The 57,671-nt window shown below is 62.6% G+C and carries 50 protein-coding genes (2 of these 50 cut by a window edge); 26 read left to right on the top strand and 24 right to left on the bottom strand.

Translation table 11 applies throughout. The features are described from left to right. The coding region annotated (gene mrdA / locus HZC36_14625) for a penicillin-binding protein 2 (protein ID MBI5708214.1) crosses the window boundary (this coding region is incomplete at its 5' end): on the top strand, positions 1-703 show 703 of its 1,831 nt. 1,128 nt of the annotated region lie to the left of the window's left edge. Here the strand turns inward: mrdA and HZC36_14620 are convergent. The 3 genes from HZC36_14620 to HZC36_14610 are packed head-to-tail and all read right to left on the bottom strand — an operon-like array spanning position 613 to position 4,536. Then, a complete protein-coding gene (locus HZC36_14620; protein ID MBI5708213.1) occupies positions 613-2,790 on the bottom strand; it encodes an O-antigen ligase family protein in 2,178 nt (725 codons plus the stop codon). The genes mrdA and HZC36_14620 overlap by 91 nt on opposite strands. Beyond that, positions 2,790-3,686, bottom strand: coding sequence for a glycosyltransferase family 2 protein (locus HZC36_14615; GenBank protein MBI5708212.1), 897 nt, complete (start codon positions 3,684-3,686; stop codon positions 2,790-2,792). The genes HZC36_14620 and HZC36_14615 overlap by 1 nt, the downstream gene beginning before the upstream one ends. Further along, positions 3,667-4,536: a glycosyltransferase family 2 protein gene (locus HZC36_14610; GenBank protein ID MBI5708211.1), complete on the bottom strand. Its 870-nt coding sequence runs from the start codon at positions 4,534-4,536 to the stop codon at positions 3,667-3,669. Before HZC36_14610 ends, HZC36_14615 begins: the two co-directional genes overlap by 20 nt. Positions 4,537-4,851: 315 nt before the next feature. On the opposite strand from HZC36_14610, the gene HZC36_14605 reads away from it, so the two are divergent. From HZC36_14605 to HZC36_14585, 5 genes are all read left to right on the top strand, one after another. After that, the gene (locus HZC36_14605; GenBank protein MBI5708210.1) at positions 4,852-6,303 is read left to right on the top strand and encodes a C40 family peptidase; all 1,452 of its coding nucleotides are present in this window, start codon (positions 4,852-4,854) and stop codon (positions 6,301-6,303) included. 38 nt (positions 6,304-6,341) lie between these two features. Then, the gene (locus HZC36_14600; protein MBI5708209.1) at positions 6,342-6,983 is read left to right on the top strand and encodes a flavin reductase family protein; all 642 of its coding nucleotides are present in this window, start codon (positions 6,342-6,344) and stop codon (positions 6,981-6,983) included. 401 nt (positions 6,984-7,384) lie between these two features. After that, positions 7,385-10,900 carry a chromosome segregation protein SMC gene (smc, locus tag HZC36_14595; GenBank protein ID MBI5708208.1) on the top strand — a complete coding sequence of 1,172 codons (3,516 nt, stop codon included), beginning with the start codon at positions 7,385-7,387 and terminating at the stop codon, positions 10,898-10,900. After that, on the top strand, positions 10,897-11,694 hold the full coding sequence (locus HZC36_14590; GenBank protein ID MBI5708207.1) for an FkbM family methyltransferase: 798 nt from the start codon (positions 10,897-10,899) through the stop codon (positions 11,692-11,694). Before smc ends, HZC36_14590 begins: the two co-directional genes overlap by 4 nt. A 28-nt stretch (positions 11,695-11,722) precedes the next feature. Then, entirely contained in the window at positions 11,723-13,561 is a 1,839-nt protein-coding gene (locus HZC36_14585) for a hypothetical protein (protein MBI5708206.1), read from the top strand. 100 nt (positions 13,562-13,661) lie between these two features. Here HZC36_14585 and HZC36_14580 read toward each other — a convergent pair whose 3' ends face one another. Beyond that, complete coding sequence (locus tag HZC36_14580) at positions 13,662-15,107, bottom strand: hypothetical protein (protein ID MBI5708205.1); 1,446 nt, start codon at positions 15,105-15,107, stop codon at positions 13,662-13,664. A gap of 161 nt (positions 15,108-15,268) precedes the next feature. After that, the gene (locus tag HZC36_14575) at positions 15,269-15,988 is read right to left on the bottom strand and encodes a hypothetical protein (protein ID MBI5708204.1); all 720 of its coding nucleotides are present in this window, start codon (positions 15,986-15,988) and stop codon (positions 15,269-15,271) included. 71 nt (positions 15,989-16,059) lie between these two features. Between HZC36_14575 and HZC36_14570 the strand changes: the two genes are divergently transcribed. From HZC36_14570 to hisF, 6 genes are all read left to right on the top strand, one after another. Next, complete coding sequence (locus HZC36_14570) at positions 16,060-16,533, top strand: DinB family protein (GenBank protein MBI5708203.1); 474 nt, start codon at positions 16,060-16,062, stop codon at positions 16,531-16,533. 540 nt (positions 16,534-17,073) lie between these two features. After that, positions 17,074-19,815 (top strand): zinc-dependent metalloprotease, encoded by a 2,742-nt coding sequence (locus HZC36_14565; protein MBI5708202.1) that lies wholly within the window; start codon positions 17,074-17,076, stop codon positions 19,813-19,815. Between the two features lie 12 nt (positions 19,816-19,827). Continuing rightward, positions 19,828-20,850 (top strand): hypothetical protein, encoded by a 1,023-nt coding sequence (locus tag HZC36_14560; GenBank protein MBI5708201.1) that lies wholly within the window; start codon positions 19,828-19,830, stop codon positions 20,848-20,850. A gap of 112 nt (positions 20,851-20,962) precedes the next feature. After that, a complete protein-coding gene (locus tag HZC36_14555; protein ID MBI5708200.1) occupies positions 20,963-21,178 on the top strand; it encodes a hypothetical protein in 216 nt (71 codons plus the stop codon). Next, entirely contained in the window at positions 21,175-21,969 is a 795-nt protein-coding gene (locus tag HZC36_14550) for a hypothetical protein (protein ID MBI5708199.1), read from the top strand. The genes HZC36_14555 and HZC36_14550 overlap by 4 nt, the downstream gene beginning before the upstream one ends. Then, the gene (gene hisF / locus HZC36_14545) at positions 21,966-22,730 is read left to right on the top strand and encodes an imidazole glycerol phosphate synthase subunit HisF (protein MBI5708198.1); all 765 of its coding nucleotides are present in this window, start codon (positions 21,966-21,968) and stop codon (positions 22,728-22,730) included. Before HZC36_14550 ends, hisF begins: the two co-directional genes overlap by 4 nt. A gap of 152 nt (positions 22,731-22,882) precedes the next feature. On the opposite strand, the gene HZC36_14540 is transcribed toward hisF, so the two are convergent. The 7 genes from HZC36_14540 to HZC36_14510 form a co-directional block, all read right to left on the bottom strand. Next, complete coding sequence (locus tag HZC36_14540; protein MBI5708197.1) at positions 22,883-24,163, bottom strand: hypothetical protein; 1,281 nt, start codon at positions 24,161-24,163, stop codon at positions 22,883-22,885. 135 nt (positions 24,164-24,298) lie between these two features. Next, positions 24,299-24,589: a hypothetical protein gene (locus HZC36_14535; GenBank protein MBI5708196.1), complete on the bottom strand. Its 291-nt coding sequence runs from the start codon at positions 24,587-24,589 to the stop codon at positions 24,299-24,301. A 101-nt stretch (positions 24,590-24,690) separates the two neighbouring features. Continuing rightward, positions 24,691-24,891 (bottom strand): hypothetical protein, encoded by a 201-nt coding sequence (locus tag HZC36_14530; GenBank protein MBI5708195.1) that lies wholly within the window; start codon positions 24,889-24,891, stop codon positions 24,691-24,693. Positions 24,892-24,895: 4 nt separating this feature from the next. Beyond that, complete coding sequence (locus tag HZC36_14525; GenBank protein ID MBI5708194.1) at positions 24,896-25,663, bottom strand: prepilin-type N-terminal cleavage/methylation domain-containing protein; 768 nt, start codon at positions 25,661-25,663, stop codon at positions 24,896-24,898. Positions 25,664-25,777: 114 nt separating this feature from the next. Continuing rightward, positions 25,778-27,193: a hypothetical protein gene (locus HZC36_14520; protein ID MBI5708193.1), complete on the bottom strand. Its 1,416-nt coding sequence runs from the start codon at positions 27,191-27,193 to the stop codon at positions 25,778-25,780. Positions 27,194-27,198: 5 nt separating this feature from the next. Beyond that, positions 27,199-28,083 carry an RluA family pseudouridine synthase gene (locus tag HZC36_14515; GenBank protein MBI5708192.1) on the bottom strand — a complete coding sequence of 295 codons (885 nt, stop codon included), beginning with the start codon at positions 28,081-28,083 and terminating at the stop codon, positions 27,199-27,201. Then, on the bottom strand, positions 28,080-28,526 hold the full coding sequence (locus HZC36_14510) for a GNAT family N-acetyltransferase (GenBank protein MBI5708191.1): 447 nt from the start codon (positions 28,524-28,526) through the stop codon (positions 28,080-28,082). Before HZC36_14510 ends, HZC36_14515 begins: the two co-directional genes overlap by 4 nt. Positions 28,527-28,575: 49 nt before the next feature. On the opposite strand from HZC36_14510, the gene HZC36_14505 reads away from it, so the two are divergent. From HZC36_14505 to groL, 4 genes are all read left to right on the top strand, one after another. Further along, positions 28,576-29,280, top strand: coding sequence for a hypothetical protein (locus HZC36_14505; protein ID MBI5708190.1), 705 nt, complete (start codon positions 28,576-28,578; stop codon positions 29,278-29,280). Between the two features lie 79 nt (positions 29,281-29,359). Then, the gene (locus HZC36_14500) at positions 29,360-30,085 is read left to right on the top strand and encodes a hypothetical protein (protein MBI5708189.1); all 726 of its coding nucleotides are present in this window, start codon (positions 29,360-29,362) and stop codon (positions 30,083-30,085) included. Between the two features lie 236 nt (positions 30,086-30,321). Further along, positions 30,322-30,651, top strand: a complete 330-nt coding sequence (gene groES, locus HZC36_14495) for a co-chaperone GroES (GenBank protein ID MBI5708188.1) — start codon at positions 30,322-30,324, stop codon at positions 30,649-30,651. Between the two features lie 154 nt (positions 30,652-30,805). Next, positions 30,806-32,398: a chaperonin GroEL gene (groL, locus tag HZC36_14490; GenBank protein ID MBI5708187.1), complete on the top strand. Its 1,593-nt coding sequence runs from the start codon at positions 30,806-30,808 to the stop codon at positions 32,396-32,398. A gap of 254 nt (positions 32,399-32,652) precedes the next feature. On the opposite strand, the gene HZC36_14485 is transcribed toward groL, so the two are convergent. The 3 genes from HZC36_14485 to HZC36_14475 all read right to left on the bottom strand — a co-directional run bounded on the left by HZC36_14485 (position 32,653) and on the right by HZC36_14475 (position 38,394). Continuing rightward, positions 32,653-34,725, bottom strand: a complete 2,073-nt coding sequence (locus HZC36_14485) for a hypothetical protein (GenBank protein MBI5708186.1) — start codon at positions 34,723-34,725, stop codon at positions 32,653-32,655. Positions 34,726-34,832: 107 nt separating this feature from the next. After that, on the bottom strand, positions 34,833-36,767 hold the full coding sequence (locus HZC36_14480) for a S8 family serine peptidase (protein MBI5708185.1): 1,935 nt from the start codon (positions 36,765-36,767) through the stop codon (positions 34,833-34,835). A gap of 181 nt (positions 36,768-36,948) precedes the next feature. Further along, positions 36,949-38,394, bottom strand: a complete 1,446-nt coding sequence (locus HZC36_14475) for a M20/M25/M40 family metallo-hydrolase (GenBank protein ID MBI5708184.1) — start codon at positions 38,392-38,394, stop codon at positions 36,949-36,951. Positions 38,395-38,485: 91 nt separating this feature from the next. Between HZC36_14475 and HZC36_14470 the strand changes: the two genes are divergently transcribed. Next, a complete protein-coding gene (locus HZC36_14470) occupies positions 38,486-40,144 on the top strand; it encodes an alkaline phosphatase family protein (protein MBI5708183.1) in 1,659 nt (552 codons plus the stop codon). A gap of 193 nt (positions 40,145-40,337) precedes the next feature. Here the strand turns inward: HZC36_14470 and uppP are convergent, their stop codons facing one another. From uppP to HZC36_14435, 7 genes are all read right to left on the bottom strand, one after another. Next, the gene (gene uppP, locus HZC36_14465) at positions 40,338-41,201 is read right to left on the bottom strand and encodes an undecaprenyl-diphosphatase UppP (GenBank protein MBI5708182.1); all 864 of its coding nucleotides are present in this window, start codon (positions 41,199-41,201) and stop codon (positions 40,338-40,340) included. Then, entirely contained in the window at positions 41,192-42,325 is a 1,134-nt protein-coding gene (gene wecB, locus HZC36_14460; GenBank protein ID MBI5708181.1) for a UDP-N-acetylglucosamine 2-epimerase (non-hydrolyzing), read from the bottom strand. The genes uppP and wecB overlap by 10 nt, the downstream gene beginning before the upstream one ends. Beyond that, entirely contained in the window at positions 42,318-43,352 is a 1,035-nt protein-coding gene (locus HZC36_14455; GenBank protein ID MBI5708180.1) for an undecaprenyl/decaprenyl-phosphate alpha-N-acetylglucosaminyl 1-phosphate transferase, read from the bottom strand. The genes wecB and HZC36_14455 overlap by 8 nt, the downstream gene beginning before the upstream one ends. Beyond that, on the bottom strand, positions 43,352-43,900 hold the full coding sequence (locus HZC36_14450) for a dCMP deaminase family protein (GenBank protein ID MBI5708179.1): 549 nt from the start codon (positions 43,898-43,900) through the stop codon (positions 43,352-43,354). The genes HZC36_14455 and HZC36_14450 overlap by 1 nt, the downstream gene beginning before the upstream one ends. Before the next feature lie 274 nt (positions 43,901-44,174). Then, on the bottom strand, positions 44,175-44,516 hold the full coding sequence (locus tag HZC36_14445; protein MBI5708178.1) for a hypothetical protein: 342 nt from the start codon (positions 44,514-44,516) through the stop codon (positions 44,175-44,177). A 307-nt stretch (positions 44,517-44,823) separates the two neighbouring features. Then, positions 44,824-45,444, bottom strand: coding sequence for a hypothetical protein (locus tag HZC36_14440; protein ID MBI5708177.1), 621 nt, complete (start codon positions 45,442-45,444; stop codon positions 44,824-44,826). Between the two features lie 70 nt (positions 45,445-45,514). Next, positions 45,515-45,874, bottom strand: coding sequence for a sulfite exporter TauE/SafE family protein (locus HZC36_14435; protein MBI5708176.1), 360 nt, complete (start codon positions 45,872-45,874; stop codon positions 45,515-45,517). Positions 45,875-45,918: 44 nt separating this feature from the next. On the opposite strand from HZC36_14435, the gene HZC36_14430 reads away from it, so the two are divergent. The 9 genes from HZC36_14430 to HZC36_14390 all read left to right on the top strand — a co-directional run bounded on the left by HZC36_14430 (position 45,919) and on the right by HZC36_14390 (position 56,284). Further along, positions 45,919-46,935: a Gfo/Idh/MocA family oxidoreductase gene (locus HZC36_14430; GenBank protein MBI5708175.1), complete on the top strand. Its 1,017-nt coding sequence runs from the start codon at positions 45,919-45,921 to the stop codon at positions 46,933-46,935. 238 nt (positions 46,936-47,173) lie between these two features. Beyond that, the gene (locus HZC36_14425; protein ID MBI5708174.1) at positions 47,174-47,791 is read left to right on the top strand and encodes a glycoside hydrolase family 25 protein; all 618 of its coding nucleotides are present in this window, start codon (positions 47,174-47,176) and stop codon (positions 47,789-47,791) included. Between the two features lie 78 nt (positions 47,792-47,869). Continuing rightward, positions 47,870-48,469 carry a hypothetical protein gene (locus tag HZC36_14420; protein MBI5708173.1) on the top strand — a complete coding sequence of 200 codons (600 nt, stop codon included), beginning with the start codon at positions 47,870-47,872 and terminating at the stop codon, positions 48,467-48,469. A gap of 152 nt (positions 48,470-48,621) precedes the next feature. Continuing rightward, a complete protein-coding gene (locus HZC36_14415) occupies positions 48,622-49,359 on the top strand; it encodes a 16S rRNA (uracil(1498)-N(3))-methyltransferase (protein ID MBI5708172.1) in 738 nt (245 codons plus the stop codon). Between the two features lie 75 nt (positions 49,360-49,434). Next, positions 49,435-49,947, top strand: coding sequence for a carboxypeptidase regulatory-like domain-containing protein (locus HZC36_14410; protein MBI5708171.1), 513 nt, complete (start codon positions 49,435-49,437; stop codon positions 49,945-49,947). A gap of 380 nt (positions 49,948-50,327) precedes the next feature. Then, positions 50,328-52,637: a glycosyltransferase family 4 protein gene (locus tag HZC36_14405; GenBank protein MBI5708170.1), complete on the top strand. Its 2,310-nt coding sequence runs from the start codon at positions 50,328-50,330 to the stop codon at positions 52,635-52,637. After that, positions 52,634-53,596: a glycosidase gene (locus HZC36_14400; protein ID MBI5708169.1), complete on the top strand. Its 963-nt coding sequence runs from the start codon at positions 52,634-52,636 to the stop codon at positions 53,594-53,596. Before HZC36_14405 ends, HZC36_14400 begins: the two co-directional genes overlap by 4 nt. A gap of 220 nt (positions 53,597-53,816) precedes the next feature. Beyond that, complete coding sequence (gene rph / locus HZC36_14395; GenBank protein MBI5708168.1) at positions 53,817-54,527, top strand: ribonuclease PH; 711 nt, start codon at positions 53,817-53,819, stop codon at positions 54,525-54,527. Positions 54,528-55,465: 938 nt separating this feature from the next. Further along, entirely contained in the window at positions 55,466-56,284 is an 819-nt protein-coding gene (locus HZC36_14390; GenBank protein ID MBI5708167.1) for a hypothetical protein, read from the top strand. Between the two features lie 181 nt (positions 56,285-56,465). Here HZC36_14390 and HZC36_14385 read toward each other — a convergent pair whose 3' ends face one another. Next, positions 56,466-56,954: a hypothetical protein gene (locus HZC36_14385; GenBank protein MBI5708166.1), complete on the bottom strand. Its 489-nt coding sequence runs from the start codon at positions 56,952-56,954 to the stop codon at positions 56,466-56,468. Positions 56,955-57,004: 50 nt separating this feature from the next. Further along, positions 57,005-57,671 carry the 3' portion of a PAS domain S-box protein gene (locus tag HZC36_14380; GenBank protein ID MBI5708165.1) on the bottom strand. Its footprint extends 197 nt past the window's final position, so 667 of the gene's 864 nt are visible here — the last part of the coding sequence; its start codon lies off the right edge, out of view — the gene reads right to left on this strand; it ends in the stop codon at positions 57,005-57,007.

The following is a 57,671-nucleotide window of genomic DNA, read 5'->3' as shown; positions in this document are numbered from 1 at the left end:
TATGAAGAACGGCCCGGAGGTCCTCCAGCAAACCGCTCTCAAGGCTGGGCTTGGGGCCGATACCGGAATCGACCTGCCCGCCGAGGTCCGGGGCGTGGTGCCAACCGCCGACTACTATGCGAACCTGAGGAACCCGAAGAAGTGGTACCTGGGCGACACGGTGAACTTGGGAATCGGCCAGGGGGAGATGTCGGCGACGCCGATCCAGATGGCGTGCCTTGCCTCGCTCGTGGCGAACGGAGGCTTCTCGTACCGACCCCACCTGCTCAAGACCGCTCAATCTCACCTGCCGGACAAAAGGGCGAAGGCCTTCGAGCCGCAGGTGCTTGCAAGAGTCGATGGCCCCGAGTGGGTCTGGCGCGACCTGCGGAGGGCGATGGTGGGCGTCATCGACCACGGCACTGCGGTGGTGGCGAGAATCCCGGGGATCAGGTGGGGCGGCAAGACCGGAAGCGCCGAACACCGCAAGGGCTCCCAAACCCATAGCTGGTTCATCGGCTTTGCGCCCGCTGAGAATCCGAAGATCGCGATCGCCGTCTTGGTGGAGGCCGCCGGACATGGAAGCACGGTGGCTGCGCCCATTGCTCGCGACTTGGTGAAGCTCTACCTGACTCAGCCTCCGAAACCCGCGGCGGCCTCTTCGAATCCCGCCGCATCCGACAGCGCCGCGTCAGACCGTCGCAAGTCTCCCGAGGCTCGGTAGTAAGCCGCCAGCTCTTTGGCGGCCTTCGCCGCGATCGCCATCGTCGCAGCCACCTCTTTGCGCCCGACGCCCCCTATCTGAAGGTCCGGCGAGTCCTTGGTGAGGGACTGGATGTAGGCCGCCGTGACCGACCTGTAAGCGTTGAACCCGTCAACGGCCTTTCGGAGCAGGTTCTCTTTCTCGGAGCCTTGGGCCGATTCAGCCAGAAACACCCTGGCCAGCAGGGTCTCGGTGGGCATGAGTTCGGGGATCGCTCTCACGCTGAACGCGGTGGAGGCCTCGGTGGCGATGAGGCGCCTGGCGACCTGCTTGGCTTCGTCGAGGCGCTCCGCCGAAGATAGCAGGTTCATGAGCCGCAGGAGCGCGGGCAGGTTGTTTGGGTCCCAGTTCAGCGCGTTCTCAAGGGCGGTCTTGGCGCCGGTGACGTCGCCGTTGGCCAGCTTCTCATCGGCGAGCGCGCGGTAGTGGCGGGGCGTGGGCCCGAGCTGGACAGCGCGTTCCAGTGCTGAAATTCGCGTCTGGCCCTGGGAAACTCTGGCCTCCAGGAAGGCGGCTTCCGCGTCGCCGAAGCTGCTGCCGGCAAGGTCCTTGACCCCCTGTACGGCTTGGTCGAAGTCGCCTGTGGCCATCGCGTAGACCACCTGGCCCTTGGCAAGCTCCACCTTGCCGGCCCAAAGGAGGAACAGCGTGGCGAGGATCGGGACGATGGCGACCGGATAGCGCCCGCTGGCCGGCGCTTGCTCGGGCGTCAGCGCGTCGGCGGCCAAGATCGCCCCGAGCCCCATCACCACGAAGAGGGCCATCCCTGACCCAAAGAAGTAAAGGTCGCTGTCGACTGCGTTATGGACGGCCGCCGCCACAAACGCCGCGAAACATCCGGCGCGCAGGAGGTTGCGTTCCGGTGGGAGCTTGCGGGCGCCCCGAAAACACTCCCGAATGAACACAAAGCCAAACGCAACCAGCGCGAGGGCGGCGAACGCTCCGGCCTCAGAGGCGAGCTGCAGGTACGACTGGTGGGCCAGATGAGTCTGGCTCACACGCCCAGGCCTGGTGGAATAGAAGCGAAAGGTGCTGATCCCGTTGCCGATCGGGTTCTGCTTGATGAGGTCCAGCGAGGACTTCCACAGCAGGGTCCGGAAACCGGCGGATTGCTCGGAAGTGCCGGAAGAGTTCGAAACGCGGCTCATAAAGCCCACGCCGCCCCCTTTGTCGGGCTCCGGGCCTTGAGTGGGCGCGAACTTTAGCGCCAACACGATCGCGGCCAGGGCGGCAAGCGCCCCAAGACACCGCAGGGCCTGGGCTTTCGAATCGCCAATCCGAACCCAAGACAAGAAGGCCAACGCCAGCGCCACGAGCCCAGCGCCAAGCGCGAGCAACCCGCCCTTTGACTGCGTGAGCATCAGCGCAAAGCCGATGATGACGGCAGCGCCTCCGGCGGCCAGGGCGTTGATCCGGTCCTGGACCATCGTGAGCCCAAGCGCCAAAAAGAACCCGATCACGAGCATTCCCGCCAGGGCATTCGGGTTGGTCCAGTTGGCGAAGATGCGCCAGGAGGGGTCGATGGCGCGCATCTGCCAGTAGTCCATCACACCCATCGTCGCGACAAGGAAGCACCCTGCCACCAGGGCCGCAATCGCCAGCAACGGCCCGCGGCCGCGGCCGGCAGAAAGAATCGCGGCGAGGAACCCGAACGGGTACATCACCCACTCCGCCGCGGCAACCAGGCTGGTCCACTTGAAGCTGGAGAGCGCAACAGAGGCCACAACGGCGAGGGTCAGAAATGCTAATGGGAGCGCGAGGCGGTTCGCTGGAGTCTGAACCACCTTGCTGCGTATGAGCGTCAAAGCGCAGGACAAGGCGAAGCAAAGGGCGATCAGGGCGTGAGCGAGCGACGGCGCCTCGCTACCTTCCCACAGGGAGGCGAGCAACGCTCCAAAGCCGCCACCGTAGGGCTGAGCCTCGACGGTGATCCGCCCTCCCAAAACCGGCAACAAGAAGCACCCGGCGGCAAGCAGCCCAAGGGGCCACCGGCTGGCAGCCGCCGCCTCGGCAGTGGCGTATGGTGCGCCAGGCTTTCGAGCGGACATCAGGCGAGCCTCCTGCGGACCTTGTCGATCTTGTTCTTCACGATGAAAATCGAGGCACGCGCCGTAAGGGCGCCAAGCGCGAAGAGCCACAGCGCGGGCCTGGCCCATACGGGCCGTTCAGGGAGCAGGTTCTTCTTGTAGAAGTAGAGCATCGAGCGGTGGAAGCGCAGAATCATGCGGTTGGCAGCTTGGTCGGTGCTCTTGCCGATGGCGTGAGTCACGACGGCCGTGGGCAGATACACGACCCGAAATCCGGCCTTGTGCGCCCGAAAGCACCAGTCGACATCCTCGCAGTACATAAAGAACGCCTCGTCCATGAGCCCGACCTTTTCGATCGCCTCGCTAGAGACGAACATGGCGGCCCCGGAGACCCAATCCACATCGCGAAGAGCGCTGTGGTCCCAGTCCTTCATCAGGTACTCGCGGACGTACCGGCTGTTCGGGAAGAGCTTTCCGAGAAAGGTGTTTCTGAACAGCGCCGCCGCGGGGATGGGGAACGTCCGGCAGCTCATCTGAAGCGAGCCGTCCGGGTTCAGGATGCGTGGACCGATGATCCCAATGTCCGAGTTTTGTGCGTGAAACTCCAGCAGGGTCTTGAGCGCGCCGGGGTGGACCGTTGCATCGGAGTTGAGCAAGAAAGCATGCCTGCCGCGGCGCTCGCGGATCGCCAAATTGTGCCCGCCAGTGAACCCGAGGTTCTTGTCCTGAGCAAGCAGCCGGACCCAGGAGTGCCGCTCTCGAACCGCCTGAGCCGAGCCGTCCGTCGAGCCGTTGTCGACCACGATGACCTCGAAACTGGCCTCATCGCGCACGGCGGCGAGGCTCCGAAGGCACTCCTCAAGGAGCGCCACGGTGTTCCAAGAGCAGATCGTGACGCTAAGGTCGAAATCCGGCACTAAACCCCCTTGCGCGGATCAGCGCACCGCCAAGGACGAACATCGACAGAATCGGAAAGGCCCATGCGTTGAGGGCCGTTCGATAGTGCTTGACGAAAAAGCGCAGCAGGCTTCGGTGCGACTCCCAAATCATCGCTTTCTTGACCTGCCGCGTGCTCGCGCCGCCCAGGTGCTGGACGGCCACCGAAGGCACGAATAGGCATGGAAGCCCCGCCTTCTTTAGCCTGTAGAGGAGGTCCACTTCGTTGAAAAAGATGGGAAACGACTCGTCGAAGGGGGCCCTGGGGTCGCCAACCTTTGCTAACGCATCGCACCGAAAGAGAAGGAACGTGCCCATTGGCTGAGGGGCTTCGCCTTCCACGTCATAGTTCATCGAACTCAGCCTGTAAGAGTCCAGGCGGGATCCCGGGAACAGCTTGCCAAGCCCGGTCATGTCTCCCAGGATGCCCAAAAACGTGGGGAACCCCCGCACGGACCGCTGCAGCTTGCCGTCATTGCCCACCAGTTTTGGCGCTGCGCAGCCAAACTCCGGCTTGGCAGCCAAGGCGTTGATCATTGCTTGAAGCTGGCCCTCTGCGATGACGGTGTCCGGGTTGAGGGTTAGGAGCCACTCGCCGTTCGCAGCGCCAAAGGCCCGGTTGTTTCCGGCCGCATAGCCCAGGTTCACTCCCGGTTCGAGGAGCATGACCTCGGGACACCGCTCGCGAACGGCGTCCGCGCTGCCATCGGTTGAAGCGTTATCGACCACGATGACCTCCGAGGGGAGGTCCGGCGGGTTCTGGCGGAGCGATTCGAGGCATTCGAGGAGCAGGTCCCGCGTGTTCCAGTTGACGATGAGGGTGCTCAGCATGCGCTCGACGCTCGGTTCAGGGTTCGATCTCGATAACAATTACGGTCATCGGCTCGTGCCTCACGGGCCTTGATGCGCCGATAGTTTTCCACAACTGGCAACAATTCGGGGTGTCTGATTCGTAACTACTGACAAGGAAGAGCGCCCTTTGCGGCGGGTTCAGAGGGTCAGCCTCGTGCCGATTTGAGTGGCTTTGAACTCAAATGGCCTCCAAAAGGTTGACAAGGAGACCTTCGCGCGGGTACTGTCTTCGGTAAGCGGCGACTACATCCGGGCCCCGTTCAAGGGAGTTCGGGAGACCGCTTAGGAGGAACGATGGGGAGGACATGGTGCGCCTTTGCGCTTGGAATCATCGCGACACCGGCGGCAATAGGCCAAAGCCTCACCCACATCGTTCAGCAGGGCGAAACTCTCTCTCAAATTGCCTCGCGCTACTCTGTCGACACGATTGACCTGGCCCACGCCAACGGCATCAACAAGATTCACAAGTTGAAGCTGGGCTACCAGATTTTCATCCCCGAGCGGCTGCATCCGAAACTCCCCACGGACCTTCTCAGAAAGGACGCCCTGGAAGCCATTTCCTTTGATTCGAGCCCCGTGGCTCAACTCATGCTCGTCAGTTTCGCGGGAAAGGCCGCACCAAAAACCGCCGCGAGCAATCCGGCCAAGCAGGCCGCCAAGGTGGCAGCCAAGCCGCTTCCCAAAGTGGCCGCAAAGAGCGCTGCTCCCGCAAAGCCGGCCGCGAACCCCGTCGCCAAGCTGCTGAGCCCAGCACCCAAGAAGCCATCGGGTGGCTACACCGTGGTCTCCGGCGACAACGACTGGGTCATCGCACGAAAGTTCGACACCAAGCCCTCGCTGATCCGAGCAGCCAACCCGAATCTGGACTGGACGCGCCTGCAGATCGGGCAGAAGATCGCCCTGCCAAACGGCTCGACGAAGGTCGCCGCCAAATCGGCCTCCAGCAGCGGCATCGCGCGCATCAGGACCCGCCGCGCGGTGGTGGCACGCGACGCGGTAAACATTCGCCGGGACGCAAGCGCGAGTTCCTCGGTTGTGACGAAGGTGGATCGCGGAACTTCGGTCACCGTCCTCGACCGAGCGGGCGACTGGTACAAGCTCAAGTTCCCGCGCGGTACCGTCGGCTGGGTCCGTGGAGACATGCTCAAACCGATGAGCTCATCAGCCTACGTCAAGGCCCGCAGCAGCTCCAAGCGCCAGTATTCGCGCAAGGACGACTCTCGCTCTCGGGTCGTTTACAGCCCGAAGACCGGGAACGCCGTTGTGGACAACGCCATGGCGATGCTCGGTACCCGCTATCGGTACGGTTCGGCCAGCCGCGGCGCGACCGATTGCTCCGGGCTCACCACGCAGGTCTACAAAAAGATGGGCGTGAAGCTGCCCAGGACCAGCCGCGAGCAATCCAAGACCGGCGCTTCGGTCTCGAAGAGTGAGCTTAAGCCCGGCGACCTCGTGTTTTTCCATACTGGACGCTCCCGCCGCGTGAACCACGTGGGCATCTACAAGGGCAACGGCGTATTCGTCCATGCGAGCAGCGCCAAGGGCCGCGTACGTGAAGATCGCCTCAGCGACGGCTACTATGCTTCGCGGTTTGTGGGTGCGCGCAGGCCGGTTGGCGGCAGGGCACAGGCCACAAAGAGCGCCCCCCAGAAGGCCGCTTCCAAGCCCGCGCAGGTCGCCGCAAAGTCGTCGAGCAAGCCAATCGGCGAGCACGCTGATGGCGCGGACGATTCCGGCCAGAACTAAGGCGGCTGCTTCGAGCCCCCAGGCCTCATAATTCCCCCGTGGGCACCTTTGTCTCCTTGGACCTCAAGGCGATGCGCGTCTCGAAGGCTTACGGAATCCTGACCGCCACCATCCAGCCTCGCCCGATCGCGTTCGTGAGCACCGTCGCCAGGGACGGGACCCCCAACCTCGCGCCCTTCAGCTTCTTCATGGCCGGTGGCTCCAACCCTCCCAGCCTGGTGTTTTGCCCCGTGCTTCTCCCCACTGGCGAGCCCAAGGACACCCTTCGCAACATCGAGGAGACCGGGGAGTTCGTGGTGAATCTGGTCACGCGGTCCATGGCCGATCGTATGAACGCTGCGTCCTTTGATTACCCCCCGGAAGTCGATGAGTGGAAGGTTTCGGGCTTTGAGGAGATCGCGAGCGAGACGGTCTTTCCGCCACGTGTGAAAGAAAGCCCGGTGCAGTTTGAATGTCGCCGCTTTCAGGTGATCCGGCATGGGGAAGGCAAGAGCGGCACGGTCTACGTGATCGGCGAGATTCTGCGCGTTCACCTGAGCACCGAACTGTGGGACCCCGAAACCGAGCGCGTGCTCTCCGAGCGATTCCGCCCAATTGGGAGGCTGGGTGGAAGGGAGTATGTGGACCTTGCGGTGCCGGAGGTTTTTGAAATGGCAAGGCCAACTGAGCCTGCCGTGTAGCCGGCACCCGGGAGACGATTGGGGCAGAAGCCTTGCCACACAGGAAGTGGGGAAAACCGCCCTTGCCGTGAACCTGAATTCACCGGTAGAGTGAGGGGTCCCAGGATGGACGAAAGACGAATGATGATTGACGAATGACGCATGACGATTAAGGGTTGACGGTTGACGAATGACGATCGCGGAATGGCACTCAGAGAATTCAGATTAGAGATTTGAGATTTGAAATCTGGGATGCGGCATTTGAGATCGCCGAATCGGGTTCGTTATCCTTAGCTCGTTCTCACAGTTCACGTACTCGTTGAGCCACCCCCTCACCGACCCCCTCAACCCCTCACCCTTTCACCTATTCACCGACTCACCCTTTCACCCACTCACCCTCTCAACCCCTCACGTCCCAAGCCATGCGCCTGAAACGAGTCCGAATCTACGGCTTCAAGACCTTCGCCGAGCGAACCGAGTTCGACGTCGACGGGTCGATCATTGCCGTTGTCGGCCCCAACGGCTGTGGGAAATCCAACATCGTGGATGCGATCCTCTGGGCCTTGGGAGAAGGGAACCCAAAGCACCTGCGCGCCGTAACGAGCCAGGATGTCATCTTCAACGGCAGCCCCCGCCGCAAACCGCTCGGCTACGCGGAAGTCGCGCTGCTCTTCGACAACGAGGACGCCTCGCTTCCCATCGACACCAGCGAAGTCCAAATCTCCAGGCGGCTCACCCGCAGCGGCGACAGCGATTACCGGATCAACGGGCGCGCCTGCCGGCTGAAGGACATCCTCGAACTCCTTGCGGACAGCGGCCTTGGGCGTGCGGGCTACGCCATCGTGAGTCAAAAGGAAATTGACCAGGCGCTGGCGGCCTCGGCCGAAGACCGGCGCGCATGGGTGGACGAGGCGGCGGGGGTGCAGCGCTACCGGGTGCGCAAGTTGGAGTCGCTGCGGCGCCTGGAGGCGGCTCAGACTCACCTGGACCGCGTGGGTGACCTCATCGCCGAGATCGAGGACCAGCGCGAGCCCATGCGGGAGGAGGCCGAGGTTGCCGCGCGCTATCGCTCGATTCGCGACACTCTCGGCGAGATCGAGAGCGGGCTGCTGGTGGTCGAGGTGGCCCGGGCCATTCGCGATGTGAGGGAACTCGAGGGCAAGATCGCCGAGTCGCAGCGCATGGCCGACAAGGAGCTGGCGCTCGCCGAAGACCTTGAGAAGCAGGCCCGCACGGCGGGGTCGCAGATCGGCGACCTGGAGCGGTCCTTGGAGGGCCTGCGAAGCCGACAGCACCAGGTCCTTACAGACTTTGAGCGCGCGGTCTCCGCGCTAAAGCTCGGGACCCAGCGCCTGGAGGCCCTGGATGAACTGGAAAGGAACCTGGGAGAGGACGCCGGCACCTCCGCGAAGCGCCTGAACGAAGCCCAGGCGGAGTTGCAGCAGGCGACCCTTGAGGAGACCACCGAGAAGGACCGCCTCGAAAAGACGCGCCTCGAAACGGCCGGCGCGAACAAAGAGGCCCAGGAACTCGCGAAGTCGCTCCAGGAGATCGAGGCCAGGCTTGCAGACGCCCGGGAGGCCCACGGACTGCGCCTTCGGCGCGAGACCGAAGCCGAGCATCGTCGCGGCCGGATCGAAGAGATCAAGCGAGAGCTTGAGGGAATTCAGGAGACCCTACCCGACCTCGAAGCCGGGCTCAAGGAGGCATTCTCGGCACTGTCAGAGGCCGAGGCCGCGTTTGGAGCCATCGAATCGGAGATCGGCAAGCGGGTTGCCGGGCTTAGGGCCATGACCGCCGAGGACGACCGCGACGGCGAGGCTTCGAGGAAGCTGCTTGCCGAGCGGGCCCGGCTGGAGGGCCTGGCGCACGGCATCGAGGCCACGATTCAAGCCCACGAAGGACTTCAGCAGGGCGCGCGAAATGTGCTGGAAGCGGCGGACCGGGGACTGCTGAAGGGCCCCTACCTGCCGGTCGGCGAGGCCATCGAGGTCGCAAAGGAGCACGCGGTCGCCATCGACACCGCGCTGGGAGGAGCCGCGAACGACCTCATCTGCGACGGCGAATCTGAGGCCAAGACGGCGATCGAGCTCCTCAAGGCTCATCGGGGAGGCAGGGCCACCTTCCAGCCCATATCCCTGATGCGCCCTCAAGAAGTCGGCCAGGACCTGCGGGAGCTCACCATGCGGGCGGGCGTGATCGGGCGTGCGAGCGACCTGGTCCGCTGCGAGGACCGGGTGAGGCCGGTGATCGAGAGTCTCTTGGGCCGGGTGCTGGTGGTCGAGGACCTTGACACCGCCCTAAAGCTTGGCAAGACCTCGGGTTGGCGCCGCATGGTGACCCTAGAAGGCGAGCTTCTGCATTCTTCTGGCGCGGTTACGGGCGGCGCATCCGAAAAGCAGACCTTTGGGCTCGTCCAGCGCAAGGCCGAACTGGACGATCTGGCGAAGCGCATCCGAGCTTTGGACACAGACCTGAAGGGCTTCGACAAGTCGGCATCCGCACGTCAAAAGGCTCGGGCTCAGGTGGAGAAGGAGATCGGCGAGCTTCAGCAGAAGGGCGCTGGAGCGAAGGGCGAGGTCGAAGACGCCCGATCGTGGCACCAGAGCCTAACCGACGAAATGAACTCGACGCAGAAAGCGAAAGACCGGTTGGACGCAGAGAGGGAGAAGCTGGAGGCCGTAGAACTCGACACGCTGCCGGATTCCGACCCCAGGGCCCTGGAAGCCGAGCGCGACGGCGTACTCAAGGCCCTCGCAGCCCGAAGCGCCGACGCGGACCAAGCCGACGCCCGACTGCAGGAAGCCGAGCACCGGCTGATCCAAGCGCAAGAGCGCCTCGCCCAAGCCGAGAGAAGGCTGCAGAACGCCAAGGAGCACGAGCAGCTCCGCACCCGCAAGCTGACCAACCTGGAGCCCGAGCGCCGAAAGGCCCGCGCAGAAATCGAGGCCGCCGAGAAGGCTCGCGACGCGGCGGCGGCTCTGAGGACCGCGGTCGGCAAGGAACTCGACGAGGCTCAAAAGAAGCGTCAGGCAAGTTTGGAAGCAAGCTTTAAGCTCAATGAACAGGCCAAGGAGGCGCGCGCCAGCGCCCAGAAAGCGGGCGAGCTTTCCCATTCCGCCGAACTGGCCCGCGCCAGGGCCGATACCAAGCGCGCAACCTCCGCGGAGCGGCTCATGGAGGAGTACGGCATGACCGAAGAGCAGGCGCTCGAAAAGGAGCACGAGGTCGAGCTCCCTAAGGACGCCTTTTCGCTTGCTACACGCCTTCGCCGCGAGTTGAAGGCGATGGGCGACGTCAACGTTGGGGCCGTCGAAGCCTACGAGCGGCTGACCCATCGGTTCGATGAACTGACCGCGCAGCGCGACGACATCTCTGGAGGCATTCGCGAGGTTGAAGCGGGAATTCGCGAGCTCGACGGCCTCACCAGAGACAAGTTCAAAGACACTTTCGAGAAGGTAAAGACAGCGTTCTCTGAAGTCTTTCAGAGCATCTTCAAGGGCGGCGAAGGCCACGTGAGCCTGACGCAGCCCGACAACCTCCTGGAGAGCGGCATCGAGATCGACGTCACCCTGCCCGGCAAGAAGCGGCAAAGGTTGGAGCTGCTTTCCGGAGGTGAACGATCGCTTTGCGCCGCGACCTTCCTCTTCTCGCTGCTCAAGGTCAAACCGAGCCCCTTGGTGATCCTTGACGAGGTCGACGCGCCGCTCGATGGCCGCAATGTCGAGAAGTTTGTAGACCTGCTTAACGACTTTGCCAGAACGACGCAATTCCTGGTGATCACGCACAACAGCACCACCATCGCAGCCGCGCCGGTTTGGCTTGGGGTGACCATGCAGGAGCCGGGCGTTTCGACGCTGGCGCCAGTGAGAATGGCGGAAGGCAGGGCAGAGGTCGCCACTGAGGCCGAACCCTTATCGGCGGGGCGAAGCGCGTGAACCGCACCCTAGCCTACTTCCTGACGCCTCAAGGCAGGCGGAGGCTCAAGTGGGAGTTTCTGGGGCGCATCCACCCCTTGGTCACATTCGATTACGACGGTGGCCTGAAGCTATCCAGCCCAAGGAGGAACAAATCCGCGCGCAAGGCATTCATCCAGGGTTACGATAACCCTGCCCTTTTGCGCTGGCTGGAAGGGGTCCTCAAGCCTGGCATGACCGTTCTCGATGTGGGCGCCAACGTCGGGCTCTACACGCTCTTCATGGCCCGGCGAGTGGGCCCTGAGGGCCGCGTGGTCGCGATTGAAGCCGATCCGGATACGGCGGTGATCCTAGAGCGAAACGTCCGGGCATCGGGGTTCTCCAACGTGACCATCGCGAATGTGGCCGTTGGCAGCGAGCTTGGGAATCTGCGCTTTCAAAGAAGCGCCAAGAACCGTGGAGAAAGCCACATTTCGAGCGCAGGAGAAGCGGGGAGCGTTGAGGTGCCGGTTAAAACCCTGGACTCACTGTGCGCCGAGCTGAGCTTGGGGCCGATCGGCTATGTGAAGATGGACGTGGAAGGCTACGAAGTCGCGGCGCTCCAGGGGTTTCATTCCCGGCTAGCGTCGGACAGAGCTATGGTCGTGCAGACCGAATTGATGCCACGCCATTTGGCGCGTTACGGCAAGACGCCTGAGGACTTACGTGCTGCGCTGGAACCGCTTGGCTATGTCGGCCACGATCTTATTGAGGGTGAGCTCAGCGCCTACGACTTTTCGAAGCGCTCCGGCGATGTGATTTGGACCAGGGCATAGGCTCGATTGGGTACAGTCCAGCCTCACGATGTACTTCCGGCGATCCGTTGCGCTGCTCTTGGTCCTGTCCCTGTTTGCCGCCCAAGGCATAGGGGTGTCCGCGCGCCGGGAAGGCTCGCTGGTCTTCGTCAACGAGCTCGCCGTCCTTCGCTTTCGGACCGGACGCGCCGATTTACGAGCAGCTTCCTGCGTTGCCGCCCTGGGCAAAGCCTCAGGCAAGGTGAAGGCGGTCCGCAAGGGAAGAAGCTCCTATCAAGTTCTGGTGGGCAGCCGCGTCGTCGCCACCGCGACCAAGGCAGACGCCCGGGCCGCCCGCGCGACGCTGGCTGAGGTTGCGGGAGGCTGGGCGGCCAAGCTCCGCGAAGCTCTGGCCCTCCCGGCGCTCAGCTTCGATGCGGCCGCCTACCAGGCCCCTGCCGGCGGCGCCGTGTTCATTCCGCTTAGGGGCAGCATGGCGCTCGCGGCCAAGGTTGCCTCGGACGACGCCGAGACCCTGAAGGTTCGACGCGTTTCCGGCGGCGTCGAGGTGATGGGTGCAAGACCTGGAACGGTGGTGGTATCGGCGATCTCGGGCAAGGCCACGGCGACGGCTTCGGTGGCGGTGCTCCCCTATGCCGCACGGCTTCCCAGCACCGTGACCGTCTATGTCAGCGGCTCGCCGGCGAACCATGAAACCGTGTCTGGGGCGATCGAACGCGCCATTCGAACCCAATTGCAGACGGTCCCGGGAGCCAAGGTGGTGTTCGATCCGCCCAAGGCCAAAGGCCTTCGCGCGGGCGGCGCCGACGGCTACCAGGTCAAGGTCCGCGCCAGCGCCCAGGACGCTTTTGAGCGTGAGGGCTACGCCGACGTAATCGTGCGCAACCTCGGGCTGGCGAACCGCGCTGAGACCGCGCTTTGGTACAGCAACGACCCAGAGAACGTTCCTGGCCTTGGGACCCTGTTCTCCGGCGACCTGGCGCCCGATCAGCCGACGCGATTGCTCTATCACCACATGAACGCCACGCCCGGCATGATGTCTTTGCAGGTGTTCGTCGCCAACGACACCGAGAAGCCCGCGCGGATACTGATCGTGGAGGGCGACGGTGGCAAGGACCTCAATCCGGTCGTTGCCGGCTGCCTTGCGGGTGAGAGGTTCGTGAGGAACTGGCTGACCGGAAGCGGGGAACTGGTGGACGTGCCTGCGAGGCACGGCGTGCCGCTCTCCTTGCACGAAATCGCCCCAAAGGTGACGTCGAGCGGGCTCTTTTCGCTTTGGCTGTTGCCGGGCGGCGCGGAGAAGCTGCAGGTGAGGGTGGAGAGCCGGGCCCCGTTCAGCGCATCAGGCCGATGGGCGGAGGCGGTAGCGAGCTACTCCCCTTGGCGGATTCTTGGCGCCCAGCCCATGAGCAAGGCTCAGGAAGCCCTTGGAGAGCCCTCGGCCCACGTTTATCCGACTCCGTTTCGAGAGATCGAGGCCGTCTTCAAGGTTGGCGGAGCGCACGGTTTCATCAGGGTGGGGGAGCGCGCCATCGGGCGGGCCGACGGCAAGTCGGTCCTTGAAGGCAACTTCGGCGTTTGCTACAAGATCAAGGCAAGATTTGAGAATCCGACGGCCAGTTCCTCCGAGTGCGAGCTGATCTACGAGACCAGCGCGGGCTATTCGGGCGGCGTGTTCGTGGTGGATGGGCAGATCGTTCGATCCCCACTCTTGGCCGCAAAGTCGGAGCTTCGCCTGGCCACGGTCAAACTGGAGCCGGGCGCCTCAAAAGACCTAAGCGTGATCACCTTTCCGCTATCTGGCTGCAGCTATCCCGTCACGCTAACCCTGCGCGAGTCGAACTACCGGACCAACCTCGGCTCGGCAAAGCCGCAGTCTGGGGGGTGAATGAGGGTGGGGAAGGTGAGAGTTGTGAGAGAAGTGGGATTGGTGAGAGTGGTGAGAAGGTGAGGACGGTTGAGGGTTGACGGCGGAGCGCCGCCTTCACTCATAGTCTGCCAAACGTCCGCCTTGGCCCCACCGAAACGCGGCAAGACTCGCCGGGCGGCAGCAGGTGGACCGCCAGCGCCAAGGCGATTATTAAGTCATCGTGAAATCCGGACTCCGCGCCGGTCCTGGCGCCCCCGGAATTGCTTGGCGTTGCGACAAAGTGCTCGAACTCCCTAAGGAGGTCCGGCTGAGGCTCCATCAGAAGGGCGCCCTGCTCCAGGGTGAGCGCCAAGCGGTCTATGAGGCTCGATTTCGAGGCGCCTGTGAACACGAACCCTTCGATCCTGCGCCCTGGAAGGCGGCTTCGCAGTACCTCGATGACGGGATCCCCCACGCCCGTCCCGTCGCAGCAGAGCCACGCTTCCGGATACGCGCCGGCGATCCTCACGATCCGGTCCATCTGGTCGAGCCACGAAATGCCGGTGAAGCGGTCGATGCTGACAAGCGCCGCGCCCTTGCGGCTCCCAGCGACGACGGCCACGGCGGTGTAATCGGTATGCCGGGCAAAGTCGATCCCGAGGACCGTCGCGCCGGGCGGAGTCTCTGGCAGCTTCGCGACGAGGCAGCGCTCGATGGCATCCGCGGGAAACACGGTGCCCGCGGCATCCAGAAACTCCGCTCCATATTCGACGCGGAAAGCCCGCTCGCTGATCAGCGAGCGCTGAACCTGGAGGAAAGTCTTGGAGACGTGCGGCGATTCCCACGAGGGCGCCTGGCGGCTCCAAACGACCGTTCGCCAATCCAATGGCTGATCACGTGTGGCCGAATCCATGCGGGACAGGCTCGGCGTTTCGGTGCCCAGCGTGAAGAACCGCCAAAAGTGGTTCTTGCCCATCGGCGTGCTGATAAGGGTGAGCCTGCCGTCGGTGGTGGCGAGCATCGGCATCGCGACCTCGGTGATCAGCGCCTCGGGAACGTAGGCGGCTTCGTCGATGAGGATGTGGGTGGCCTCGTTGCCTCGGAGAGCCCGGCCCAGATGGCCTGAGCGCGCCGTAACGACGTGGGGACCGAATCTCAGCTTGGGAAAGGGGCTGCGCGAGAGCTTTTTGCGGCCGCTCGTCTCGTCCTCGTCCTTCTTGGCGAACGTGACCCCCGAAGGCTTTGTAGTTGGGCCCGCGAAGCAGAGCGAGCCTTCCTCCGATCGCTTGCGGGCGCCACGATTGCGAACCGAGAAGGTCTCTCCCGAACCCGCGAGGACCCAATCGAGGAGTTCAGCCACTCGGTCGAAGAGGAGGGTGGCTTGGTCCAGCGTCGGGGCGAGGATCAGGTGCCGGGACGGCGTTTCCGACAGCAGACCGGCGAGGATCGAAACAGCGCAGGCGTCGGTCTTGCCCCAGCGCCGCCCGCAGGCGAGCACCCGAATTCGAGAGTCATTGAGCAAGAATTCGAGCTGGCCGGGATGAGGCTTCCAGATGGGCGCGAGACGGTTGAGACAGGATTGCATACTCTGCAAACCGATAGAGTGTCAGGGCGTCAACCTGCGTGAGGGTGGAGGAGACTGGAAAGAGGCGAGAGGCGATGCGCGAAGGGCGAAGGACTCGACTTCTGGCCGATTCACCAACTCACCGACTCACCTACTCATCCCTTCATCCCATCACTCCCCACTCAACCTCCCGCCTTCATCGGTTCCGGCCAAGAGCCCTTCGGTGTGTGCCAGGGCATCAATTCCAGCTCCAATCGGTGGGCCTTGATCGCCGGGTCGCGGTTCGCCAACTCCTCGATCCGCCCTTTCGGCAGCCCATAGAACAGAAACATGCCCCGGAGCGGCGTGTCTTCGAGGAAAGGCCCAGCCCAGACCAGCGCGCCCTCCGCCGCCATCTTGTTGATATTCGCCATGTGGCCTGCCTGGATCTCTTCGCCTTTCTCTTTGGTGAGGGTGGGAGCGTCTTTAGGGCGCTTGAGCAGTCCCAGCCACATCGGCTGAAGGTCCATGAACTGCGGCCCCTTCTTGACGACGTCCTTGCCCGCAAGCCACGGCCGCACCTCGGCCACCAAGGCGCCGGCTCTGACGAACGGATCGTCTTTCATGATCGCCACGCCTTCCTCCTTGGTTCTCACGTCGAGGATGGCGATGCCGCGGACCTCGGGATGCCCTGTGACAGGGCCGGCCACGAGGGCCTCGCGCGACTCCCAGAGCTCCTGGAGCCTCTTGAGATGCTCCATCTGCATCTTCGCCTTGTCCTCAGCTTTGAGCGACTTTTCCTTGGGTCCAGGCCTCAAGATGACGAACTGAAAAGTCGCCATTTCGAACTTGGGCTTCTCCTGTTGGGGAGCCTGAATTGGACCCGAGAGAAGGATTGCCAGGGAAAAAGATGCGAGCAACATGGGCGGATTATGGGCCAGAAACGGCAAAGATGCAAGGACTTTCCGCGGAAATGTGTATACTAGAGTCTACTATGACTGCTCTCGAATCTCTCGACCGGATGTTTCAGCAGATCCAGGAAGGCTGGGATATCCCAACACCCCAGGGCCTGCTGCGGGTCAAGGAGGACCATGCCTCCGTGCTTGTGGAGCGCATGCCCTATTCGATGGCCAAGAACCTGGCGCATGCGGTGTATTGGCAGGATTTGTGGCTTGGAGCGCTCAGGGGTGACGCCCGGCCTCCCCAGATCGAAGTCTGGAAGAACGACTTCCGCGACCCTGAGCCCTCAGAGTGGAAGACGCTGCGTGCGAGGTTCATCGAGGGGCTGCAGGAGGCGCGGGATTGGTGCGGGCCGCGGTTCTCCGAGCACAAGCGGGAGACCGACCAAAGCGCCATTGACGCGTTGCTCGCCATCGCGATCCACGGCAGCTACCACATGGGCCAGATGAACCTGCTAAAACGGGCCCTGAAGAAGGGCAAGGAGGCTGAGGAGGGCCGCCGCGCGTGAGAAGTGTGAGAATGGTGAGAATGGTGAGAATGGTGAGAATGGAGGGGATCGTTAGCCGCTGATAGTTGGCGACTCGCGACGGAGCGCCGGGTTATGGCTATTGACAGATTAGGGCGACACTTAAGGGGCACACCCCGTAGCCGCAGGCTTTAGCCTGCGTTCGGTGCGCCAGATGGACGTGCGCTCGGAATGTGCCCAGCGCAGGCTAAAGCCTGCGGCTACGGATGCCACGGATGCCAACTCATTCTGTCAATAGCCGTTACCCGGCCCATTGCGAAGGGCATTTGTGCCCAGGCAGAAAGAGGTCGCTCCTTGCCTTCGAAGGTGTAGGAGTGAGCGTCGCTTTGATGGGGCTGGGTTGAACTTGGGCCCAGACCTCAGACCTCCTCCTCAAAGAGCCCGTTCAAAGATCCGGATGCGAACCGCCGGAAATCAGCCGATAATCGGACCATTCGTTGGCGTTTGACGTCCGTACTTTTGCGTGAGGAACGCAACGGGCTATTCCTTACGTCAACGTATAGAGTCAGGAGACCCTCGCTAATGATTCAGGCCAAGTCCCTCGCCACTCTGCTGCTCGCCAGCACTTTGCTTTGCCCCGCGTGGGCGCAGGACGACGACGAAACCCCGCCTCCCTCGGGCAAGCAGGGCGCGGGCGCGGCGGAGTACGACAAGGCGGTCAAAGACCTCAAGAAGGTGGAAGGGCCATGGACGCTCTACCAGCGGAAAAAGGACCTCCTGCTCGAACTCCCCGAAGCCAAGCTTGGCCAGCTTTTCTGCCTTCAGGCAAGCTTCAACACGGGGATCATGGCCGACGGGCTTCAGGCGGGATTCCCGGCGGGCGACCTCTTCGTCGAGGCCTACCGGTTTGACAGGCACGACGACAACGTCTGGCTTGTCCGCCCTCATCTGAGCCATCGTTGGCAGGACAACGATCCGCTGGCAAAATCGGCGGGGAGGAGCTTCCCGGACGCCGTTCTCGCGAGCTTTCCCATCGAGCAAAAAAACCCCGACAAGAAACTGCTGCTGGTCAACGTCACCAACCTTTTCAATGGCGATGTGATCCGGCTCTCTGAGGCCGTGCAAGCAACTCTGGGCGGCCCCTACATGCTCGATCGGTCGAAATCGGGCCCCGAAGTCGTCAAGGGCTTTCCTGAAAACACGGTCGTTCGGATGAGCCTCTATTACGCCAGCCAGGGCCGCGGCCAAGGCAACAGCTCCATCGCCGAGCTCCTAGGGCTCGCCGGCGGCGATCAGCTTGAGGACCCTCGCAGCGCGCCGATCAAGGTCAGCTACAACGTGTGGTTCAGGCGCGACGGCGGCTATGTTCCCAGGGTCGGCGACCCGCGCGTGGGCTACTTCACTGCCGATTACTACGACCTTTCAAGGTTCTCCGCGGATGACCGGGTGCAGCGCGTGATCGCCCGCTGGAACCTAAAGAAGAAGGACCCGCAAGCAAAGGTCTCAGAGCCGGTCAAACCGATCGTGTGGTGGATCGACCCTTCGGTGCCCAAGGAGTACCGTCAAGCCTGCGCGAGCGGGATTTTAGGGTGGAACAAGGCCTTCGAGGCGATCGGCTTCAAGGATGCGATCCAGGTCAAGTTCGTCGCGGACGACGACCAGGATTGGGACCACACCGACGGGCGCCACAACGTGCTGCGCTGGACGATGAGCGAGGACGCGACCTACGCCGTGACCCTCCCGCGCATCGACCCGATTAGCGGCGAGATTCTGAGCGCGGGTATCAATGTCGACGCGAACATGCTCTACGCGGCGTTTCGCGAGAAGGAGAGGCTTGTGAACCCAAGTTCGGCCGCCTTCGCCCGTTCGCTCGACGTCTTGACCAGGAACGACGCTCGCGACGAGGCCCTTCCGACGGACGCCTATCTCCTCAACGGCGATGCGGCGCTCAAAGCCAAAGCCGCGAAGCAGAAGCTCTCTGCTCTTGGCTGGAGCACGCTCGACTGCCGCTACGCAGAGGGTCTGGCCAACGCGAATGCGTTCGGATGGGACGCGCTGCTCGCCTCCGGAAAACCGCCCGTGAGCAAGGAGGAATACGCCAAAGAATTTATCGAGGCGACCGTGGCCCACGAAGCCGGCCACTCGTTTGGACTTAGGCACAACTTCGTCGCCAGCGCGGTCCGAACGACCGCACAACTCGAGGACGACAAGGTGACCGGCGCCCGAGGCATCACATCCAGCGTTATGGACTACACGCCCCCCAACATCGCGGCGATCGTCAAGGGTGGGCGCAACTACTACGCGAACGGCATCGGCGACTACGACCTTTGGGCGATCCAATACGGCTATTCGGTGTTTCCGGGCAAGTCAGACACCGAGTCTGAGAAGCCGGACCTTTCGAAGATCGCGGCCCAATCGGGCAAGCCGGAGTACCGGTTCATGACCGATGAGGAGGCCGACACGTTCGATCCTTACGTGGTCCGCTTCGACTGCGCCAAAGACCCGCTGAACTTCTCCGAGAAGCTGCTCCAGGCCTCCCAAAGGATCCTATCCTACGCGGTCCACCAGCTCCCGAAGTCGGGAGAGAGTTATGGCAAGCGAACCCAGCTCATCGTCACGTCTCTGTCTCGGCGCTACCGCGAGGGCCTATCCATGGCTCGGTTCGTGGGCGGCATTTCCGCGAGCAGGAACTTTAAGGGCGATGTGGGCCAGCGCGCCACGCTCGCACCGGTAGCACCCGAAGTCCAGCGCCAGGCGATGGACCTGATCGCGCGGTACTGCTTCTCGACGTCCGTCCAGAGCCTTCCGAACGACGTGCTCCAGAACCTGAGCCTGGACGTCGAAGGCACGGTCGGTACGCCCGGATCGCCGGGGTGGCAGGCGCCTCTGAGGTCCACCCTGGGCACGCAGGCAAATATGCTCTATAGCCTGCTGATGAGCGCCGCGACCACCCAGCGGATCGCTGAAAACGAGGTCAAATTCGGAAATCGGAAAGACGCCTACACGCTTAAGGAGCACTTCGACCGCATGACGTCTGCGGTCTTCTCCGAGGCAAGGGCCGGAAAGAGCGTCGAACCCCTGCGCCGCGACCTGCAGAGGTTTGCTGCGAATGCGCTGATGGTTCAGGCGGGCGCTCCGGCAGGTGCCGTGAACGAAGACGTGCGCATGCTCGCTTCGGCCAAATTGCGGCAGCTCTCCGGCATGATGGGGAGCGCCGCGACGGCCAAGAAGACGGCGGCGGACGCGATGACTCGGCTCCACTTCGGCGAAACCAAGGCGATCATCGACCGGTTTTTGAGTCGGACCAACGTCATCACGCGGTAATCTCTCGCCTTGATGGGTTCAGGCCGCGCAGAGCCAGTCAGCGAAAATGGTGGGCGTCTGGCCCTCGGCAAGGCGCTTGCCGAGGCGTTCGGAACATGGCTGCGCGCGGAGATTGAAAGGTTGGGGGGACCGCAGCCGCCGATCAAACCCAGCCATCGCATCCCGTTTCATTGGCCCCCCCACGCCGTCAGCCACAGCTATCACGTCCATCCGACTGATTGGCGCGGGGAAGCCTCGATCGAGATGCATGGCGAGCGGTTCAGGGTCCAGGTTGCCAGGACCCCGTTTGGGGTGTTTGGGAAGGTCGAGGAGCTTTGGCTCGAAGCGAAAGGCGAAGACGAAGACTCGATGCTTGGCGGCCTGCGCGTGGCCGCAGAACCGCTCTTCAAAAGGCAGTTCCTGATCGCCCGATGCCTGGGTGAAGAGAGGCGGTTTGTCGGGAAGATCCGCGAACTGGACGACCTCGCGCTGTTCAAGCTGCTGTACTGCGAAGACCGTGACGTGAGCCACGATGCGGCGACGGTCCTGGAGCTTCGCGCGACCAGGGCCGACTACCTGCCTTCCATGCTCCTCGTGCTGGCGGATGAAGCGCACCCCTGGCGGCGAGCTTCGCAATGGGCGGTTTTGGACCTCCTGGAGGACTTCCAGACGTTTTGCCGGCAGCCCGACGAGATCGTCGCGGCGGTTCAGGCGATCAAGACGTTGATGTGGAGCGCCGAGGACGACTATGCCCGGACCATCTTCAAAGCCGGCGTGGTACTGGGCGGGCACATACCGGCGAGTGCGGGCATGAGCGCTCTGCTCGAATGCATGTCCGCGCCCAGCAGGATCTGCCGACGCGCGGCTTACCATGGGCTGTTCCACGTTGTGGAGTGGGAGCCGTCTGTGCGGGAAGAAGTGATCTCCGCGATGCGGGCTTGCGCGTCCAGGGACCCCGATCCCCAGCTTCAGATTTACGCCGCTCGGATGGCCGACGACATCGCTTCCGGTGGTATTGACCACGTCGAAGAGCCGATTTTTGAGGGAGAGCGTTAGGGGTCAAGCCTAAGGGCCTTGTCGGTTGGGGCCGGGCTCGGGCGATGTCAACCGCCATGTAGCTGAAGCGGGCCAATTGCGCCCCCAAGGCTGCCGAGTACAATTCCGGCACGTGGACCGGCTGAACTCCGAGGGCATCAAACGTTGGGAACTGAAGCAGGCGCTTCAGAACCCGCGGATCGTCACACGGGCCAGGACCATCGACGCGTGCTTGCTCTGCCGAGGGCATCGGGTGAATGAGGCGGGCCTGTGCGACGTGTGTTGGGCGATGCTCGATGACGATGAGATCGGGATCGCCTTGGGATGGCTGAGCGGTGAACGCCCTTGATTTCGAGGCTTTTTGGCCCAAAAGCGAGGGTCCCCAGAGCGGACACCCACGTCGAATATTGGGTCTACGTTCGCGAGCCAAAGCTCATCCCGCAGGAGGTGCTTCTGGCCAGGCTCCTGCGAAGCAGCCCATTTGACATTCAGGAGCCGAGGGCTTTGGGACCGGAGCACGGCCTGCTCTTCAGCGACATCCGCCTGCATGTAGCGCTCGTTCTCCGGGAGAAGAACGCCCATCTCTTTCGGCCGGACCTTTTCGAGACGCACATCGAGCCGAGCCCGGCCCACATCGAGGCCCTCGGGCGCGCCCAGGCGGTGTTGCGAGCCAGCTTTCGGTCCGCGCAGCCGGAGCCGGACCGAAGGGCTGTTCGATTGCTTCCCCATCTCGCCGAAGCATTGGCCTACTACGGCAAAGGGGAAGTGGTCTTCGATTTCGTCGCCGAGAGACTGATCGACGCGGAGGGGCTTCGGGAGTATCTCACGCGCTCCCCGTCGGCTGACGACGCGGGATTTCACGCGCGGGCCATTTGGCAGACCACGCCTGACGGCGGCTTTGCCTCCTCGCGAGGGTTCGCCAAGATCGGCCTCCCCGATCTCATCACGCCGGAATCGCCCCACGAGGAGCGCACGGTCATTCACGGGGTGCTTGAGGAAGCGATCGGCACAATCTGGGAAGCCGGGAGCATCCCGGAGCCTCTGGAGCTCGAGTATGTGGGCGGGCGGTTTCGGGTGAGCTTCGAGAGCGCCCGGCGCGGGCCATTGAATGCGCACATCCACAGGGTGAACGCGCGATGAGGTCCATCCGGCTTATCGCGTGCCTCGACGTCAAGGACGGCCGCGTGGTCAAGGGGACCCGGTTTGAGAACCTGCAGGACTCGGGAGACCCGGTTGAACTGGCCCGATATTACGCCGACGAGGGGATCGACGAGCTCGTGTTTCTCGACATCACTGCGTCGCATGAGGGTCGGCCATCCGTCATCGAATTGGCCGAGCGCGTGTCCGACCAAGTGTTTATCCCGTTCACCGTGGGGGGTGGTCTGGCCTCGCCCGACGACATCCGGCTCGCCTTGCTCGCCGGCGCCGACAAGGTGAGTTTGAACACCGCCGCCATCCGCCACCCGCAGCTCCTTACCGATTGCGCGGTGCGGTTTGGGTCGCAATGCGTGGTGTGCGCCGTCGACGCCCGCCGGCTGCCGGACGCCGCGGGCTGGGAGGTGCTGACGCACGGCGGGCGGCGGCAAACAGGGCTCGACGCCGTGGCTTGGGCGAGAGAAGCTGCAGAGCGCGGCGCCGGAGAGATCCTGCTGACGAGCATGGACCGAGACGGCGTGCGGACCGGCTACGACCTTGATCTCACGCGTGCTGTGTCCGACGCTGTGCCCGTGCCCGTAATCGCGAGCGGAGGGGCGGGAGTGGCCGAGCACCTCGCCGAAGCGGTGCAGAAAGGACACGCCGACGCCGTATTGGTCTCAGGAATCCTTCACGAGCGGTTGGCGACGGTGCACAGCCTCAAGAGAGCCATGCAGGCGGCTGGACTGCCCGTGAGGTTGGGATAGGAGCAGTGGGACGGAGGGACGGGGGGCCGCCCGGGGGCTCCCTCTCCCCTCGTGGGAGAGGGTCTGTGAACGAAATGAACAGGGGTGAGAGGAACTGCGATGGTGGGGGATGGGAGTCTGGGGGCTCGGTTCTGTCCGAGCCCCCGCCACCCCTACTTCTTCTTGGGGAGTGCTTCGCCTACAGCCACCCATTCCACCTGCTCGTACTTTCGGTTGCCAGCGTCGAAGGTGAAGGTGATCGGGAAGCTGCCCTTTGCGCCCGCCGGGACATTCAGTATGAGGACCCGCCGCGCGTCGGAGTTAAAGCCCTTCAAGGTGATGTTCCGGTCGCCGCCCTCTTCGATCGACCAACCCGCCGGCACCGCCACAGAGTATTGGCCCGCGATCTTTTCGGGCGTTCGGTTGCTCACATGGATCGGCAGCCTGAGCCTAAGACCGGTGTCCTTGTTGCGCACCCCACCGTCCAGGACTGGGTCGAAATACACAGCCGGGAGCACTCGAAACGCCAGCCGGCAGATCGTCTTCTGGCCCGACTTGTCTGTGACCGTCGCGACGAGATTCCTGTACCCCGGACGCGCGCCGCGCGGGATCGGCGAGCTGTAGTCGATGAAGCTCCTGCCTTTGTTGTCGAATCGCGGAAACGGGCTGCTCACCGCAGCATAGTCTTCGCTTCCCGCGCTCAACACGCGAACGTCCACCTTGTCAAGGCCAAGCTCGTTGTTGCCGCGAAAGCTCAGCCTGGCCTTCCACTGCGATCCCGGACCCAGAGTGGGCCAGGGCACATCGGTCAGCCACCGGAAGCCCGCAGGTTCATTGGTCGCTCTCTGGGTTCCCGCAGACACCATCGCTACCGCACGGGGCAAGAACGCCGCTGTGCCGCCGGCGCCCGAACTGGGTGCGGCATCCACACGGATCCCGTATTTCGTCCCCGGGAATTTGGGAAGCGCCTGTGTCCCCGGATCGCGTACCGATAATTCGGCGTTCCAAGAGCTGCCGGTGACCTGCCATGCGAAGCTGGCTGCGGCCTCGAACTCTGGCGCCGAGACCCACTTGGGTCCGGCCGGATCGGTGGCGTCCAGCCACCTGGCATGAACCGAAGCCTTGCCATCCTCGTATCTCAGGCGAACCTCGAGGTTGTCCCTGCCGACAAGCCAACCGTTGCCGCTGCGATCCAAGCTGAGCACCAACTCCTGAGTGGTCGCAAGGGTTGCCGCAGCATGAAGATGCTCAGGCTCCCACTGGAAGTAGGTCTGGGACCCATTGGAAGTCGCGAAAGCATCCCATTCGTCCTCACTGAGCTTTCCGTCGAGGACTGGACTGAGCGCAATCCGCTCTGTCTCAAGGACTGTGAGCGCGGCCCCGAACGGGTTCGAATCGCCTTGGGCAGGAAGTGCGGCGCCCGCCAAACTGAGTGCTGTCAGCATGGTCCACATGTCGCCAGTATGGACGAACGAGCGGCCCCATTAGGGGCGTCGCCTTTTCCCCAATGAGTTTCCTGGGCGCCCATCAAAAAAACGGAGAGCCCTACGTCCGTCAGAACGTAGGGCCCTCTCGAAACGACATGGGCGCTATCCGCCGCCGCCGAGGTTTGGATCCTGTTTGAATTTGGGATCGTTGGGATTGGCGGGGGCGATGCGATAGCTGCCGCCTTCCATTGCTTCAGAAGGAGAGTTCACTGTCTTTTCGGGGCCCGTGTTTTGCTTCGGAGCGCCATCGGCGCCTTGCGCGGCGCCGTCGCTGCTGCTCGCAGAGCTATCCGACGAGTTTTCCGTCGAGGCGCCGCCCGAGTTGCAGCCGCCGGCTGCAAGAAGGAGCGAAAAGACCAAGGCTGAGGTTAGGAACAGAACGTTTTTCTTCAAATGGTGTTTCTCCTGGTTTGGATCTGGTTGTAGGAAATGGTGCCCCAAAATCGAGGCAGAAAAAAAGAGCCCACCGGCAGTTGCCGGTGGGCTCTTCCCACTCAGTTCGCCGATTCGTTCGGCTTGTCGTCTGCAGCGACGGAGCCGTCCGCCGGGCCGGAATCGGCTTTGCCGACTTGTTGCGGCGCTGACTCGTTCGAACCACCAAACATCTTGGTGGTCGCGAAGACGACGACCGCTCCAATCACGACTACTGCAGCAGCGATTCCAAGTTCTTTCGAAGTGAGTTTTGGACCTGCCATTTCATCACGGATCCGGGACGCACGGGTCGGTCAGGTTCCATTTCAGCTTGGCCGCGTTCTTGTCGAGCCACCAGAGGCCCGTGTAGAGCGAGCTGTCCTGGCACTCGTAGGCGGCGTTGGGATTCCCAAGGACCGCTACGGCGCGATAGTACTTGGCGTGGCCATCGAAGAACGCATGGACCGTTCCGTTCTGGTGCCGATCACTGATCGTGTAGGCCGAACGGAGGTTCACGCCGTCGTTTCGCGACAGGTAGCCGCGATAGCCGGCGCTGGTGAGACCGGTCACCGAGTCGGCAAACATGACCGACTTGGCCGGAACGCTCATCCACGTGGTCGTGCGAAGAATCATCTCGCCGTAGCACGGAGGATTGCTGTCGGGCCAATACCAGCCACCCATCGTAGCGTTCTGGCCGATCGAGGGGATGCCTCGGGTGCTCCAGACTTCGCTATAGGCGCTGAACGGGGACATCGGGCAAATGAAAATGCCCTGGTTTTTGATGTAGGGCTGCAGAAGACCGGACCAGATCAGCTGGGCGTCGCTGGTGGGGCCGGTGCTGGGGCACGCCGCATAGCGCGGGAACCACATATCGTCGTAGTCCGTCATGTAGCCGATACCCGCGAGGGTGAGCTGCTTCATGTTGGAAATACAGGACGTCTTCTTGGCAGCGGCCTTCGCCTGTGCGAACACAGGGAAGAGAATGGCTGCGAGGATCGCGATGATCGCGATCACGACTAAGAGTTCAATAAGGGTAAACGCACGATTTTTACGCATACCTACCTCCAATAATGCAGGATGAATACGGGGTACGCCCGTACGAACCGGGCCCCACCAAAGTCATCCCGCTTCTTAATTTAGCGGAAATATTGCCAATTCGGTGAACTTTTTTTAAGATCGCAAAAAAAACCTCTGAGCGCCTGGTTCAATTGAACCTGCAGCAAATCCTGGTGGGTCAGCCGGGTCGCGTCCGGCCGAGGCGGGCCTCGTGTATTTCAGCTCGATCTCCCCGGTGTTCTTGAAGCCCCGGCTGAAGAGCCTAAAGCCGCTTGCGCTGGTTGAGTACTGGAACTCCTGGCCGCTAAAGGGGTCCACGAGCTGATCCTGCGGCACGGCCTCGGCGAGGCGGACGGGCAGCCGCTTCCAATGCCACCTGAAGGCAAAGATCTTCGAGTGGAGCCCCAAGAGCCGCAGTTGGGTGCGGTACCTGGCCGCCGTCACCTGGAGCTGAGAGAACATGGGTGTGAGCATGCCCTCCAGGTAGTCCGCAAAGTCGTCGAGGGTCTTCACGTCGGCCAAGACGTCCGGAGGGTCCGACAACGCCTGCTCCAGGTCCTCTCCCTTGAACCACTCGCTCTCAGGTTTCGAAAGTGCGGCCGCAACCGCCGAGTAGGTGCGCTCGATCCTGCCCGTGAGTTTGACTTTCAGTTCCAGCATCTGGCTGGAGCTGAGGTTCTGGGCGAACAAAGGGATCTCCTCATCCCCAAGGAGACCCTGAAGGGGCTTGGCTTGACCGGGCTTGAAGGTCTCAGTCAAGGTGTTGGTGAGAAACCTGCGCTCGCCGGCAACCGAGCGAGCGGCCGCGTTTGGGCGAGCCAGCAGCTCCTCCACGACCGAGACCAAGGTTCGGCAATCTCGTTCGGAAAGGACGCTCAGGGTCTCGCTTGCTTGGGCGAGCATGATCCCTTGAACGGCGAACCCGACCAGCGTGTGAATCACAGTTGGGCCTGAGATGGAATCCCCAAAACGAAGGCCATCGGAGAGCACCGTCGTGGCCTTGGCCGGGGCGCCGTCCGAGGTGTGAACGTACATCACGACCCGCAGGAACCGGGCAATTGATCGAAATTGCCACAACTCGGGGAAAACTGTCAGGGCATTGAAATCGGTGCGAGGGTCGTGAGGCGACTTCTGGCAGCCGACGTGGATCAACTCGGGAATCGCGCTGAAGGCGGCCGACCACTTGCGTCCCACTTCGAGCAGCGTGTCGTCGGGTCTGACGTTTGGTGGAATCGGGGGCCGTGGAAGGACTTTCCCGTCGTCCCCTTGCAGATCGGCGCCGGAGGCTTCCTGCTCCAACCGAGCATAGTATTCGGCGAACATCCTGAAGAGGTTCGTCTGAGCCAGGTCCGCCGCGCGCAGGAATTCCTCATAGCCGTTTCGTCCCGTGGGCTTGGGGAACACCTTCTGAAAGAGCGATTCGGCAGGCTGCTGCTGGTTTGAAGCTGTGGGCGGATCAGCCTTCTGTACGGCCGGTGGAGGGCAAACCAGAGCCGTGCCCGCGACAAGCAACGCGATGAGAGACTTCACGCTCCTTAGCTTACGCCGGATTCGGCATCGATGAAGTCCTCCGGAGGTGCGACACTGAACTCAAGCCGCTTGCCAGACTCCGGATGCTCAAACTCCAGCCTCGCAGCATGAAGCTGCAGGGGATGCTCCCCGGGCGACCGGTTGTAGACAGCGTCTCCCACAACCGGGTGGCCGAGCGCCGCGAGGTGAACCCTGATCTGGTGGGTCCTTCCTGTCTCCAGACGACACTCGATCAGAGACCTCGCGTTGAGCCCCTTGAGCACTCGTACGAGGGTTGCCGCGGGCTTGCCTTTGGGGTCCACGGCCATGCGCGTCCGGTTCTTGGGATCGCGTCCGATGGGCGCCTCGATCCGCAGCTCTGGCTGGCCAAACTCGCCAGCGACCCAGGCCAAGTAAGTTCGTCCCGCCGTCTTGTCTGCGAACTGCCGGGCCAGGGCATGGTGGGCGGCGTCTGTCTTGGCGACAACGATGAGCCCGGTGGTGGCTTTGTCCAACCGGTGGACGATACCAGGCCGAAAGGCGCCGCCCGCCTCACTCAGGCCCTTGCCGCGAGCCAGCAAAGCGTTGACCAGCGAGGGCTCCTTGAGCGAGGGTGCCGGATGGGTCGCCATGCCTCGCGGCTTGTTGACCACAAGGAGGTACCCGTCTTCGAAGAGCACGTGCAGAGGGATGTCCGCCGGGGTCAGATCGTGGGCGGGCCGGTTCTCCGGGAGGGCCGAAAGCTCGACGGACATGCCGGCTTCGAGCTTGAACGAGGGTTTTCGCGGCTTGCCTTCAACGGTCACGGCGCCGGACGTGATGAGTTCCGCCAAGCGAGTACGCGAGTGGTCCTTTAGTTCCCCGGCGAGAAACGAATCCAGCCGGCAGGGACTGCTGCAGACGAGCTTCAATCGTCTCCTGCCGCCTGCCGGTCCGCGGGCACATGGTCCATCCACTTCTCGGGGTCCGGCACCAAGCGGAATCCCACCGCTGAATAGACGCCTTGCGCATCGCTGGTCTTGAGCACCCAGCGCCGAAAGCCCTGGTGCTCAGAATGGGCAAGCGCGTACCTAACCATCCTTCGAGCCAGCCCCTTGCCCTGATGCTCAGGGTCCACGATGACGTCGCTCACCCACCCGAACGTCGCCCTGTCGCTGACGATGCGGCAATAGGCGACTTGGCGGCCCTCCAAGAAGCAGCCGATGACGAGCGAGGAGTTTCGGGCCGCTTTCTCGACGAGCGCCCGCGAAATGCCCGGGCACCAATAAGCGCCGGCGAGCATCGAGTGGACCTTCTCGAAGTCCATTTTCTCGAATCCCTCCCGGAGCACGTAGTCGCTGTTCAGTGCGGACATTGAGGCGATAGTTTATCTTCCCGAATCGGAGGAGCGACATAATGCCGCTATGGATGGCCGCAAAGTAGGACTGAACCTGCTCGGCGTGGTATTGGTCCTGCTGGGGATTGCCGGATGCGCAACCGGTGGCGCCTTTCTCGCATTGTGGACGCCGAGAGGCGTTAGCGAGCAGGCGATGATCGGGGCGTTGGTGACGCTGCTCGCCTGGGCGACGCTCTACCTGGTGTTCAGCCTGCACCCGGTCGATGAGCGCAAGCGCTACCGGACCAGCTACTGGTTCAGCGCGCTGTTCTACGGGTTTCTGGGGTTTTCGGTTACGCCGATCTTTGAATCGGCCCGAAGCGCCGCGATCTCGTCCAGCTGCATTTCGAACGTTAAGGACCTATCCATCGCGCTCCTGAACTACGCCGAAGATTACGACGACAGGCTGCCGACTGCTTCACATTGGAGGACGATCTTGAAGGAGTACGGAGAGTCGGGCGGCAGGTGCGGTTTCGCGGCGAGCCCGTATTCCAATGCCTTCAACTCGGCGCTTTCGCTCGCGAAGCTAGGCGACGCGGACGAGCCTGCAAACACGGTGATGGTGTTTGACGCCGAAGCGTGGGGGCCAAACGCGGCGGGAGGAAAGGACTGGTTGGCGAAGCGGCATAGTGGCAGAGCGAGAGCCACAGTCGGAATGCTCGACGGGCATGCCACGAGGGTGACGTCCCATAACGAGGAGAGGGTGAATTGGGCCCTGAAGGTAGGGAAGTGACAGGCTTTGCCCTTGCGTGCCGGTTCAATTAGCAGGGCAGTCTATCCGTCAACAGAAATGGCGACGGTGAGGCGAAAGAATGAGGCATACCCCTCACGACCGTTTTGAGAAATTCCCATCTTGGGGACAGGTGGCTGTGCTCGTCTTTGGCCTGTTTCTCCTCTTTCTCATCTTGTCGGCGGTTCAAGCCTATGATCCCGAGTCCGTTGCGCTTCCGGCAATGGCGATCATCGTTGCGTTGTATCTGGGATGCGGCTGGGCCTACGCTTGGCAATCGGTGCGCGGGTTTCGGCGGCGCAGGATTGTGGAGTACGCGGTTCTGAGCGCCCTGACCTGCGGGGCCTACATCGTCTCGGCGCCGGTCTGCATCTACACCGTCGCCCAGGCCAGGCGCAGTATGTGCCGTTGGAACGCTCGTGCATTGGCGGACGGCCTGCTCGTCTATGCCGCCGACCACGATGAGCGGCTTCCGGTTGCTTCCTCGTGGGCCGAGGCGGCAAGGGAAGGAATTTCTCATTCTGACCGATGGAAAGATGGCGTTCGGCCGACCCATTGCCCGAAGCTGGAAGTTGCATGGAGTTATGCATACAATTCAGCTCTGGCCGGAAAGCGAACCAGCGAGATCAGCGATCCGGTCCGTACACCGCTGGTCTTTTCGGCTAGAGGGAGTGAAAAGCCGACCTCGGGCGGCTTCGAGAGCTTTGATCCTGAACATGCCGGCCGGGGCACGATCGCGTCTGCCGATGGTGCGGCCGTTCTGGTGGATCGTAATTCGGCTGAGAAGTTGTCTTGGAACCCAAAATAGTCTGCGAGTGGTTTCCAGGTTAGCACTCTCGGCGGTATACTGCTAACCATTGCCGTCTGCCCCTGGTTCTTGGGCGCAGGCACGGAACCTGCGGCTACGGGTCTGAGAGCCGGACGCAGGCACTGAACCTGCGGCTACGGGGAATCCGGGTCTGAAGTGTCCGAAAGGACCGAGCTCTGGAAGAACCAGGGCAGGCGGCGCAAACCCTTTGAACTCAAGGAGTGAACAAAGAGCCTATGAAACTGAAACCCTTGCACGATCGCATCATCGTCGAGGCCGCGGCGCTGGAAGAGAAGAGCGCCGGCGGCATCCTTCTCCCCGATACGGCCAAAGAAAAGCCCTTGAAGGGCACCGTGCTGGCTGTTGGCCCAGGCAAGACGCTGGACAACGGCAAGATCACCCCGGTCGATGTGGCCGTAGGCGATACGGTGCTGTATGGCAAGTACAGCGGCACCGAGGTCACCGTCGGGGGCCAGGACTATATCATCCTGCGCCAAGACGACGTGTTGGCCGTGGTCACTGAAGCCCCGGCAGCCAAGAAAGAGAAGGCCGGAGCGAAGAAGTGAGGGGAGCGTGGGGGTTGTGAGAATAGTGAGAATGGTGAAAGGGACGCAACCGTAAAGCACCAGCGTTTGTTGGGGTTTCAGCACTTCTTCACCATCCTCACCACACTCACCACTCTCACCACTCGCACCTTCCCCCAGATAGGAGAACACAGATTTGGCAGCAAAGAACCTTAAATACGCCGATGACGCCCGGAAGGCCCTCGAGGCCGGCGTCGACAAACTCGCCAACGCCCTCAAGGTCACCCTTGGCCCCCGTGGACGCACGGTCGTCCTCGAAAAGAAGTTCGGCAGCCCCGTCGTCATCAACGACGGTGTGACCATCGCCAAGGAGATCGAGGTCGAGGACCGCTTCGAGAACATGGGCGCCCAGCTCATCCGCGAAGTGAGCAGCAAGACCAATGACCTCGCCGGTGACGGAACCACCACCAGCGCCGTGCTTGCACAGGCCATCTTCAAAGAGGGCATCCGCAATGTGGCCGCAGGAAGCAACGCCACGCAGATCAAGGCCGGCATCGACAAGTCCGTCAGGGCTGTGGTCGAGAAGCTGAAGAAGGATTCCAAGACCATCAAGGGCCGACAGGCCGCCGAGCAGGTGGCCACCGTCAGCGCGAACGACCCCCAGATGGGCGCGCTCGTCGCCGAGATTCTGGACAAGGTCGGCAAAGACGGCGTCGTGACCGTCGAAGAGTCGAAGGGCATCGAGACGACCTACGACATGGTCGAGGGCATGCAGTTCGACAAGGGCTACCTCTCGCCCTACTTCATCACCGATGCACAGCGCATGGAGACGGTGTTCGAGAACCCGCTGGTGCTCTTCTATGAGAAGAAGATCTCCAGCGTTCAGGACATCGTTCCGCTGCTCGAAAAGGTGCTTCGGACCGGCAGGCCGTTCATCATCGTCGCCGAAGACCTGGAGGCCGAGTGCCTCGCCACGCTCGTGCTCAACCGGCTCCGAGCGAACCTCCCCGTGGCGGCTGTGAAGGCCCCCGGATTTGGCGACCGTCGCAAGGCGATGCTCGAAGACATGGCGATCCTGACCGGTGGCCAGTTCATCAGCGAGGACCTGGGTCTCAAGCTGGAAAACGTGACCATCGAGCAGCTCGGAAGCTGTGAGAAGATCGTCATCACCAAGGAAGACACGACCGTGATCGGCGGCAAGGGCGCCAAGGACGCGATCGAGGGCCGGATCAAGCAGATCACCAAGCAGATCGAGACCACCGAGAGCAACTACGACAAGGAGAAGCTCCAGGAGCGGCTCGCCAAGCTGAGCGGCGGCGTGGCCGTGGTCAAGGTGGGCGCACCCACCGAGACGGCTCTGAAGGAGCGCAAGGCGCGCATCGAAGACGCTCTGGCGGCAACCCGCGCAGCCCTCGAAGAGGGCATCGTCGTGGGCGGCGGTGTGGCGCTCCTGCAGGCGGCGGACGTGCTGGACAAGATCGTGACCGACGGCGACGAGATCATCGGCGTGCGCATCGTCAAGAAGGCGCTGGAATCTCCAGTGCGGACGATTGCGGAGAACGCCGGCGTCGAAGGCTCCGTGGTCGTGAGCAAGGTCCAAGAAGGCAAGGTCGGTTACGGCTTCAATGCGGCGACGCTGGAGTACGAAGACCTGTTCAAGGCCGGCATCGTGGACCCGACCAAAGTGGTCCGTTTGGAGCTTGAGAACGCCGCTTCGATCGCGGGACTTTTGATCACCACGGAAGCCGCCGTGGCCGACGCCCCCGAGAAGGAAGACGAAGGGCACTAGGAGAGGTTCGTAGGTTGATGTGTTCGTAGGTCTGTAGGTCTGTACGTCTGTAGGTCTGTAGGCCGAGATACCACCTCGCCCCTTGTGGGAGAGGCCGGTGAGCGAAGCGAACCGGGTGAGGGGGCCTGCGGGAACCTGAGCCCATGGGACCGAGTCCCGAGATGGAAGCCTCCGCCTCTTTTGAGGTGGAGGCTTCTTGTTCTCTCTCCTCTCCGCTCCGCTCCTCTCGCCTCTCGCCTCTCGCCTCTCGCCTCTCAGCCCTCTCCGCCCCCAATCTGCGCGATCGCATCGCGAATCTGCTTCGGCCAAGGGTCGGGGAGCTGCTCCCAGGGCACCGGCTTTGCCGCTGGGTCGAACTCGTTGATCGTCATCGCCAGCTCGCGCCAGACCCCCTCGGCAGGCTCAACCCGCAGAGCGACCAACTTCTCGGTCACCGGCGCATAGCCCACGAGCCCCGTCATCCCGTAGGTGGCCACCATGTGGGGGTCGCCGGAATACTTGACGACATAGTTGGCCAAGGTCCACGCGTTGATCGTCCTCAGCGGCTTGACCTTCCCGTTCGAATCCCTCGCATAGGCCGCCAGAGACGGCACGCCTTTGGCCGTGGCGCTCACAAACCCGGTCGGCGGTAGTCCGTTTCCGAACGCTTCAGTGGGCTCTTTGGCTTGGCCGCGCCACCTGGCGCTCCCGCTGCCTTCTTGCGTCTCGCTACGAATCTCACCGGCATAGATGATCCGGTCCACAATGGACTTTTGCATCGGTGTCATAGCGCCGATCGGGAAGTGCTGCCCCTCCTCAAGCTGCCGCTGCTGCAGGGCCGAGAACGACCCATAGAGCCGCAAGGCGTTCCAATCCGTGCGGTCCAGCCCGCCCATCAAGGAGCGGTCCATCATCACCAAGTACCATTCCGCGAGCCCCATCCGCGAGATGCGTCCCGTCTTGAAGGCGTAGTCGGCGTAGTCCCGCAGGTCCAGGCGCCCCTTGGCGTCGATCGAGCGCATCAGTTCCTGCATCGCCTTTCGGGGTGTAAACGCCGTCGCCGCCTCAAATCGGTCGTCCGGGGTGAATACGGCCCAGCCGGCCTCCCGCCGAACTCGCACGCCGACCCCCTGGTTCAGCGCTGTCAGACCCTCCGAGAGCTTGAGCTTGCCGTTGTCCACCGCCATCGAGACCCCGATGCTGAGGTCCGGTAGGCTGGCGATCACGTTCTGCTCTTCATTCTCGGCAACCGCTCGCAAGAGGTCCCCAACGGCCAGTTCCAGGGGCTCGAACTTCACGGGGTCGAGCATGATTTCCTTGAGTCTGGGCGAGAGAGCCTCCACCTTTGCGCCGCGCATGGAATCGAAAAGCCGCTGATAAAACTCCTCAGCGTCCTTCGAGAGCGGGACGAACGGGTCGTCCGGCTTGGGTTCCGGCGGGGAAATTCGCGAATCGAGGTACTTGCGCGAGGGGTCGGCGCAAACGAGCTGGGTCAGAACGCTACGCTCGCGGGCCTGGCCCTTCCCCATCAGGTTCACCATGAACAGGGCGGCCATATCGCCTCGGATCACGTTGAGTTCGAAGTCCGTGCTCTCCGGCTTGATCCAGGTTTGTGAGCGAGGGTCCGAAACCGTGCGGCCCTCGACCTCCTCCTTGAAGTTCGTAGCGGCGACCGTATCCACCCAGGCCTGCTGCTCGGCGTTGAAAGCGGCCCAAGCAGCCTGGACGCCCCTTGGATCGAAGGCCCGCTGCATGCGGGTGGGATTGGCGGTGAACACGGCGCGTTCATAGGGCCCAACGGCGGCCAAGTCGTCGGGTTTGCAGGCGAGGAGCAGCCGTTTGAGCAGCCGGGCTGCCGGGGAGGAACTATAGAGCGCCTTCTCCTTCTCGTACCTTGCCCGGGCGGCGAGGGGATCAGAGCGAACTTCTTCCGCTGTTTGCAGGCCCTGCAATCCCACAGCCAGGGACTTGGGGTCGAAGGGGGTCTCCAGCTCCTTTTTGAGCCGGGCGAGTTCCTCGTCGACGTACTTCCTGCGCACGGCCACGTGATCGGCCCAAACCTTGCGGTCGAGCTTGGCGCTCCGGCCGAGGTAATCGGTGGCGCCTTCCCTGGTCCATTCGGCATTGAGCACGGCGGCGAGCCTCGCTTTGAGGTCTTGCGCGGTGACTCCCTTGGCGCGGACGAACACGATCTCGTGAGCGATCTTGGGGGAGGCCTGCAGCTTTTCGCCGGTGGCTTGGGCGAGCTGGAGAACCGCCAGGCCGAGCGATTCGACGGGGGTTTCGAAGTCCAGCACCGCAGGAGCAGGAAGGATCACCGCCGCAACGGCAAGGGAAAGCGCCAGCATAGAACTACTATAGCTATAAAACTCTGAGACCGATGGGACCGGTTAGCAGGGCATTTGAGCGATGTCCTTGGCCATTCTCATGGTTCCGACGCCACACCCTCCTCCCCTTACCGCGACTCGCTCAAGATCAATTGGTCCAGCTTGAGCTCGGAACCGGCCGGCATGTCGTTGCTGGTCTGGATGAGCACATACATCGTCTTCTCCGGGTCGATGTACTTGGCGAAGTTCTTCAGCTTGATGTCCAAATTCTGGGGAGACCCAGGCGTCACGCTCGACTTCAGCGCCACCCAGTTGCCATACGGGTAAGACCCGCTGCTCCAATCGTAGAGGTACACGGTCTCGGTTCCGCTGGGGTTGCCCGTGTAGCTCCGGCGAAGGTGCAGCACCGCGCTCAGGTTCATCTGGACCCGGCGAATCGTGCCCTGCATCGAGATCACACCGTCACCTCTGCGTGTGCAAGTGAGATTCACGCCTTCAGGCAGAAGGGTCTGGAAGTAACCGCCGATGACGCTTGCCCCCGGCGAGGATGCTTCGACGAGCGGATAGGCACGCCGCGGGCTTCCCGGCATGGGGGTGTCCACCAGCACATTGCCGTCCACCTCGATCTTGATGTTCCCATACACCGGCGGCGCATAGCCGAAGTCGAAGTAGTCGCGGTGCCGATTCACCACGTTGCGTTCGATCCCTCCCACCCAAACGCGGATGTTGCGCGGGGACTGCAGGCCCCGGCCATAGACCCGCGAACTGGCGATGATGTCGTCGGGCCAGATCAGGTCCTGTGTCTCCTGGCCCAAGCAGGTGACATAGCGTACGCGCGGGTCCTTGGGCGGTGCAGGGGTGCCCAGAATCGCGAGCACGGCCGCCTCGGCGTTGACCAGACCATAGTTGGCGTACTCTCCGTAGGGCGCCTGATTCACGGGAGTTGCGGTGTCCTCGATCGCGTTTCGAACCTCTTGGACGGTGACGCCGGTTCTCGAACCAAACAGGAGTGCCGCCAGGCCCGCGACGTGGGGACAGGCCCCGCTGGTCCCGCCGAAACCGGAGGTGTAGCTCCCCGAACTGGTCGTCGTGCGAAGCGATGTTCCCGGCGCCGCCACGTCCACCCACGTTCCAAAATCCGAAAATCCTGCCTTGTCGAAGCTGGTGTTGATGGCCGCTACGCTCAGGGTGTTCTCATAGGCGCCGGGGTAATAGGGGATGACGCTCGACGAGTTGCCGGCTGCCGCAACAGGAAGCACGCCGTTGTTCCAGCAGTAGTCGATAGCGTCCCGTTCGGATTGGCTGACCCTATCCGAAAAGTAGCTCATCGAGAGCACCCTTGCTCCCATATCCGCCGCGTACATGTAGGCGGGCACGGTCATGGAGTCGTAGAAGTAGCCCGAATCGATGCATGCCTTCAAGCACATGATTTTCGCTCGGGGCGCGACACCGGTTCCGCCGATGGCGTTATCCTGGATCGACGCCACCAGGCCCGCGCACGCCGTACCGTGGCCGTAGACGTCGTCGGGGTTGTTGTCGAGGTACGCAAAGTCGTAGCCGACCGTGTCGTCGATGTAGCCGTTACCGTCGTCATCGAGCCCGTTGGCGGGCGTTTCGCCGGGGTTCTGCCAGATGTTGGCGGCGAGGTCAGGATGGGTGGTCAAGATGCCGGTGTCGATCACCGCCACGGTAACGTCGGAACTGCCGAAGGAGTGATCCCACGCTTTGTCGGCCCTGATGGCCCTCATGTGCCACATGTCGGGCCACAGAGGATCGTTGGGTTCGTATGCGGGCTGAGCGGCCCTGTCGAGTTCGACCGCCTTAACTCCGGGCACCTTTTGGAGGCTTCTCTTGACCGCAAGGAGCGTTCCCGGCTTGGTTTCAAGGATCGACCAGCCGATTTCAGGAAAGGTCTTTAGGACCTTCGCGCCGACGCCCTCGATCGAGCGCATTTCGGCCCGGCCCAGCTTCGCCATCAGGCGTGTGGGGTGGCAGAGTGTGCCCTCAAGGTTCACGGGCTGGGCATCAAAGAACGGGGCGGCAACGAACAGCAGCGACACCATAGCGAACACCAACAACCGGAGCGATGCTCCGCAATGCTCTCATGATAGCGCAGGTTTCAGCATTCTGCGCATAGGGAGCCGAAAGCAGGCGGCCAAGGCCGGTAGGATTGCGGGCCGCAAGCCTGCAAAATGAACAGGCGCTCCTCGCTCACGCCGAGGAGCGCCTGTTGTTCCTTCCAGCCTACTTGCCGCCGCTAGACGGAGGAGGCGTTGCGGGCTTTTCGCGCGGGAGCATCGTCGGCGCGCAGGCCACGATGTACGAGGCTGCCGCCGAGTTGGTGGCCGACTGGACAAGATATTCGGGGATCGCCATCTCGTAGCGGTCGTGCTGCGTGTGGTGGACGTAGTTGTAGTCCGAGCGTCCCGTTTCGAACCAGAAGAACCCTGGTACGCCGATCCCGTTGAAGGGCGCGTGGTCGCTGCCGCCGCCGCGCGGGATCCTCTCCACGACCCGTATCGTCATCGGCAGTTCGGGGAACGCCTCCATCGCAGGTTTGAAAGCCTCGCGCAGCATCGGCTCCATGTCAGCGGTGCAGCTCACACCGCCCTGGTAGTTGGTTCCGCCGTCGTCGACGAACACCGCAGAGCAGTTCTTGAGAATCTCGTCCTTGTGGGCTTCGACATAGGCGCGCGAGCCGAACAGGCCCTGCTCCTCGCCAGTCCACATGATGAATCGGATCGAGCGCTTGGGCTTCGCGCCCACCTTGTGGAGGATTCGCGCTGCTTCCAGAGCCACCGAGCACCCGGTTCCGTTGTCGAGCGCTCCCTGCGCGTTCGGGCCGTCCCAGGAGTCCAGGTGCCCGCTCACGATCACAAACTCATCAGGCTTCTCCGTGCCCTTCAACTCCGCCACGACGTTGTACACGGGTATCGGACCTCTCAAGAACCGCTGGTCCACATTGAACTCAAGCTGCGGGTTCCGTCCTTGCTCGATTTGGTACTTGATGGTGTCCATGTCGCTCTTGCGGATCGTCACCCGAACGTCTTTGGATAGCGTCTCCCATTTCAGGCCCTGATAGCGGCCGCTCGTAAGCACCAGCTCGTTTCGCGAGCCCGTGACCCGTCCGGCGATTCCCGCAGCGGCGATGGCGTCGGCGATCTTCTTCTGCTCGTCGGTCGGCGCCGCCGCCGGCGCTGCGCCCGGACGGCCGCCGCCGCCAGCCGAGTCGGACAGCAGCCAGGCGCCCTTGAGCTTGTCTTGCACATTCTTGAGTTCGGCGAGAGTCTTGGGCTCCATGACGGCGTATCCGCGCACCGGACCGTTGGTGCCCTGCGTCCAAGAGGGCGACGTGTACTCGAAGCGATAGTTGTAGGGCGCGACCATCATCCCATAGCCGTTCTTGCCCCGCTGGAACCCGACCGGTACTTCGCCCCATTTCTCGATCCGCACGTCGCAACCGTACATGCGGAAGCGGAAGGCGGTCCACTCGACGGCTCGCTGAAGGCTGAATGACCCGGTCAATCGGGGACCAATGTCCTGGGTCAGGTACTTCAGGTGGTTCATCACCTGGCTGCGGTTCTTGCCCTCGTCGACGATTCGACTGACCGTGCCCGGGTCGGCCTGCGCCATTGCGCCGGCAACAGAAATGGCCGACAGCGACAGAGTTAGGATTGCTCGGTTTTGCATGGTAAGGCATTGTATACGGCATCGCTGCCCAAAATCCTCCTAACCGTGAGGAAACAGCATCTCATTGATTCGGAACTGTAGAATGGCCTTCATGAACGGATTGCTGGTCTTCGCCTCCCTGTTCGGGCTATCTTCGTGCAGCCTGGATTCGCCGACTTCGGGGCCGATGGCAGCGGAGGCCGCCCGGCCACGGCTTGTTGTGGTCATCAGCATCGACCAATTCCGAGAGGACTATGTGACCCGGTTTGAGAAGGACTACTTGCCCGCCAAGAAGGGGTCCTCGGTCGGCGGGTTCAACTTCCTGGTCTCGCAGGGCGCCCACTTCGCTGACGCGCACTATGACCACGTCCCCACGGTGACCGGCGTGGGCCACGGCGTGATCACAACGGGCAGCATCCCTGCGCTGAACGGCATCGCCGACAACGTGTGGTTCGACCGCTCGACTCGCAAGGCGGTGTACTGCGTGGAGGACGCTTCGGTGAAAACGGTCGGCGGCACGGCGAACCCGATGAGCCCAAAGAACCAGCGGGTGACGACGGTCGGCGACGAGCTGAAGATGGCGACAGCGGGTAAAGCCAAAGTGGTGGGCATCGCCCTCAAGGACCGCGCGTCGATCCTCCTCTCCGGGCACGCGGCCGACACGGTGATCTGGTTCGATAGCGGCGCCGGGGGCTGGGTGACCAGCACCTTCTACGCGCCCTCTGGCAAGCTGCCGGAATGGGTGGAGAAGATGAACGGCGAGAAGATCCCCGAAAGCTCCTTCGCCAGAACGTGGGGGCCTCTGCTCCCCGACTCTGCTTATCAGCTCACGCGGCCGGCGCCGTTCGTCAAGGGCGGTCCCACGAGCCCGGTGTTCAGCCACCCGATCGCGGGTTCGACCCGGTCGGCAAGCATGGGGAACTTCACTCGGAGCAGTTTTGCGCAGGAGTACGTTTTTGAGACGGTGAAGCGCGCGCTTGACGAGGAGAGCTTGGGCCGGGACGATGTGCCCGATATGCTCTGCATCAACCTCTCGACGAACGACTATGTGGGCCACGCCTACGGGCCCAACAGCCCGGAGGTCATGGACATTTCGGTCCGAACAGACCGCCTGCTCAGCGACCTTTTCAACACCCTCGACAAGAAGGTGAAGGGCGGCTTGAAGAGCACGACCATCGTGGTGACTGCCGACCACGGCGTCGCCCCGATCCCCGAGGAAGCGAAGGACACTTACAGGGTGGGGCATGCGATCCGAGGTGCAACCGCAAAGCTGCGAGACGCTATCGAGGCTGCGCTCACGAGCAAGTACGGTGAAGGCAAGTGGGTGCTCTATTGCGAGCCACCTCAGCTTTATCTGGACCGTGAACTGCTCGCCTCCAAGGGCATCGACCTTGCTGAAGCGCAGCGAGTTGCTGCGAACGCGGCGAGAGGTTTTGAGGGCATTGTCGAGGCGTTCACCGGTGAGGATATCTTGAGGGGAGCGCTTCCGGCTTGGTCCTGGACCCAGCAGGTGGCCAACGGCTACAACCGGTTGCTCAGCGGCGACGTGATGCTGTTCGAGACTCCAGGTACGCTCTTCGCGGGCGGCTCGGGCACCAGCCACGGCTCGCCGTGGGCCTATGACGCCCACGTTCCGATCCTGGCATTCGGAATCGGGTCGCGGGCAGGGCTCCGTCGCGAGCGGGTGTCGGTGAGTGACATCGCCCCGACCCTCAGCATGATCCTAGGCATCGAGCATCCCAGCGGAAGCGTGGGGAGGATTCTGCCGTAGGGCGAGAGGCGAGAGGCGAGAGGCGAGAGGCGAGAGGCGAAGGCGAGAGGCGAGAGGCGAGAGGCATTGGGGAACTGCGGTGTTCCAAGGGCGAAGGGGCCATTTGGACCGCCGCGCTCCTCGTTGGTGAGGCCGGTGAGCTTAGCGAATCGAAGATCCTGCGCCTCACGGGACCGGGTGAGGGGGGGCGTACTCAACGGCTCGAAGAACTCGGCACCGCGGGCCCTTCCATTCCTGCCATCGGTGAGAGCGTCCCTGACGCCATTAGCCCATAGATCGCCAGGCCCAACACCACCCGGTACGCGACGAACCAATAGGTCCCATGCCGCTGCAGCATCTTGATGAGGAACGCGATCGCCAGATAGCCCGAAAGGAAGGAAACCCCATTGGCCACCAGCATCGGAACCAGTTCGCTGCCCAGAAGCTCGTGCCGGTGCTTGACGATGCTGAAAATGCCGGCAGCGAAAACGCTCGGGACGCTCAAGAGAAAGCTCAAGCGCGCCGCCGAAGGGCGGTCCATCCCCAGAAACAGCGCGCCTGCAATCGAGCTCCCGCTTCGGCTCATGCCAGGCACCAGCGCGAGACTTTGCCAAAGCCCCACCCATAGACCGTCCTTCGGCGTCATCGAGGACTCGCCCCGCTTCCGGCTGCCCAAGAACTCGGCGGCCAAAAGCACCAATCCCATCAAAATGAGCGACCCGGCGACGATGTTCAGCGAGCGCCACTCGTTCTCTATCTGGTCCTTGAAGAGCACGCCCAGCACCACGATGGGGATCGTGCCGACAAAGATCGCCCAGCCCATTCGCGCTTCTTGGGTGTTGTACCCACGCCCCGTCAGACTCGAAACCCATCCGCGAACGGCATGAAGGAGCTCGGTCCGAAAGTAGATCAGGACCGCGAGCAGCGTGCCCAACTGAATCGCGGCCGTGAACGCCGGTCCCGGATCGTTCCAGCCCGCTAGCGCCGGCACGATGCGGATGTGAGCCGTGCTGCTGACGGGCAGGAACTCGGTCAGGCCTTGCAGCAGCCCCAAGACGATGGCTTGGATTAGGTCCAGGGGGGCGCCTCCGGCGTTTCCACTCCTAGGGCCCGTCCGATGACGTGCCGAATCCTCGCGGAGGCCCTGCCGTCGCCGTAGGGGCTGCTGACCTGCGACATCGCCCTGTGGGCGGCAGGATCGGAAAGAAGGCGGGTCCCTTCGGTGACGATGGCGGTGTAGTCGGTCCCCACCAGCTTCGCAGCCCCCGCCTCCACACCTTCGGGGCGCTCGGTGGTCTCGCGCAGCACGAGCACGGGAACGCCAAACGCCGGCGCCTCCTCCTGGACGCCTCCCGAATCGGTAAGGATGAGGGTGCTGCGCTGCATGAGCTTGACGAACCGCTCATACTCCGGCGGCTCAATGAGCATGGTGCGCGGGTGGCCTTCGAGCACGCCCCTTAGGGTCTCGCGCACCTGGGGGTTACGATGCATCGCGACCACGAGCAGCGTGTCCTCGTGGCGGTCGGCGAGTTCGCGAGCGGCGAGCGCGATCTGCCGCTGCGGCTCCCCCCAGTTATCCCGACGGTGGGTGGTGAGAAGGACCACGCGCTCAGGGCGGTCCGCGAACCAACCTTCAGGGTGGCGCTCCGCCATCTGGAGCACGGCGTCGATGCCGGTGTTGCCCGTGACCAGGATGCGGTCCTCGGGCACGCCCTCCCGGCGAAGGTTCTCCGCTGCCCAGGCGGTGGGAGGGAAGTGGTGGGTGGCGATCATGCCGGTCGCGCGGCGGTTGAACTCCTCCGGAAAGGGGTTGTCGATGCGGGGCGTCCGCAGGCCGGCCTCGACATGCCCAAACGGGATCCGCCGGTAAAACGCCGCCAGGCTGGCGCAGAAGGTGCTGGTGGTGTCGCCCTGAGCGACCACATAATCCGGGGCGATGTCGGCGAAAAGGCGGTCGAGCCCACCGAGCGCCTTTGTTGTGATCTCGGCCAAAGATTGCCCGTGCTGCATGATCGCCAGTTCGTGGTCGGCGGCGAGTCCAAACGCGCTCAGCGCCTGGTCCAACATCTCGCGGTGCTGGCCCGTGGAGACCAACACGGTCTCGAAGTCTGAGTCGAACCTCTGGAGCTCGAGCACAACGGGCGCGCTCTTGATGGCGTCCGGGCGCGTGCCCACCACGCAAGCGATCTTGGGCTTAGCCATACAGCCTCACGACCACGACGAGCGCCACGCTGAGCACGATGGCGATGGAATAGAGCACCCAAACCGCCTGCCGTTGCGAGAGCCCCCGATCCAAGAGCTGATGGTGGATGTGGCGCTTGTCGGCCTGGGTGATGGGCACCTTCGCGAGCTTTCGACGGATGACCACCTGAATCGCGTCGAAGAGGGGGATGCCGAAGACCAGCACCGGCACGACGATCGCCACCGCCGCCGCCGTTTTCATCGCGCCCACGATGCTCAGCGCCGCCAAGATGAACCCCAGGAACTGCGCGCCGCCCGTGCCCATGATGATCCTCGACGGGTTGTAGTTGTGCTTGAGAAAGCCGAGAGAGGCCCCCGAAACGGCCGCCGAGATCAGAGCGACCCGAGGCTGGCCTTCGTAGGTCGCGATTAGCGAGAAAGCAGCGCCCGCGATGGCGGCGATTCCTGCCGCCAACCCATCGATCCCGTCGATGGTGTCCATGGTCTTAGAAACCACGAAGATGTAGATTGCCGTGAGCGGGAACGCCCAGATGCCGAACTCAACCCAAGACCCCGCTTCGGAGAACAGGGGCCACTTCATGCCGGCGATCTGCACGATCGCTCCTTTGTCTGGGTGAAAGAGCTGCACTGCCAGCCCGGCGAGCAAAAGGACCCCCAGTTGGATCTTTGCGCTGAACTGGTGCAGGTCGTCTAGCGCCCCGACGACCACCAAAATCGCTCCAATTCCCAAGACGCCAACCAGATACAGCGGCACAGGGTCGTGCGGATTTGAGAACGGAAGGATGATGAGGAGAGACAGCAGAACGCCGCCAAAGATCGCGATGCCGCCCCAACGGGGAAGCGGTACTTTATGAACCCTGCGGTCGTCCCGTTTGGGGTCATCCACCGCGCCGAAATGGACGGCCATGCGCCGAACTGCAGGGGTTAGGAACAGGGTGATGATGAGGGCAATGAGCCCGGCGAGGAGCGGAAAGCGATAACCGCTCAGCAGCTTGCCTTCGGAAAGCGCCGCGAGAACCGCGTCCATCAGGCGACTCCAAGCTCCAGGCGTTCCAGTGAGCCGTCGCTGAACACGAAGACGTCGAGCTTGCCATCCCTAAAGAGCTCTTTGGAGAATTCGTCGGGGTAGTGGCCCTGATAGATCACCCGCCTGATGCCCGCGTTGATGACCATCTTGGCGCACATGTTGCAGGGTTGGTCGGTCACGTAGATCGTGGCGCCTTCGCAGGCGATGCCGATCATAGCGGCTTGAAGGATGGCGTTTTGCTCGGCGTGGAGCGAACGGATGCAGTGCCCGGCGCGCATGCAGCCGTCGGGCCAATCGTGCTCCGGCCCGCCTGCTGGGCAGTGTGGGAGCCCCCGTGGAGCGCCGTTGTAGCCCGTCGCGAGGATGCGTTTGTCACGGACGATAACCGCGCCGACCTGGCGTCGCGGGCATGTGGCGCGAGTCTTCACCAGGTGCGCGATCTGCATGAAATACGCGTCCCAGGAGGGGCGGTCTGCGGCAAGCGCGGGTCCTGGGGCAGCGGCCTGAGCGGCCAATGAGGTTTCTGGGGCAGGTCCTGGCGATTCCATGCGCTTGCGGTAAGGCTGATTATGCTCGATTGAGGATGGCTGCGGCATCGGCCTGGCCTCGCGGGGGCCCGTTCTTCAGAATGAAAGTGGGAGCAATGCTGAAGAAGAGGGGGTCGAAATGGACCTGAAGGATGCTCTGCCGAAGTTGGCTGCCGGCCTGCGAACCGAGCGTTCGCGGACCAGGATGCGGACCGAACGGGTCCACGTTCCGTCCCGGGCATGGGGCGCGACTTCAGATGGGGAGCGGCCGAAGGACGGCGCTTCCTGCCGGCGGCTAGTTCCCGCCCTCGTCGCTTGTTCCCTGGTTCAAACTGCTGGGCGCATCGCCGGCGATTCCGCGAGCGCGGTCCTTCATCACGTTGCCGACCCCGCTCCCGCCGCCTTGAACGCTGTCGGTGCCGGTGACCGGGCTCATAGCGCCCGCCGCCGGCGAGATCACTTGCACGCTCTCTTGGCCGCCCGGTTGGGCGGCCGAAGCGGTCTTTGGCTTTTCCGGATTGGGGTTGTTGGGCGTCGGCTTCGGCGTGTCGTCGCCACCGCCGCAGCCGGCGAGGGCCAGCGCCGCGCCCACGACGCCGATCAGGGTCCAATGCTTGAGTAGTCTGCCGATGCGCATTTCAGTCTCCCGTTGCGCTCGGCCTTGTGGCCGAGTGGGACAGAGTTTATCCGCAATGGAAGATTTGAGGGATGGAGGGACTGGAGATTGGAGGGACTGAAGGGACCTAGGGACCAAGAGACGAAGGGACAGTGGAAAGGAGTTCGGGCGTCCTTGCCTGGCTCTTTGCTGACTGGAGCGAGTCTGGCTGTCGGGTTACCGTGAGTGTGAGTGTCGCGAAGCCAAGTCGTTTGGTCCTTTAGGACAGGCAGACTGAGATTCTGCCCCACGGCTTGCCTCGTCCCCTCGTCCCTTTGTCCCTTTGTCCCTATTGCGCCTTCTTCCCAAACACCGGCTTCAACCGCTGAAGGCCCTTGGCCTCGATCGCGGTCCGCTGAACCGTCGGGTCCAGCTTGCTCGGAGCCGACCCCAAGAAGTAGAACCGCTTCCTGTCACCGTCGAGCTTGAGAATGCTCCACTGCCGCAACTGCCGGAACTCTTTCTCGGTCTTCGGGTGCTCGCGCATATACGCCGGCAGGACCTCGTCGACGGGCCGCCCGTCCATCGTTTCATAGGAAAGGGAAAGCTGGCTGTAGTCGGCCGAATACTTGCCTTCGAGCTTCCATCCGGATTCGTCGTTGCCACAACTGAAGGTGCCGTCCTTCTCGAACTGCCACCAGCGCTTGGGATCGGGTTTGGTGCTTTCCTTGGTTTGAAAGACCTTTGGCTGGCCCTCGAAGTCAAGGTTCGTGATGCCGCAAAGGCACCATCGCCCAACCGCGAACTCGGCGACCTTTTTTGAAAGCTCGTCTCCCTCGAACCTCGGGGCCGAGTTTCCCATGGGTTCCCAGGCGGCCGGCTCCTCAGAGGCGGTAGTGCCGCAACCGGCTGAGAACAGCGCGGCCATAGCGTAGACGACGAGGATGAGGAGAGCCCTAATGACGGTCATGATTGGCTTCATAGCTTGGGGTTGCGGTCTTAAGAAGGTTAACGCTGGTGTGATGTCGGACGTGCCCGGGTCACTTCTTGAAAAAGAGTTGGATGGCGACAAGCACCAGGAAGCAGGCAAAGACTTTGCGGATGGTCTGCTCCGGCAAGGCAAGCGCGATCTTGGAGCCGAAGAACCCGCCGCAAAATAGGCAAACGGCGATGGCGGCGGCCGCCGCGAAGTCCACGGACCCTTTCTTGTAGTAGTTGAAGGCCGCGAGTGCGCCGACCGGCACCAGAAAGACGGCCAAAGAGGTGCCTTGCGCCCGGTGCTGGTCGAAGCCGAGGGCGAGCACAAGCGCGGGCACGATCAGCACGCCTCCACCGATGCCGAACATCCCCGAAAGGATGCCCGCGACGAAGCCGATCAGCGAGTAGGCCAGGTAAGTCACTCCCCATTGTGACCTACGGACCCCTTCTCGGTCAGAATGAAGCTATGGTCAAGATCGGGGTTCTCGGCGCCGGCGGAATGGGTGGCGTGCACGCCAACCAGTATCGGAAAATGCGGGACGTCGAGCTTCACTTTTTCGATCCTGATCCTGACCGGGTGACGAGCTATCAGGAGAGGTTTGGAGCCATTCACGTAGCCGGCGCGGAGGCCTTGATCGAGCGTGTCGACATCGTCGACGTCTGCCTCCCGACCGACCTTCACCTCGAATACGGCCTTAAGGCCATCGCCGCGGGAAGGGCGGTGTTCATGGAGAAGCCGATGGCGCACTCTCTGGAGGAAGCGAGCCAACTGATCGAGGCGGCGGATAAGGCCGGAGTGCCCCTGATGCCCGGCCAAGTGGTGCGGTTCTTTCCGGAGTTCCGAAGGGCCTCCGAGACCGTCCGGTCCGGCAAAATCGGCAAGCCTGCCGCCGCCAGAACCAGGCGGGGAGGGGGCGCACCGTTCGGACAGGGCGGCTGGTTCATGGATCACTCCCGGTCAGGCGGAGTGCTCTTCGACCTGGCGATCCACGACTTCGACTGGCTCCGATGGACGCTGGGCGAGGTGACGCAGGTGTACGCCCGCTCGCTCGGCGCGGCGACGGGTACAGGCCCAGACTATGCTTTGGCGACCCTGACTTTCGATTCCGGCGCTCTTGCCCATGTGGAGGCGACATGGATGGACCCTTCCGGCTTTCGGGTGACCTTCGAGGTCTGCGGGAGCGAGGGCATGATCGAATACGACAGCAGGAACACGGCGACCTTGAGAACGCACGTGGCCTCGGGAACCGGCGCGGGGCAGGACCCAGGGGGCGCGACGGCCAAGCCAAAAGGCGGCAACGAGGCGCCCCTGAGCCCAACCGACGACCCGTATTACCAGGAGCTTCGGGCGTTTGTGGACGGAGTGACGCAAAGCAAACCGCTGCCTGTCAGCCCCCAAGACGGCTGGATGGCGATGAGCCTCGCGCTCTCGGCCCTGGAAAGCGCCAAGACGGGCAAACCCGTCAATCCGCCGAAGTGCTAGGCGCGGACTCAACCGGGTTGGATCCAGGCACTACCCAACGAAGGGTGCCAGGCCGTCTCGCTTGGGTTACACCGCCACCCAAACCGTGGTCTCACCCCAAAAACCCGATGCCGACGTAGCCCCGCCTCACAGGCCCTAATCGCCTTCCGTATCAAGTGTTGCTCGCCGTGAGTCAGACAACTTGCAGGCGAAGTTGACGTTCGCGCCAGATTCCATTACTCTATCTGAAGGTAATAGCATGATCGACGCCATCATCGACATTCATCACGCCAAGCAGGTGGACCCAAACTCCGGCTTTCACGACATCCGCGCCTCAGGAGTGCTCGCCGTCATCCTCAAAGCCGGCCAGGGCAAATCCATGGCCGATCCCAAGTTCGCGGAAAGGTCGGCCCGGGCCAAGAGCGCCGGTCTCCTTGTAGGGGCCTACTACTTTGGTACCAACTCCTCACCTGGAAAGAACCAGGCGGACCGCCTGCTCACCCTAGCCGGAAGTACGGCAAGGCTCGCCTTGGACTGGGAAGGCTACGAGTCGGCCACGATGTCTCGCGCGGAAGCCGAGGCGTTCGTCCAGCGAATCCACGAAGTGACCGGCCAGTGGCCCATGCTGTATTCGGGTCTCTCATTCCTGGCCGCTCAGATGAAGGGCCTGGCAGCAGACGACACCCCGCTCTCCAACTGCCCACTGTGGCTGGCGCGCTATGGGCCGATGCCAAAAAGCCCCAAACCCTTCACGCACTGGACGCTCTGGCAGTACACCTCCTCTGGAGCCTGCCCGGGAATCACCGGCGCGGTGGATCGCTCGAAGTTCAAAGGCGACGCGGCGGCGCTGCAAGCGTGGTGGACCTCGGGTCAATAGAGACTCTTTCGTCAAGATCGGGCGTACCTTGCGCTAAAATGGTCTCAGGCCCACAAAGCCGAACTGGAGAACGATGACATGCTGCTGAATGCGATTGTTGCCCTAACCCTATCCCCAATGGCCGTCGCCGACGGCCCTGTGTGCCCCATTGCTGGCGAGCCCGTGACCGTCGAAAGCCCGGCATTCGACTACAAAGGCGTGCGCTACCGGACGTGCTGCGCCAACTGCATGGGGACCTTTTCAAAGACCCCGGACGTCTGCATTAAGGCCGACAAGAACAAGGGCAAGGTCATCGGCACGAGCCTCTTCGACCCCGTCTCCGGCGCGATGATCAACACCTCCAAGGCCAAGGGCGGCTTCTCCGATTTCAACGGCGTGCGGTTCTATTTCTCGAACCCAAGCAACAAGGCCACCTTCGATGGCGACCCCAAGAGGTTCGGCACGATCCCCGAGAAGGAAGCGATGTTCTGCCCGGTCCTCAAAGTGGAGCTGAAGAATTACTACGGGACCAACGGGTTTGTAGATTTTGAGGGCGTGCGCTATTACGCGTGCTGCGCCAGTTGCTTCGGGCAGATGAAGGCAGGGATGGCCAAGTTCGCGCCGAACGCCGCCGACAAGGTAGGTCCCGCCAAGGGCTTTGCGGTTCCCGCCGCCATCGCCAAGATCACCGGCGGTTAACCGTCCGTAGCCCCTCCCTTGGTTTTGCGAAGCGAAACTGAGGGAGGGGTTGGGGGAGAGGTCGGTGAACGAAGTGAACCGGGTGAGGGGTATGCCGCCGCCTTCGGGTACGTTCCTGAGCAATGGGTTCTCCCGTTCCCTCGCTTCGATCTTTGCCACGGACGTTCTTGCCGGGCGCGCCGTCCGACGCGCCCTTCGAGCTGCCTCAGCCCGCGCTCGACAAGCTGAGAAAGGTGCTTCGGCTCCAGTCGGGCGATCCCTTTGCCGTACTGCCTGATGACGGCTCGCTGATCGTGTGTCGTCTGGAGGGCAGGGAAGCAATCCCGGAGCGAGTAGAGAGACCAGACACGGAGCCGAGGATCCACGTCACTCTTGCCCAGGCGCTGCCCAAGGGCGACAGGTTGGAGACGGTCGTCCGCATGGGCACCGAGATTGGCGTGTCCAGGTTCGTGATGTTTCCCGCCGATCGCAGCGTGGTCCGATGGGAGCCTAGCAAGCTCTCGGCCAAACTGAAGCGCCTCGAGGCCATCATTCGCGAATCGGCGGAGCAGTGCTACCGCACCCGCCTCCCAAAGATCGAAGCCCTCCCCGACCTCAAGGCGGTTCTCTCCCAAGTCCCCGACGCGATCGTGCTCAGCGAATTGGAAGGGCTCTCAGCGACGCTAACCGACCGAGTCCAATCCAAAATCCAGAATCCGGAATCCGAAGTCGGACCGCAATCTGCAATCCGCAATCCGCAATCCGAAATCACCCTCGTCGTCGGCCCTGAGGGCGGCTGGTCCCCCAAGGAGCTGGCGGTGATTGGGGATCGCGGCGTCACTCTGGGCCCGCTGGTCTTGCGCACCGATACGGCCGGCCCGGCGGCGGCCGCGGCCCTTCTACTCTTGTAAGGTCCGGCCGCCGAACTTGAACCGGGACCATCCTTGGATGCGGCTATCAGTTGTTCGTGCCTGCTTCGACGAGGGATGGAGGATGGTCCACATGAATCGCGCACTTTCTTTCGCGCTCCTGTCTGCGGCTTGGGCCAAACGGTGACGGCAAAGGACGGTTCGTGCTCCATCGGGCAGCTCACGCCAGGCAGGTACAACGTCAACGCGTTTCTCACCGGCGATCTGGAGCAGGCCTGGACATCCGTAGCGTTCGATCGAACCGAGGCCAAGACCGGCGAAACAAAGTCCGGCCTGGATATCAAGCTCATCAAAGGGGGGCTCATCATCGGCACCGTCAAGTTCAGCGACGGAAAGCCCATCGAAGGCGCCTATGTCGGTGTCTACGGTCCCGCGAGGCCGAGATCCGGTGCCTGGGTGCAGACGGCCATTGCGGACGCTGAAGGCCATTACATTCTTCGCGTTCCGCCGGGCCAAAATCACGTTTACGTCGCCGGCGTGCCGAATATGAATCGCCTAATCCAGGACATGCGAAACGTGACGGTCGAGGAAGGAAAGGAAATTCGCGTGGACCTCTCGATTTCACGATAGGTCAAGCTTCGCGCGGGCCAACGGCCGCGGGAGGCCCGTAGGTGGGAGGGCCGGATTCGCCGTTGCGCCGGCAAGCGAGCCCGACGCCCTCGTCTCGAAGGAAGTTCTCTCTGAGTCTCATAACGCGCCCCGCAAGATGCTTTTGCGTTGGGTGTAACGGCCGGAGGGGTTACGGAGTACGGCTAGGTATACGGGCATCCCTATCCGTCGTATTTTTCGTCGCCCCCTCATTTGATTGACCTGGCGACGGACCTAATGGACGGCTGGCTCTGAACCTGCCGGCACTGCCGCTCACTTGAGATTCCAGCGGCAACCGCCTGACTACATTGATGCGGCACCGACCGTTTCCTGTCCGTGATCTCACGCCGGGAGGCACAGAAATGAGACAACCAAGAACCAGTTCGCTCGTGAAGCGCGTGGCGGTGGTGAGCACGTTCTCGCCCAGGCAATGCGGCATCGCCACTTTTGCTTCGGATTTGAACGACGCCCTGTGCCGTGAACTGGGAAGCGAAGCGGTGGTTGTGGCGGCCATCAACGATCGGGAAGATAGCTACGACTACTCTTCGGCGGTCCGCATCGAGATCGATGAAGCGGACACGGCGTCGTTCAGGCGGGCTGCGGAGTACCTGAATCTCGCGCGGGTTGATGTCGTCAACCTTCAGCATGAGTACGGCATTTTTGGAGGCAACGCCGGCAGCCATGTGCTGACGCTGCTGCGCGAGCTTAGGGCGCCCGTGGTGACCACGCTGCACACGATCCTCAGGACGCCGTCTGAGCATCAACGGCGCGTCTTTGGCGAGGTCCTTGAGCGCTCCACCCTCCTCATCGTCATGAACGAGTATTCAAAGAACCTCCTGGTTTCCGTTCATGGCACGAAGCCCGAGAAGATCGTCGTTATCCCGCACGGCATCCCCGATACCAAGTTCCGTAATCCTGAGGACCTGAAAGAGGAGATTGGACTGTCCGGGAAGAGGACGTTGATGACGTTTGGCTTGCTCTCTCCCGACAAGGGAATAGAGGATGTCATCCGAGCCCTGCCCGCAATTGCAGAAGAGTTTGCGAACACCGTCTATACCGTAGTCGGCGTGACGCACCCGCACATCCGCGAGAACGAAGGCGAAGCCTATCGGCTGAGCCTGCGCCAGCTCGCAGATCGATTGGGCGTCTCAGCCAATTTGGTCTTTCACGACAGGTTCCTCAGCATCGAAGAGTTAACGGAGTTTCTGGGCGCAACCGACGTTTACATCACTCCTTATGTCAATTCGGAGCAGATTTCATCCGGAACGCTCGCGATGGCCTTTGGCATGGGCTCCGCCGTCGTTTCTACGGCGTATCCCTGCGCCACAGAACTCTTGGCGAATGGGCGGGGCGTCCTTGTGCCGCAGCGCACGCCGTCCGCGATCGCCGAAGCCGTTGGAGGCCTCCTAAGGGACGGCGACGCTCGCAAGAAGATGCGCCAGGAGGCCTATCGCGCCGGCAGAAAGATGGTCTGGTCCGAGGTGGCCCGCGAGACGATTCGCGTCTTCAAGCTTGCGGCAGTGGAGAGGGAGTCCGTGCACGGACGAGCTTTCGAACTCAAATCGCTCAAGGACCGTCCGATCGAGCTGCCGGCGTTCAAACTGTCTCACCTGCGCCGGATGACCGATGACACTGGATTGCTCCAACACGCCGTATTCGACGTGCCGAACTATGACGAAGGGTATTGCGTGGACGACAACGCGAGGGCCCTCATGCTCGTTACGTTGGTGGACTATCTGGGTTTAGGCGAAGGACTGCATGTTAAGGAACTTGCTGCCAAGTACATGGCCTTCCTTTGGCACTCCTTCAATCCGCTGGTCGGGCGATTCCGGAACTTCATGAGCTATGAGCGCCGATGGCTCGAGAAGATCGGTTCAGAAGATTCGCACGGGCGCGCTCTTTGGGCGCTTGGTTTCACCAGCAACCGCTCGAAATCCGCCAGACGGTCAATCGTTGCGCGACGGCTATTTCAGGATGGCCTTCCGGCAGCCGAGGCGTTCACCAGCCCAAGGGCATGGGCTTTTGCTCTCAACGGCTTTGATGAGTACCTGCAAAGCCAGGGTTCGGACGAGTCCGTGGAGGTCCTCCGCGAGGAACTCGTGGATCGGCTCATCAGAAGCTATCACCTCAACTCAGAGCCTGACTGGCGATGGTATGAGAGCATCGTCGCCTATAGCAACGCGATCATCCCGTATGCCCTGATTGTCTCAGGCCGCAGCATGGGCCGGGAAGACGCTGTGGCGATCGGCATTGAGTCGCTCGAATGGCTCACTGCCATCCAGACCTCGGAATCGGGCAGCTTCTCGCCGATTGGAAGCCACGGGCACTACCGCAAAGGCTGTGAGTGCGCGCGCTTCGACCAGCAACCCATTGAAGCGTTCTGCACGATCAAGGCGTGCCTGGCCGCGCATCGGGTGACGAACGAGCCGAAATGGATAGCGAGCACTCAGTCGACCTTTGACTGGTTCCTCGGACTCAACGACTTGGGACAGCCCCTTTACGATCTTGGCTCAGGCGGGTGTCGAGACGGCCTGCATCCGGATGGCGTGAATGAGAACATGGGAGCAGAATCGACGCTCGCCTTTCTGCTGTCCTTAGGTGAGATGTACCTTGCAGAGTCCACTCCGTTCTCGGCCCCCGTGCCCTTGCCCGACAAGGCCGTCGTGCGATGAGCAGTCACTACGCCAATCTCTTCAGCCGGTATCCGCACAACCCACTCCTGACTGCGGATCACTGGCCGTATCCGGTGAACTCGGTCTTCAATGCGGGTGCGACCGTGCTCAAGGACGGCACGACGCTTCTCCTCTGCCGGGTCGAAGATCGGTCCGGTATCTCTCACTTGACGGCGGCCAGGTCTGAAAACGGCATCGACGGATGGGTGGTCGACCCCCGTCCGACCTTTGAACCTTCACCAAAGGAACACCCTGAAGAGGTTTGGGGCGTCGAAGACCCAAGAATCGTCTATCTGAAGGAGTTGGACCAGTACGCGATCACGTACACGTCCTATTCCCATGCCGGCCCCGGAGTCTCGCTGGCGACGACCAAGGACTTCGTGCACTTTGAGCGCATGGGGGTCATCGGGCAGCCGGAGGATAAAGACGCCGCGCTCCTGCCGCGCAAGATCGACGGAACCTGGATGCTGATCCACCGCCCGGTCACGACGCTTGGCTCGCACATCTGGAGCTCACGTTCGCCGGACCTACAGTATTGGGGACACCACCGGTGCATTCTTGCGGCGCGCAAGGGCGCCTGGTGGGACGCCAACAAGATCGGCCTCTCGCCACCTCTGATCGAGACCCCAGAAGGCTGGCTGATGCTGTATCACGGCGTGCGCCAGACCCCGGCCGGTTGCCTCTATCGCCTCGGGCTCGCTCTGTTCGAGCTCGAGAATCCAGAAGTCACCACCCTGCGCGGGGACTCCTGGGTGTTTGGGCCGGAAGAAGACTATGAGCGAAGGGGCGACGTGGCGAACGTCGTCTTCCCATGCGGCTACACGGTCCTGCCCGATGGCGACACGCTCCACCTGTACTACGGCGCGGCGGACACCAGCGTGTGCCTCGCCACCGCCTCGATCAGCGCCCTCCTGCAATGGCTGAAGGACAACGGCAAGTTGTACTTCGGAAACATCTAGCCGGGACGAAAGGATCCGAGCCTGGGCAATCCGGGCTTCCCCTCATCCCATCGTCCCATCGCCTAGCGTCCCCTCAGCAACCACGGACGGACACGGACGGACACGGACGGACACGGACAGGAGCCATCATCTCATCATCCCATCATCCCATCACCCCTCATTCACCCTCATTCATCCTCAATCACCCACTCATCCCAATAGGCCCGGTATCCTCTCCCTCATGCGACCCGATGGCCGAGCGCCCGATCAACTCCGACCCGTCACCCTCACCCGAGGCTTTGCCAAGTTTGCCGAGGGCTCGTGCCTCATCAAGGCGGGCGATACCCACGTGCTCGTCACCGCGACCGTCGAGGACCGCGTGCCGCCGTTCCTCAAAAACTCCGGCAAGGGGTGGGTCACCGCCGAGTACTCCATGCTCCCACGCTCGGGCAGACAGCGCAACCAGCGCGACAACCAGAAGCCCAACGCCCGCTCGCTGGAGATCCAGCGGCTGATCGGGCGCGCCATGCGCTGCGTCGTGGACACCGACGCCATGGGCGAGCGCACGATCACGCTCGATTGCGACGCCATCCAGGCCGACGGCGGCACCCGCTGCGCCAGCATCACCGCCGCCTACGTGGCGACCTACGACGCCATGCAGTGGATGGTCCAGCAGCGCATGCTCAAGCGCACCCTGCTGAAGGAGGCCATCGCGGCCGTGAGCGTGGGCATCTACCGGGGCAACGAGATCCTCGACCTGAATTACGACGAGGACAGCACCGCCGCGACCGATATGAACGTGGTGATGACCGAATCGGGCAAGTTCGTCGAGATCCAGGGCACGGCGGAGCAGGAGCCGTTCAGCGCGGAAACCCTCGGCAAACTCCTCCGAATAGCGAAGAAAGGGATCGATGAGTTGGTGCTGGAGCAGAAGCGGGTGTTGGGGGTCTAGGGTCCGGGGTTCAGGGTTTGGGGTTTGGGATCAGCCTGTTGAGTGGATGATGCTCCAGCCCGCTTTGGGCACTTCTGAATCCAGTTCGCGGGTGAAGTCGAGCTTGATCCACAATGGTCCTACGCCACGTCTCTTGGGCCGGCAGCTGATGAATGGAAAGGACCTTCTTTCCGGGAGAGCCCAGTTACCGGTCGCTTCGAGTGCTGAGCAAAGGCGAGGAAAGAGAGTCGAAGGGTCCTCGTGGACGACCCATTTCATCCAATACTGAGTTCCGCCGACTGGGCTCAATTCACTGGTTCGGACCCATGCCGTCGGCAAGGCGGGAAGCTCCTTCAGCGGAAGGCCCTTCCAACTCTTTGGAAGGGAGTCCGCATTCATCGCCTTCGCTGGCCACTTGGCGGGCATAGAGCCCACGAGCCGAGGAGATTCGATGACCAGGACTGTGGTGTATTCAGACTTGCTTAGGATATGCCAGCCCTTGTTTGGACCGGCCGAAACTTGTATCTCGCGGCCTGAGCGTGCCCTAGCCTCTACCCGACGATCCGCAAGACTCCTTCCGAACACGATTGTTCCTCGGTTCATGATTCGTTCATCGGAAAGCTGATCGAATTGAAAAGGTGGGGCCATCTCCTTCGCAAGCGAATGAGCCACGACCGAAAGTGGGTGGTGAATGACCCATACAGACTCTATGGCCCAGTACCCGCGAACCGCGCGGCGCCCCACGAAAGCGCGCAAGCCGACGGCTCTTAAGTCCTTCAGAGCAAGGACGGGCGGCCGGTAGTCGGAAAGATAGGTCATGGGATCGCGAGGAGGTCCCGAAAGGGACTGGCCGACTACGGCAACGAACACCAGGGAAATCATGACGAACCCTCGATGAGTTTGACGCGACTTGCCGCACGGAGTTCAACCCTCAACCATAATGACACTCGGTCCAGAGCATGAGAATAGTCATCGCCACGCACAACCGCAAGAAGGCCGGGGAGATGGTGGCCATCCTCTCCCGGCGGTTTCCCAAGCTTGAGATCAAGACCCTCGCTGACTATCCCGGTGCGCCGGAGCCCGAGGAAACCGGCGAGACGTATGCCGAGAACGCGGCGATCAAGGCGCTTTCAGCAGCGGCGTTCACCGGGGAGCTCTGCATCGCGGACGACGCGGGCCTGGAGATCGACGCCCTCGATGGCGCGCCGGGGCACATGTCGAAGCGCTTCGGCGGGGAAGACCTTCTGTTCCCCGAGAAGATGGCGCGCATCCTTAAGTTGATGAAGGATGTGCCGGAGGAGAAGCGGACGGCGCGGTTCCGGTGCTGTGTGGCGGTGGCGGGGCGATTGACGATTGACGATTGTCGATTGACGAATTTGGGACCGGAAGGGACCGGGGGACAAGGGGACGAAGGGACGGAGGGACAGGTCGCAGGTCGCAGGTCGCAGGTCGCTCCGCTCGCAGACCTCCATCCCCAACCCCTTCCTCCTCTCGCTTCGCTCCAGGAGGAAGGGGCTAGTCACCCACTCACCGACTCACCCTCTCCCCCTCTCATCTTCGAATCCACCTGCGACGGCCGCATCGCCTATGCCCCCTCGGGCTCGGGTGGCTTCGGCTACGACCCGATCTTCTACCTCCCAGATCGCGGCTGCTGCATGGCCGACCTCTCTGCGGACCAGAAACATTCGATCAGCCACAGGGGAAAGGTGCTCGCGTTGTTTGGTGACTGGCTGGAAGAGAAGATGAGTCGGAGAGTGGGTGAGAGGGTGAGAGGGTGAGTGTGTGAGTCGGTGAGCGGGTGAAGGATTTGATGCCAGGTTTGGACCGAGAGTGTCTCACCTCCTCATGGCCTCTTCTCTTTGTCCCTGCGTTCCCTCACCAATTGGTGGAGCGGCTTTTGCGAATGCAGACTGAGAGTCTGCCCAACGTGATCCCCTTTGTCCCTTGTTCCTCAGTCCCTCACGGGCTCTCAATCTCAATCCCGCAGCGTGCTGAGAGTTCGTCGAGCAACATCTCGTAGGGCACTTCGATCCCGTTGCGCGACCAGCCGATCGGCACCCGGACCCTCGCCGAGACAATGTGCGCCGGGGGGGCAATGGTCGCCGTCGCAGCCTTCATCTGGACCGAAAGACGGTCGCCGCGCATCTTCATCGCCATCACGTCCTTGTAGCGATAGACTTTCATCGAGTTTCCCTTGTGAACCTCAAAACGGTCTTTGTGAAGGATGTACTCGACGCCTGCCGCGCCCACATGCATGATCTCAGCGATCGCGCTCTTTCCCACACCCAGCAGGACTTCGGCGGCATCCATCAGGTCTTTCTGGATGGTTCGCGTTCCCTCTCTGCGCAGGATGCTGCCGGATTGTCGCGCCGCCTCCTTGCGCAGGTGTCCTGCTCCGTGGCTCAGCCATTTCACCGCTTCAGCCGGCCGGTATCGGATGACGTCCATCGCATTGGCATTATGGAGCGTCTTGCAATGGACCGAGCGATGGTCGGGACCTATGCTGGATCTGGCAGGATTGTCGCCACGCCCTGAAACGAGGCCATTTCGCCACGCTCGTCCAAGATTGGAGCTACTCGGTCCCTAATCCAGTAGAAACGATCGCCAGACTTGGTTTGTATTCGAAACCGGCGCTCGCAGGGTGCCTTCGTGCTGACCATGCGATCGGTCTGCTCCGTCACCGATGGTAGGTCATCTGGGTGGAGCCTCGTCATCCACAGGGACGGGTCGTCGATGAACTCCTGCCCTTCATATCCGAGAATCTCGGTGACCTTCTGGCTCACGAAGTCCACCTTGCCCCGCATGGCATCCTCGGTGAGATGCACGACATAAACGATGTCATCGAGGGCCTCCACGAGACCCCTGTACCGCTCCTCGGACTTCCGCCTTTCCATCGCGATTTGCCTTTCCTCGGTGACATCTCGGATCAGTGCCAAAACAAACAAGCCATCAGGAGCGTGGATCGGGCTGAGCGTGATCCTGACCGCCACCTCGCTGGCGTCTTTTCTCAGTGCCCACAGATCGCCACCCTGCCCCATTGGCCGAGTGTATGGGTCTTCCTGATAGCGCCTAACGTGCCTTTCATGGACAAAGCGCAAGCGTTCGGGGATCAGGTCGGCGATCGGCCGTCCCACCAGGTCACTGCGGCTGTAACCGAACAGTTCT

Source organism: Armatimonadota bacterium (assembly GCA_016223145.1).
In the GTDB taxonomy this organism is placed as follows: domain Bacteria; phylum Armatimonadota; class Fimbriimonadia; order Fimbriimonadales; family Fimbriimonadaceae; genus Nitrosymbiomonas.
Note: the sequence above shows the minus strand (reverse complement) of the source record. Positions and strands in the feature narration are given on the sequence as shown.

Coding starts and splice junctions, on each gene's coding strand:
- HZC36_14400 (MBI5708169.1), top strand. CDS start 52,634: ATGAGCAGTCACTACGCCAATCTCTTCAGCCGGTATCCGCACAACCCA.
- HZC36_14580 (MBI5708205.1), bottom strand. CDS start 15,107: ATGCAATCCTGTCTCAACCGTCTCGCGCCCATCTGGAAGCCTCATCCC.
- HZC36_14450 (MBI5708179.1), bottom strand. CDS start 43,900: ATGGAATCGCCAGGACCTGCCCCAGAAACCTCATTGGCCGCTCAGGCC.
- HZC36_14575 (MBI5708204.1), bottom strand. CDS start 15,988: ATGTTGCTCGCATCTTTTTCCCTGGCAATCCTTCTCTCGGGTCCAATT.
- hisF (MBI5708198.1), top strand. CDS start 21,966: ATGAGGTCCATCCGGCTTATCGCGTGCCTCGACGTCAAGGACGGCCGC.
- HZC36_14510 (MBI5708191.1), bottom strand. CDS start 28,526: ATGTCCGCACTGAACAGCGACTACGTGCTCCGGGAGGGATTCGAGAAA.
- HZC36_14420 (MBI5708173.1), top strand. CDS start 47,870: ATGCTGCTGAATGCGATTGTTGCCCTAACCCTATCCCCAATGGCCGTC.
- HZC36_14610 (MBI5708211.1), bottom strand. CDS start 4,536: ATGCTGAGCACCCTCATCGTCAACTGGAACACGCGGGACCTGCTCCTC.
- HZC36_14385 (MBI5708166.1), bottom strand. CDS start 56,954: ATGGACGTCATCCGATACCGGCCGGCTGAAGCGGTGAAATGGCTGAGC.
- HZC36_14425 (MBI5708174.1), top strand. CDS start 47,174: ATGATCGACGCCATCATCGACATTCATCACGCCAAGCAGGTGGACCCA.
- HZC36_14605 (MBI5708210.1), top strand. CDS start 4,852: ATGGGGAGGACATGGTGCGCCTTTGCGCTTGGAATCATCGCGACACCG.
- HZC36_14620 (MBI5708213.1), bottom strand. CDS start 2,790: ATGTCCGCTCGAAAGCCTGGCGCACCATACGCCACTGCCGAGGCGGCG.
- HZC36_14470 (MBI5708183.1), top strand. CDS start 38,486: ATGAACGGATTGCTGGTCTTCGCCTCCCTGTTCGGGCTATCTTCGTGC.
- HZC36_14525 (MBI5708194.1), bottom strand. CDS start 25,663: ATGCGTAAAAATCGTGCGTTTACCCTTATTGAACTCTTAGTCGTGATC.
- HZC36_14430 (MBI5708175.1), top strand. CDS start 45,919: ATGGTCAAGATCGGGGTTCTCGGCGCCGGCGGAATGGGTGGCGTGCAC.
- HZC36_14570 (MBI5708203.1), top strand. CDS start 16,060: ATGACTGCTCTCGAATCTCTCGACCGGATGTTTCAGCAGATCCAGGAA.
- HZC36_14565 (MBI5708202.1), top strand. CDS start 17,074: ATGATTCAGGCCAAGTCCCTCGCCACTCTGCTGCTCGCCAGCACTTTG.
- HZC36_14485 (MBI5708186.1), bottom strand. CDS start 34,725: ATGCTGGCGCTTTCCCTTGCCGTTGCGGCGGTGATCCTTCCTGCTCCT.
- HZC36_14540 (MBI5708197.1), bottom strand. CDS start 24,163: ATGTGGACCATGCTGACAGCACTCAGTTTGGCGGGCGCCGCACTTCCT.
- HZC36_14530 (MBI5708195.1), bottom strand. CDS start 24,891: ATGGCAGGTCCAAAACTCACTTCGAAAGAACTTGGAATCGCTGCTGCA.
- rph (MBI5708168.1), top strand. CDS start 53,817: ATGCGACCCGATGGCCGAGCGCCCGATCAACTCCGACCCGTCACCCTC.
- HZC36_14475 (MBI5708184.1), bottom strand. CDS start 38,394: ATGCAAAACCGAGCAATCCTAACTCTGTCGCTGTCGGCCATTTCTGTT.
- wecB (MBI5708181.1), bottom strand. CDS start 42,325: ATGGCTAAGCCCAAGATCGCTTGCGTGGTGGGCACGCGCCCGGACGCC.
- HZC36_14560 (MBI5708201.1), top strand. CDS start 19,828: ATGGGTTCAGGCCGCGCAGAGCCAGTCAGCGAAAATGGTGGGCGTCTG.
- groES (MBI5708188.1), top strand. CDS start 30,322: ATGAAACTGAAACCCTTGCACGATCGCATCATCGTCGAGGCCGCGGCG.
- HZC36_14440 (MBI5708177.1), bottom strand. CDS start 45,444: ATGACCGTCATTAGGGCTCTCCTCATCCTCGTCGTCTACGCTATGGCC.
- smc (MBI5708208.1), top strand. CDS start 7,385: ATGCGCCTGAAACGAGTCCGAATCTACGGCTTCAAGACCTTCGCCGAG.
- HZC36_14455 (MBI5708180.1), bottom strand. CDS start 43,352: ATGGACGCGGTTCTCGCGGCGCTTTCCGAAGGCAAGCTGCTGAGCGGT.
- HZC36_14585 (MBI5708206.1), top strand. CDS start 11,723: ATGTACTTCCGGCGATCCGTTGCGCTGCTCTTGGTCCTGTCCCTGTTT.
- HZC36_14480 (MBI5708185.1), bottom strand. CDS start 36,767: ATGGTGTCGCTGCTGTTCGTTGCCGCCCCGTTCTTTGATGCCCAGCCC.
- HZC36_14505 (MBI5708190.1), top strand. CDS start 28,576: ATGGATGGCCGCAAAGTAGGACTGAACCTGCTCGGCGTGGTATTGGTC.
- HZC36_14405 (MBI5708170.1), top strand. CDS start 50,328: ATGAGACAACCAAGAACCAGTTCGCTCGTGAAGCGCGTGGCGGTGGTG.
- HZC36_14500 (MBI5708189.1), top strand. CDS start 29,360: ATGAGGCATACCCCTCACGACCGTTTTGAGAAATTCCCATCTTGGGGA.
- HZC36_14390 (MBI5708167.1), top strand. CDS start 55,466: ATGAGAATAGTCATCGCCACGCACAACCGCAAGAAGGCCGGGGAGATG.
- HZC36_14445 (MBI5708178.1), bottom strand. CDS start 44,516: ATGCGCATCGGCAGACTACTCAAGCATTGGACCCTGATCGGCGTCGTG.
- HZC36_14410 (MBI5708171.1), top strand. CDS start 49,435: ATGGAGGATGGTCCACATGAATCGCGCACTTTCTTTCGCGCTCCTGTC.